This window comes from Streptomyces sp. NPDC004031 (genome assembly GCF_053604375.1).
On sequence record NZ_JBSGHL010000035.1, the window covers coordinates 1 to 57015 of the forward strand.

50 protein-coding genes and 1 riboswitch (1 of these 51 only partly in view) are annotated in these 57015 nt (G+C 73.8%); of the genes, 23 read left to right on the forward strand and 27 right to left on the reverse strand.

Annotated features, from left to right (window positions below; all coding sequences use genetic code 11):
• Positions 1 to 167 precede the first annotated feature (167 nt).
• The 10 genes from murG to mraZ all read right to left on the reverse strand — a co-directional run bounded on the left by murG (position 168) and on the right by mraZ (position 12558).
• Complete coding sequence (gene murG, locus ACWERV_RS22145; protein ID WP_398191257.1) at positions 168 to 1262, reverse strand: undecaprenyldiphospho-muramoylpentapeptide beta-N-acetylglucosaminyltransferase; 1095 nt, start codon at positions 1260 to 1262, stop codon at positions 168 to 170.
• A 6-nt stretch (positions 1263 to 1268) separates the two neighbouring features.
• Entirely contained in the window at positions 1269 to 2591 is a 1323-nt protein-coding gene (gene ftsW / locus ACWERV_RS22150; RefSeq protein ID WP_452935586.1) for a putative lipid II flippase FtsW, read from the reverse strand.
• A gap of 55 nt (positions 2592 to 2646) precedes the next feature.
• The gene (gene murD / locus ACWERV_RS22155; protein WP_452935589.1) at positions 2647 to 4092 is read right to left on the reverse strand and encodes a UDP-N-acetylmuramoyl-L-alanine--D-glutamate ligase; all 1446 of its coding nucleotides are present in this window, start codon (positions 4090 to 4092) and stop codon (positions 2647 to 2649) included.
• Positions 4089 to 5153, reverse strand: coding sequence for a phospho-N-acetylmuramoyl-pentapeptide-transferase (mraY, locus tag ACWERV_RS22160; protein WP_452935592.1), 1065 nt, complete (start codon positions 5151 to 5153; stop codon positions 4089 to 4091). Before mraY ends, murD begins: the two co-directional genes overlap by 4 nt.
• Positions 5150 to 6592 (reverse strand): UDP-N-acetylmuramoyl-tripeptide--D-alanyl-D-alanine ligase, encoded by a 1443-nt coding sequence (locus ACWERV_RS22165; RefSeq protein ID WP_452935594.1) that lies wholly within the window; start codon positions 6590 to 6592, stop codon positions 5150 to 5152. The genes mraY and ACWERV_RS22165 overlap by 4 nt, the downstream gene beginning before the upstream one ends.
• The gene (locus ACWERV_RS22170; RefSeq protein ID WP_452935597.1) at positions 6589 to 8265 is read right to left on the reverse strand and encodes a UDP-N-acetylmuramoyl-L-alanyl-D-glutamate--2,6-diaminopimelate ligase; all 1677 of its coding nucleotides are present in this window, start codon (positions 8263 to 8265) and stop codon (positions 6589 to 6591) included. Before ACWERV_RS22170 ends, ACWERV_RS22165 begins: the two co-directional genes overlap by 4 nt.
• 2 nt (positions 8266 to 8267) lie before the next feature.
• Positions 8268 to 10277, reverse strand: a complete 2010-nt coding sequence (locus ACWERV_RS22175; protein ID WP_452935600.1) for a peptidoglycan D,D-transpeptidase FtsI family protein — start codon at positions 10275 to 10277, stop codon at positions 8268 to 8270.
• Between the two features lie 142 nt (positions 10278 to 10419).
• Positions 10420 to 10905: a hypothetical protein gene (locus ACWERV_RS22180; RefSeq protein WP_452935602.1), complete on the reverse strand. Its 486-nt coding sequence runs from the start codon at positions 10903 to 10905 to the stop codon at positions 10420 to 10422.
• Positions 10902 to 11894: a 16S rRNA (cytosine(1402)-N(4))-methyltransferase RsmH gene (rsmH, locus tag ACWERV_RS22185; RefSeq protein ID WP_398191233.1), complete on the reverse strand. Its 993-nt coding sequence runs from the start codon at positions 11892 to 11894 to the stop codon at positions 10902 to 10904. Before rsmH ends, ACWERV_RS22180 begins: the two co-directional genes overlap by 4 nt.
• Positions 11895 to 12108: 214 nt before the next feature.
• A complete protein-coding gene (mraZ, locus tag ACWERV_RS22190; protein WP_452935605.1) occupies positions 12109 to 12558 on the reverse strand; it encodes a division/cell wall cluster transcriptional repressor MraZ in 450 nt (149 codons plus the stop codon).
• A 321-nt stretch (positions 12559 to 12879) separates the two neighbouring features.
• Between mraZ and ACWERV_RS22195 the strand changes: the two genes are divergently transcribed.
• From ACWERV_RS22195 to ACWERV_RS22210, 4 genes are all read left to right on the forward strand, one after another.
• Positions 12880 to 13443 carry a beta-class carbonic anhydrase gene (locus tag ACWERV_RS22195; RefSeq protein WP_398191230.1) on the forward strand — a complete coding sequence of 188 codons (564 nt, stop codon included), beginning with the start codon at positions 12880 to 12882 and terminating at the stop codon, positions 13441 to 13443.
• 152 nt (positions 13444 to 13595) lie between these two features.
• Complete coding sequence (locus ACWERV_RS22200) at positions 13596 to 14603, forward strand: AAA family ATPase (RefSeq protein WP_398191227.1); 1008 nt, start codon at positions 13596 to 13598, stop codon at positions 14601 to 14603.
• A complete protein-coding gene (locus ACWERV_RS22205; RefSeq protein WP_398191224.1) occupies positions 14603 to 16012 on the forward strand; it encodes a DUF58 domain-containing protein in 1410 nt (469 codons plus the stop codon). The genes ACWERV_RS22200 and ACWERV_RS22205 overlap by 1 nt, the downstream gene beginning before the upstream one ends.
• Positions 16009 to 18429 carry a transglutaminase TgpA family protein gene (locus ACWERV_RS22210; protein WP_452935608.1) on the forward strand — a complete coding sequence of 807 codons (2421 nt, stop codon included), beginning with the start codon at positions 16009 to 16011 and terminating at the stop codon, positions 18427 to 18429. Before ACWERV_RS22205 ends, ACWERV_RS22210 begins: the two co-directional genes overlap by 4 nt.
• Positions 18430 to 18815: 386 nt before the next feature.
• Here the strand turns inward: ACWERV_RS22210 and ACWERV_RS22215 are convergent, their stop codons facing one another.
• The 3 genes from ACWERV_RS22215 to ACWERV_RS22225 form a co-directional block, all read right to left on the reverse strand.
• A complete protein-coding gene (locus ACWERV_RS22215; RefSeq protein WP_452935611.1) occupies positions 18816 to 19235 on the reverse strand; it encodes a DUF3040 domain-containing protein in 420 nt (139 codons plus the stop codon).
• Between the two features lie 245 nt (positions 19236 to 19480).
• The gene (locus tag ACWERV_RS22220) at positions 19481 to 20251 is read right to left on the reverse strand and encodes a methyltransferase (protein ID WP_398191216.1); all 771 of its coding nucleotides are present in this window, start codon (positions 20249 to 20251) and stop codon (positions 19481 to 19483) included.
• Positions 20252 to 20372: 121 nt separating this feature from the next.
• A complete protein-coding gene (locus tag ACWERV_RS22225) occupies positions 20373 to 20855 on the reverse strand; it encodes an SAV_6107 family HEPN domain-containing protein (protein ID WP_452935613.1) in 483 nt (160 codons plus the stop codon).
• Positions 20856 to 21021: 166 nt separating this feature from the next.
• On the opposite strand from ACWERV_RS22225, the gene ACWERV_RS22230 reads away from it, so the two are divergent.
• From ACWERV_RS22230 to ACWERV_RS22245, 4 genes are all read left to right on the forward strand, one after another.
• On the forward strand, positions 21022 to 21648 hold the full coding sequence (locus ACWERV_RS22230) for a TetR/AcrR family transcriptional regulator (RefSeq protein ID WP_398191210.1): 627 nt from the start codon (positions 21022 to 21024) through the stop codon (positions 21646 to 21648).
• Positions 21649 to 22005: 357 nt separating this feature from the next.
• The gene (locus ACWERV_RS22235; protein WP_452935616.1) at positions 22006 to 22611 is read left to right on the forward strand and encodes a DUF4126 domain-containing protein; all 606 of its coding nucleotides are present in this window, start codon (positions 22006 to 22008) and stop codon (positions 22609 to 22611) included.
• 28 nt (positions 22612 to 22639) lie between these two features.
• Positions 22640 to 24163, forward strand: a complete 1524-nt coding sequence (locus ACWERV_RS22240) for a phytoene desaturase family protein (RefSeq protein WP_452935619.1) — start codon at positions 22640 to 22642, stop codon at positions 24161 to 24163.
• Between the two features lie 204 nt (positions 24164 to 24367).
• Positions 24368 to 26674, forward strand: coding sequence for a terpene synthase family protein (locus tag ACWERV_RS22245; protein ID WP_452935622.1), 2307 nt, complete (start codon positions 24368 to 24370; stop codon positions 26672 to 26674).
• Between the two features lie 21 nt (positions 26675 to 26695).
• Here ACWERV_RS22245 and ACWERV_RS22250 read toward each other — a convergent pair whose 3' ends face one another.
• The 5 genes from ACWERV_RS22250 to ACWERV_RS22270 all read right to left on the reverse strand — a co-directional run bounded on the left by ACWERV_RS22250 (position 26696) and on the right by ACWERV_RS22270 (position 31129).
• Entirely contained in the window at positions 26696 to 27688 is a 993-nt protein-coding gene (locus ACWERV_RS22250; RefSeq protein WP_452935626.1) for a hypothetical protein, read from the reverse strand.
• 39 nt (positions 27689 to 27727) lie between these two features.
• Complete coding sequence (gene metF, locus ACWERV_RS22255; protein ID WP_398191195.1) at positions 27728 to 28645, reverse strand: methylenetetrahydrofolate reductase [NAD(P)H]; 918 nt, start codon at positions 28643 to 28645, stop codon at positions 27728 to 27730.
• Positions 28646 to 28779: 134 nt separating this feature from the next.
• Entirely contained in the window at positions 28780 to 29439 is a 660-nt protein-coding gene (gene thiE, locus ACWERV_RS22260; RefSeq protein WP_452935629.1) for a thiamine phosphate synthase, read from the reverse strand.
• A 46-nt stretch (positions 29440 to 29485) separates the two neighbouring features.
• Positions 29486 to 29860, reverse strand: a complete 375-nt coding sequence (locus ACWERV_RS22265) for an Rv2175c family DNA-binding protein (protein WP_452935631.1) — start codon at positions 29858 to 29860, stop codon at positions 29486 to 29488.
• A 66-nt stretch (positions 29861 to 29926) separates the two neighbouring features.
• On the reverse strand, positions 29927 to 31129 hold the full coding sequence (locus tag ACWERV_RS22270) for an NAD(P)/FAD-dependent oxidoreductase (RefSeq protein WP_452935634.1): 1203 nt from the start codon (positions 31127 to 31129) through the stop codon (positions 29927 to 29929).
• A 481-nt stretch (positions 31130 to 31610) separates the two neighbouring features.
• Positions 31611 to 31722: riboswitch (TPP riboswitch) on the forward strand.
• Here ACWERV_RS22270 and thiO point away from each other — a divergent pair.
• The 4 genes from thiO (at position 31718) to pknB (ending at position 36087) form a co-directional block, all read left to right on the forward strand.
• The gene (thiO, locus tag ACWERV_RS22275; RefSeq protein WP_452935637.1) at positions 31718 to 32914 is read left to right on the forward strand and encodes a glycine oxidase ThiO; all 1197 of its coding nucleotides are present in this window, start codon (positions 31718 to 31720) and stop codon (positions 32912 to 32914) included. (Overlaps the previous riboswitch by 5 nt.)
• Positions 32911 to 33144: a sulfur carrier protein ThiS gene (gene thiS, locus ACWERV_RS22280; protein ID WP_452935640.1), complete on the forward strand. Its 234-nt coding sequence runs from the start codon at positions 32911 to 32913 to the stop codon at positions 33142 to 33144. Before thiO ends, thiS begins: the two co-directional genes overlap by 4 nt.
• 3 nt (positions 33145 to 33147) lie before the next feature.
• On the forward strand, positions 33148 to 33963 hold the full coding sequence (locus ACWERV_RS22285; RefSeq protein ID WP_452935642.1) for a thiazole synthase: 816 nt from the start codon (positions 33148 to 33150) through the stop codon (positions 33961 to 33963).
• A gap of 114 nt (positions 33964 to 34077) precedes the next feature.
• Complete coding sequence (pknB, locus tag ACWERV_RS22290; RefSeq protein ID WP_452935644.1) at positions 34078 to 36087, forward strand: Stk1 family PASTA domain-containing Ser/Thr kinase; 2010 nt, start codon at positions 34078 to 34080, stop codon at positions 36085 to 36087.
• A 7-nt stretch (positions 36088 to 36094) separates the two neighbouring features.
• On the opposite strand, the gene ACWERV_RS22295 is transcribed toward pknB, so the two are convergent.
• On the reverse strand, positions 36095 to 36709 hold the full coding sequence (locus ACWERV_RS22295) for a sulfite oxidase-like oxidoreductase (protein WP_398191175.1): 615 nt from the start codon (positions 36707 to 36709) through the stop codon (positions 36095 to 36097).
• Between the two features lie 167 nt (positions 36710 to 36876).
• Here ACWERV_RS22295 and bfr point away from each other — a divergent pair, with 167 nt between their 5' ends.
• Complete coding sequence (gene bfr, locus ACWERV_RS22300; RefSeq protein ID WP_452935647.1) at positions 36877 to 37356, forward strand: bacterioferritin; 480 nt, start codon at positions 36877 to 36879, stop codon at positions 37354 to 37356.
• On the opposite strand, the gene ACWERV_RS22305 is transcribed toward bfr, so the two are convergent.
• Positions 37337 to 37636: a (2Fe-2S)-binding protein gene (locus tag ACWERV_RS22305; RefSeq protein ID WP_452935727.1), complete on the reverse strand. Its 300-nt coding sequence runs from the start codon at positions 37634 to 37636 to the stop codon at positions 37337 to 37339. The genes bfr and ACWERV_RS22305 overlap by 20 nt on opposite strands.
• A 139-nt stretch (positions 37637 to 37775) precedes the next feature.
• On the reverse strand, positions 37776 to 39125 hold the full coding sequence (locus ACWERV_RS22310; protein ID WP_452935650.1) for a class II 3-deoxy-7-phosphoheptulonate synthase: 1350 nt from the start codon (positions 39123 to 39125) through the stop codon (positions 37776 to 37778).
• A 194-nt stretch (positions 39126 to 39319) separates the two neighbouring features.
• Between ACWERV_RS22310 and ACWERV_RS22315 the strand changes: the two genes are divergently transcribed.
• Positions 39320 to 42004: an N-acetylmuramoyl-L-alanine amidase gene (locus ACWERV_RS22315; protein WP_452935653.1), complete on the forward strand. Its 2685-nt coding sequence runs from the start codon at positions 39320 to 39322 to the stop codon at positions 42002 to 42004.
• A 212-nt stretch (positions 42005 to 42216) separates the two neighbouring features.
• Entirely contained in the window at positions 42217 to 44148 is a 1932-nt protein-coding gene (locus tag ACWERV_RS22320; protein ID WP_452935656.1) for an anthranilate synthase family protein, read from the forward strand.
• Positions 44149 to 44160: 12 nt separating this feature from the next.
• Here the strand turns inward: ACWERV_RS22320 and ACWERV_RS22325 are convergent, their stop codons facing one another.
• The 5 genes from ACWERV_RS22325 to ACWERV_RS22345 form a co-directional block, all read right to left on the reverse strand.
• Positions 44161 to 44802, reverse strand: a complete 642-nt coding sequence (locus tag ACWERV_RS22325) for a uridine kinase family protein (protein ID WP_452935658.1) — start codon at positions 44800 to 44802, stop codon at positions 44161 to 44163.
• Between the two features lie 95 nt (positions 44803 to 44897).
• Positions 44898 to 45926 carry a 6-phosphofructokinase gene (locus ACWERV_RS22330; protein WP_452935661.1) on the reverse strand — a complete coding sequence of 343 codons (1029 nt, stop codon included), beginning with the start codon at positions 45924 to 45926 and terminating at the stop codon, positions 44898 to 44900.
• A gap of 93 nt (positions 45927 to 46019) precedes the next feature.
• Entirely contained in the window at positions 46020 to 46712 is a 693-nt protein-coding gene (locus tag ACWERV_RS22335) for a response regulator (RefSeq protein ID WP_452935664.1), read from the reverse strand.
• Complete coding sequence (gene macS, locus ACWERV_RS22340) at positions 46709 to 47884, reverse strand: MacS family sensor histidine kinase (RefSeq protein ID WP_452935667.1); 1176 nt, start codon at positions 47882 to 47884, stop codon at positions 46709 to 46711. The genes ACWERV_RS22335 and macS overlap by 4 nt, the downstream gene beginning before the upstream one ends.
• A 63-nt stretch (positions 47885 to 47947) precedes the next feature.
• Complete coding sequence (locus ACWERV_RS22345; protein WP_452935669.1) at positions 47948 to 48667, reverse strand: lysophospholipid acyltransferase family protein; 720 nt, start codon at positions 48665 to 48667, stop codon at positions 47948 to 47950.
• 200 nt (positions 48668 to 48867) lie between these two features.
• Between ACWERV_RS22345 and ACWERV_RS22350 the strand changes: the two genes are divergently transcribed.
• Entirely contained in the window at positions 48868 to 49668 is an 801-nt protein-coding gene (locus ACWERV_RS22350) for an alpha/beta hydrolase (RefSeq protein ID WP_398191149.1), read from the forward strand.
• Positions 49661 to 50233, forward strand: coding sequence for a hypothetical protein (locus ACWERV_RS22355; RefSeq protein WP_452935672.1), 573 nt, complete (start codon positions 49661 to 49663; stop codon positions 50231 to 50233). Before ACWERV_RS22350 ends, ACWERV_RS22355 begins: the two co-directional genes overlap by 8 nt.
• 12 nt (positions 50234 to 50245) lie before the next feature.
• Here the strand turns inward: ACWERV_RS22355 and ACWERV_RS22360 are convergent, their stop codons facing one another.
• A complete protein-coding gene (locus tag ACWERV_RS22360; RefSeq protein WP_452935675.1) occupies positions 50246 to 52042 on the reverse strand; it encodes an AMP-dependent synthetase/ligase in 1797 nt (598 codons plus the stop codon).
• Between the two features lie 233 nt (positions 52043 to 52275).
• On the opposite strand from ACWERV_RS22360, the gene ACWERV_RS22365 reads away from it, so the two are divergent.
• From ACWERV_RS22365 to ACWERV_RS22390, 6 genes are all read left to right on the forward strand, one after another.
• On the forward strand, positions 52276 to 53037 hold the full coding sequence (locus ACWERV_RS22365) for a metallophosphoesterase family protein (RefSeq protein ID WP_398191140.1): 762 nt from the start codon (positions 52276 to 52278) through the stop codon (positions 53035 to 53037).
• A gap of 100 nt (positions 53038 to 53137) precedes the next feature.
• Entirely contained in the window at positions 53138 to 53635 is a 498-nt protein-coding gene (locus ACWERV_RS22370; RefSeq protein WP_452935677.1) for an SRPBCC family protein, read from the forward strand.
• Positions 53635 to 54846 (forward strand): ArsA-related P-loop ATPase, encoded by a 1212-nt coding sequence (locus ACWERV_RS22375; RefSeq protein ID WP_452935680.1) that lies wholly within the window; start codon positions 53635 to 53637, stop codon positions 54844 to 54846. The genes ACWERV_RS22370 and ACWERV_RS22375 overlap by 1 nt, the downstream gene beginning before the upstream one ends.
• Before the next feature lie 115 nt (positions 54847 to 54961).
• The gene (locus ACWERV_RS22380) at positions 54962 to 55360 is read left to right on the forward strand and encodes a DUF5304 family protein (protein ID WP_398191131.1); all 399 of its coding nucleotides are present in this window, start codon (positions 54962 to 54964) and stop codon (positions 55358 to 55360) included.
• A 54-nt stretch (positions 55361 to 55414) separates the two neighbouring features.
• Entirely contained in the window at positions 55415 to 56356 is a 942-nt protein-coding gene (locus ACWERV_RS22385) for an ROK family glucokinase (RefSeq protein ID WP_452935682.1), read from the forward strand.
• Between the two features lie 20 nt (positions 56357 to 56376).
• Positions 56377 to 57015: the 5' portion of an endonuclease/exonuclease/phosphatase family protein gene (locus ACWERV_RS22390; protein ID WP_398191127.1), read on the forward strand. 108 nt of this gene lie beyond the right edge of the window; 639 of the gene's 747 nt are visible here — the first part of the coding sequence; it begins with the start codon at positions 56377 to 56379; its stop codon lies beyond the right edge, outside the window.

Below are 57015 nucleotides of genomic sequence, written 5' to 3' on the forward strand. Positions count from 1 at the left end.
AAGGCGACGTTCGGGTCGTCGGTGATGTCGATGCCGCGCAGCAGCGGGAAGGCCGCGTCGTCCAGCTCCATGGCCGTGCCCTCGGCGGCCTTGAGGCTCCGGTCCCGGCGCCGGGTCCTGTCACGCCTGCCATGTCCGACTCCCCGCTGATCGACTCCCGCCGGGCTCTATCGTGCCCGGCGGGCGCCCACCGCCTCGTACACCATGCCGACGAGCAGGTCGTCGGCGTCCCTGCGGCCGAACTCGGCGGCGGCGCGGGACATGTCGTAGAGCCGGTGCGGGTCGGTGAGGACGGGCAGGACGTTGCCGAGCACCCAGTCCGGCGTCAGCTCGGCGTCGTCGACCAGCAGGCCGCCGCCCGCCTTGACCACGGGCTGGGCGTTGAGCCGCTGCTCGCCGTTGCCGATCGGCAGCGGCACGTACGCGGCGGGCAGCCCGACCGCGGACAGTTCGGCGACGGTCATGGCCCCGGCCCGGCACAGCATCATGTCGGCGGCGGCGTACGCGAGATCCATCCGGTCGACGTACGGGACGGGGCGGTACGGCGGCATGCCGGGCATATTGTCGGCCTTGGGCAGCTCGTTCTTGGGGCCGACCGCGTGCAGGATCTGCACGCCGGACTGCTGGAGCCGCGGGGCGACGGTGGCGGCCACCTCGTTGAGCCGGCGGGCGCCCTGCGAACCGCCGGAGACGAGCAGCGTCGGCAGGTTCTGGTCCAGGCCGAAGGCGTGCCGGGCCTCGGGGCGGGCCGCGGCGCGGTCCAGGGTGGCGATGGAGCGGCGCAGCGGGATGCCGATGTAACGGGAGTCGCGCAGCTTGCTGTCGGGGGTGGAGACGGCGACCGCGTGGGCGTAGCGGGAGCCGATCTTGTTGGCCAGGCCCGGACGGGCGTTGGCCTCGTGCACCACGATCGGCACGCCGAGCCGCTTGGCGGCGAGATAGCCGGGCAGGGCGACGTAGCCGCCGAAGCCCACGACGCAGTCGGCCTTGGTGCGCTCCAGGATCTGCTCGGCGGCCTTGATGGTGCCGCGCAGCCGGCCGGGCACGGTGATGAGTTCGGGGGTGGGCCGGCGCGGCAGCGGGACGGCCGGGATGAGCGCGAGTTCGTAGCCGCGTTCGGGCACCAGCCTGGTCTCCAGACCCCGCTCGGTGCCGAGGGCGGTGATGCCCACTGTCGGGTCCTGCCTCCGCAGGGCATCGGCGAGCGCGAGCGCAGGCTCGATGTGGCCGGCGGTCCCCCCGCCGGCGAGTACGACGTGCACCGAAATTCACCGCTCTCCGGACGGCCGTCGGGTGACGTACCGTCGCATCGTCCGTGTCATTGCCCGGCTCGGGAATTTACGCCCGCTCCGCCCCCGCACGGCCAGTGCCGCTCGCGCCGCCGGCTCGCTCCTGGCGAAGGAGATCAGCAGCCCGATCGCGAACATCGTCGGCAGGAGGGCCGAACCCCCGTAGGAGAACAGCGGGAGCGGGACTCCGGCGATCGGCAGCAGGCCGAGCACCGCACCGATGTTGATCACGGCCTGCACCGTGATCCAGGTGGTCACGCCACCCGCTGCGAACCTGACGAAGGGGTCCTCCGTACGACCGGCCACGCGGATACCCGCGTAGCCTAGTGCCGCGAAGAGGGCGAGTACCGACAGCGTCCCCGCCAGACCCAGTTCCTCCCCCGTCACGGCGAAGATGAAGTCGGTGTGCGGCTCGGGCAGTTCGCCCCATTTCTCCACGCTCGCCCCGAGTCCCGAACCGAACCAGCCGCCCGAGGCGAGGGCGTAGATGCCGTGCACCGCCTGCCAGCAGCCGTTGTCGGGGTCGGAGGCGGCGATGCAGTGCAGCCGGTCCATCCGGTTGGAGCTGGTGACGATCGCCAGGAACGCGAGCACGCCCGCGCCGCCGAGCACCCCGGCGAACAGCCGGGTGGGCGCGCCCGCCAGCCACAGCATGCCGAAGAGGATCGCGGTGAGGATCATCGTGGTGCCCATGTCGCCGCCGAGCATGATGAGTCCGAGCAGCAGCACGGTGACCGGCACGAGCGGCACCAGCAGATGCTTCCACTGCACCAGCAGGCCCTTGTCGCCCTTGCGGGCCAGCAGGTCGGCGCCCCACAGCACCAGCGCGAGCTTGCCGAACTCGCTGGGCTGGATCTGGAAGGGGCCGCCGATGGAGATCCAGTTGGTGTTGCCGTTGACGGTCTGTCCGATGCCCGGCACCTGCACCAGGCACATCAGGAACACCGAGCCCAGCAGTATCGGGTAGGCCAGCGCGCGGTGCAGCCGCACCGGCATCCGCGCGGCCGCGTAGAGCAGCACCGAGCCGATCGCGACGGCCAGCAGCTGCTTGCGGAAGTAGAAGGTGGACGGCAGCCCGTAGCGCAGCGCCTGGATCATCGACGCCGAATAGACCATCACCAGGCCCAGCACCGTGATCAGCAGGCTGCCGCCGAGGATCACGTAATAGGCCGTCAGCGGCCGGTCCCAGGCCGCGCGCAGCCGGCCGGGCAGCCGGGCCGCTGCACGCAGCGCGCTGGGTGCCTGGGGCCGGCCGCCGGGGCGGCGGGCGGCGCCGCGGGGCGTCGAGCCGTGTGCCGTCATGCGTCCCCTCCGTCGGTGCGGTGCGCCGCGGCCCGCTGCTGCCGGGCCGCGGCGGCTAGTGCGCCGCGGTGTCCGGCGAGGCGGCGCGGACCGCGTCGGCGAACATGTCGCCGCGCTCGTTGTAGTTGCTGAACATGTCCATCGACGCGCACGCGGGCGCCAGCAGGACGGTGTCACCCGGTACGGCCAGCCGCCGCGCCTCGGCAACGGCCGCGGACATCGCCCCAGTGTCGGTCCGTTCCAGGTCCACCACCGGCACCTGCGGGGCGTGTCGCGCCAGGGCTTCGCGGATCAGCGCGCGGTCGGCGCCCATCAGCACCGCGGCGCGCAGCCGCGGCGCGGCGGCCCGCACCAGCTCGTCGAACTCCGCGCCCTTGGCGAGCCCGCCGGCGATCCACACCACGTGGTCGTACGCGGTCAGCGAGGCCTGGGCGGCGTGCGTGTTGGTCGCCTTGGAGTCGTCGACCCAGGTCACCCCGTCCTGCACCGCGACCTCGGCGATGCGGTGGGCGTCCGGCCGGAAGGCCCGCAGGCCGTCGCGGACGGCGCCGGGCGGCACCCCGTAGGCGCGGGCGAGCGCCGCGGCGGCCAGCGCGTTGGCGACGTTGTGCGGGGCGGACGGCTGGACGTCGGCGACCTCGGCGAGCTCCTGGGCCTTGGTGCGGCGGTCGGGCACGAACGCCCGGTCGACCAGCAGGCCCTCGACGACGCCCAGTTCCGACATGCGGGGGGCGCCCAGGGTGAAGCCGATCGCCCGGCAGCCCTCCTCGACGTCCGCCTCCTCCACCAGCTTCTCGGTGGCCGGGTCGGCGGCGTTGTAGACGCACGCGACCTGGTTGCCGTGGAAGATCCGGCCCTTGTCGGCCGCGTAGTCCTCCATCGAGCCGTGCCAGTCCAGGTGGTCGGGCGCCAGGTTGAGCACGGCCGCGCTGTGCGGCCGGATGCCGGGCGCCCAGTGCAGCTGGTAGCTGGACAGCTCGACGGCGAGGACGTCGTAGGGCTCGTCGCCGAGCACCGCGTCCAGCAGCGAGACGCCGATGTTGCCGACCGCCGCGGTGCGCAGGCCCGCCGCGGTGAGGATCGCGGCGAGCATGCGGGTGGTGGTGGTCTTGCCGTTGGTGCCGGTGACCGCGAGCCAGGGCGCGGCGTCCTCGCCGCGCAGCCGCCAGGCCAGCTCGACGTCGCCGATGACCTCGACGCCCGCGGCCGCGGCGGCCGTGAACAGCGGGCTGGACGGCTTCCAGCCGGGCGCGGTCACGACCAGCTCGGTGCCCTCCGGCAGGGTGTCCCCGTCGCCGAGGCGTACGGCGATGCCCAGCGCCTCCAGTTCGGCGGCCTCGGCCTGCTGCCGCTCCCCCGCGGTGCCGTTGACGACCGTGACGTGCGCGCCGAAGGAGTGCAGCGCCTTGGCCGCGGGCACCCCGGACACCCCGAGGCCGGCGACGGTGACCCGTACGCCCGCGAAGGCGGCGCCCGGGTGCGCGGGGGCAGCGGCGGTCATGAGGCGGCCACCCAGGCGGCGTAGAAGATGCCGAGGCCGACGGCCATGCACATGCCCTGGACGATCCAGAAGCGGACCACGACCAGGACCTCGCTCCAGCCCTTGAGCTCGAAGTGGTGCTGGAGCGGTGCCATGCGGAAGACGCGTTTGCCGGTCAGCCGGAAGGAGCCGACCTGGATGACCACCGACATGGTGATGAGCACGAACAGGCCGCCGAGGACGGCGAGCAGCAGCTCGGTGCGCGAGCAGATCGCCAGGCCCGCGAGCGCGCCGCCGAGCGCGAGGGAGCCGGTGTCGCCCATGAAGATCTTGGCCGGGGAGGTGTTCCACCACAGGAAGCCGAAGCACGCGCCCATCAAGGCGGCGGCCACCACCGCGAGGTCGAGCGGGTCGCGCACCTCGTAGCAGGCGCCGTTGGCGCTCACCTGGGCGCCGCACCACTGGCCGTACTGCCACACGCCGATGACGGTGTAGGCGGCGAAGGCCATCGTCGAGGCGCCGGTGGCCAGGCCGTCGAGGCCGTCGGTGAGGTTCACGCCGTTGGACATGGCCAGGATCATGAACAGCGCCCAGACCACGAAGATGACCGGGCCGATCGACCAGCCGAAGTCCGTGGTGAAGGACAGCTTGGTGGAGGCCGGGGTCTGGTTGCGGGAGTCCGCGAAGTTCAGCGAGAGCACCGCGAAGGCGACGCCGACGATGAGCTGGCCGGCCATCTTCGCCTTGGCGCGCAGGCCCAGGCTGCGCTGCTTGACGATCTTGATGTAGTCGTCGAGGAAGCCGACGACGCCGAGCCCGGTGGTCAGGAAGAGCACCAGCACACCGGACATGCTCGGCTTGTCGCCGGTGATGAGCTTGGTCGCGGCGTACGCGATGAGCGTGGCCAGGATGAAGGCGATACCGCCCATGGTGGGCGTGCCGCGCTTGCTGTGGTGCGCCTGCGGGCCGTCGTCGCGGATCATCTGGCCGTAGCCCTTGCGAGCGAGCAGCCGGATCAGCAGCGGGGTGCCGATCAGGGACAGGAAGAGGCCCAGCACCCCGGAGACGAGGATCTGCTTCATCGCGCGGCACCCTCGCCGGCTGCCGCTCCGCCCGGGACGTCCTCGGTCAGCGCCAGGGCGACGGCCTCCAGGCCGACCGACCTGGATGCCTTCACCAGCACGACGTCACCCGGCCGCAGCTCTGCGCGCAACAGGTCGATCGCCGCCTCTGCGTCGGACACGTGCACCGACTCCTCACCCCACGAACCCTCGTTATAGGCGCCCATCTGCAGCCACGCGGCTTCCTGACCGCCGACGCAGACGAGCTTGCTGACGTTGAGCCGGACGGCCAGCCGCCCCACCGCGTCGTGCTCGGCAAGCGCTTCTCCGCCCAGTTCGGCCATCTTTCCCAGCACCGCCCACGTCCGTCCCCCCCGGGCCTGCGCGGGCCTGCCCATCGCCGCGAGTGCGCGCAGGGCGGCCCGCATGGATTCGGGGTTCGCGTTGTAGGCGTCGTTGACGACCGTCACGCCGTCGGGGCGCTCGGTGACCTCCATCCGCCAGTGCGACAGTGACCCGGCTTCGGAGAGCGCGGTGGCGATCTCCCTTACGGGCATGCCGAGTTCACTGGCGACGGCGGCTGCGGCGAGCGCGTTCGACACGTGGTGCTCACCGTACAGGCGCAAGGTCACGTCGGCGCACCCGGTGGGGGCATGCAGTGTGAACACCGGCTGCCCGCGGTCGTTGAGGTGCACGTCGGAGGCCCTGACGTCGGCGTGCTCGCTCTCCCCGAAGAGCACGATCCGCGCCTTGGTCCGGTCGGCCATGGCCCGCACCAGAGGGTCGTCGGCGTTGAGGACGGCGACGCCTCCGGCGTGCTCGTCCGGCAGCGCCTCGACCATTTCGCCCTTGGCCTGGGCGATCTGCTCCTTTCCGCCGAACTCGCCGATGTGGGCGCTGCCGACGTTCAGCACGAGCCCGATCCGCGGCGGCGTCAGGCCGGTCAGGTAGGCGATGTGGCCGATGCCGCGGGCGCCCATCTCCAGCACCAGGTGCCGGGTGCTCTCGTCGGCTCTGAGGGCCGTCAGCGGCAGCCCGATCTCGTTGTTGAGCGACCCGGGGGTCCACACGGTCGGGCCGAGCCGTTGCAGGACCTGTGCGAGCAGGTCCTTGGTGCTGGTCTTGCCCGCGGAGCCGGTGAGCGCCACGACGGTGGCGCCCAGCCGTTCGATGACGTGCCGGGCCAGCGCGCCGAGCGCGGCCTGCACGTCGTCGACGACGATCGCGGGCACCCCCGGCGGGCGGGCCGCGAGCACCGCGACCGCGCCGGCGGCGACCGCGCCGGGCGCGAAGTCGTGGCCGTCGGCACGCTCGCCGGCGAAGGCCACGAACAGCGCCCCGGGCACCACCTCGCGGGAGTCGTGGACGACCGGCCCGGTCACCATGACCGCCTCGTCCGGTATGTCGTGCGTGGTCCCGCCGACGGCGCGTGCGACCTCGGCGAGGGAAAGGGGGATCACGATGCCTTCCGGTCCTTCTCGATCGCGGCGCGCAGCACCTCTCGGTCGTCGAACGGTCGCACCACGCCGGCGATGTCCTGGCCCTGCTCATGGCCCTTGCCGGCGACCAGCACGACGTCGCCCGGCTCGGCGCGGGCGACGGCGGCGGCCACCGCGGCGGCCCGGTCGGGCTCCACCAGGACGTGGCCGCGCTGCTCGGCGGGCACCTGCGCGGCCCCGGCGAGCATCGCGGTGAGGATCGCCAGCGGGTCCTCCGAACGCGGGTTGTCCGACGTCAGGACGGCGGTGTCGGCGAGCCGGGCCAGCGCGGCGCCCATCGGGGCGCGCTTGGTGGCGTCGCGGTCGCCGCCGCAGCCCAGGACGGCGTGGATACGGCCGCCGGTGGTGGTGCGCAGCGCGCGCAGCACGGACTCGACGGCGTCGGTCTTGTGCGCGTAGTCCACGACCGCCAGGTACGGCTGCCCGGCGTCCACCCGCTCCAGCCGGCCCGGCACCCCGGGCACCGCCGCGACGCCCTCGGCGGCGGTGTGCGGGTCCAGGCCCGCCGCGGCCAGCGCGGTGATCGCGGCCAGCGTGTTGGCGACGTTGAACGGGCCGGGCAGCGGGGAGGTCGCGGCGAAGCGCTCGCCCTTGGGCCCGACGACGGTGAAGCTGCTCGTCATCGGCCCGGCCTCGACGTCCTCGGCGCGCCAGTCGGCGTCCAGGCTGCCCTGCGCCGAGAACGTCACGAGCGGCACCCCGGCCTCGGCGACCAGCCGGCGGCCGTACTCGTCGTCCAGGTTGACCACCCCGAGCCGGCTGCGGCGCGGGGTGAACAGCTGCGCCTTGGCCTGGAAGTAGTCCTCCATGCCGGAGTGGAACTCCATGTGCTCCGGGCTGAGGTTGGTGAAGACGGCGACGTCGAAGAGCGCGCCGTCCACCCGGCCGAGCACCAGGGCGTGGCTGGAGACCTCCATGACGACCGAGGCGACCCCGCGCTCGCGCATCACCGCGAACAGCGCCTGGAGGTCGGTGGCCTCCGGGGTGGTGCGCTCGCTCTTGATGCGCTCGTCGCAGATCCGGGTCTCGACGGTGCCGATCAGTCCCGTCCCGCCGTGCGTCGCGGCCCGCAGGCCGCCCTCGACGAGGTAGGAGGTCGTGGTCTTGCCGGAGGTGCCGGTGACGCCGATGCGCAGCAGCGCCTCGCCGGGCTCGCCGTAGACGGCCGCGGCCAGCTCGCCCATCACCGCCCGGGGGTCGCCGACGGCCAGCACGGGCAGCGACGTGGCGGCGGCGCGCTCGACGCCCGCCGGGTCGGTCAGGACGGCCACGGCGCCGGCCGCCGCCGCCTGGGCGGCGAAGTCCGCGCCGTGGAAGCGGGCGCCGGGCAGCGCCGCGTACACGTCGCCGGGGCGGACCGCGCGCGAGTCGTGGGTGATCCCGGTGACCGCGGTGTCACCGCCGGGATCCGGCACTCCGAGCCGCCGGGCCAGGTCGGTCAGCGGGGTCGGGCGGATGCGCGACGGGCGCGGCGCGCCCGGCGGGGTGAGGGTGGTGGCTTGATCAGGGTTGGGCACGGCGGTGAGGTTACCGGCCCGGCCGGGCTGCGGGCCAAAACGGGCCGGGCGCGGCAGCCGCGGGTCGCGCGCGCCGCGCGGGGCGGCGCCGGGGTGGCCGTGGTCGGTGCCCGCCATGCTCACCGTCCCTTCGGGCCGGACGGCGACACCACGGGGGCGGCCGTCTCCGCCGGGTCGAAGTCGAGCGGGAGCTTGGGCGCGGGGGCGCCGGAGGGCGGCACCCGAAGGGTCTTGAGGGAGAACTCCATCACCTGCTTGAAGACCGGGCCGCAGATCGAGCCGCCGAAATAGCTGCCCTTGGTCGGGTTCTGGATGACGCAGGAGATCGTGACGCGCGGGTTGTCGGCCGGTGCGAAGCCCATGAAGGACGCGGTGTAGCCGTGGTACCTGCCGGTTTTCGGGTCCACCCGGTTGGCCGTACCCGTCTTGCCCGCCACCCGGTAGCCGTCGATCTTGGCCTTGGTGCCGGTGCCCTCCTCGCTGCCGACCACCGACTCCAGCATCTGCGAGAGCGTCGTCGCGGTCTTCGTGCTGACCACCCGGGTCTTCTCCGGCGCCGGGGACGGGACGAAGCGCCCGTCGGGGCCGGTGATGCCGCGGATGAGGCTGGGCTGGACGCGTACCCCGCCGTTGGCGATGGTCGCGTACACGGAGGTGGCCTGGAGGGCGTTGAGCGACAGGCCCTGGCCGAAGGGGATCGTGTACTGCTGCGAGGCGTTCCAGTCCTTGGGCTTGGCCAGGATGCCGGGGGTCTCGCCGGGGAAGCCGATGCCGCTGGGGTCGCCGATGCCGAACTTCTTCAGGTACGAGTAGAGCACCTGGTTGGCCTGCGCCTGGGTCTTGCCGAGCTGCCCGGTGGCCTCGATGGTGCCGATGTTGCTGGACTTGGCGAGCACGCCGTTGAGCGTCAGGTACCAGGTGCCGTGGTCGACGTCGTCGTGGAAGACCCGGTCGGCGCGCGGCAGCGTGCCGGGCACCACGACCCGGGTCTCGGGGGTGGCGGTGCCGGTGTCGATGATCGCCGCCATCGACATGAGCTTGCTGACGCTGCCCGGCTCGTACGCGTCCTGCATCGCGGCGTTGCCGAGCGCCTCGGGGTCGGCGTGCGTGAGGTCGCCCGGGTCGAAGCCGGGGGCGTCGGCCATCGCCAGCACCTCGCCGGTCCTGTTGTCCATGACGATGACGTAGCCGCGGTCCGCGTGCGACGCCGCGACCTGGGCGCTGATCGCGCTCTGGGCGGCCCACTGGATGTCCCGGTCGAGGGTCAGCCGGACGTTCGAGCCGGGCACCGCGGGCTGCTGCTGGACGCCCGCGGTCGGCACCTGGCGGCCGTTGGACTGGGCGTAGCGGATCTTGCCGTTCCGGCCCGCGAGCTGCTTGTCCAGCATCGACTCCAGGCCGCCGCCGCCCTTGCCCTGGCTGTTGACGAAGCCCAGCACGCCCGCGGCGAGGTCGCCGCCGGGATAGACGCGCTTGGTGTGCGGCTCGCTGAACACGCCCGCGAGCACGTTCGCGCCCGGCTGCTTCAGCGACTGCGCGGCCAGCGACTTCTTCAGGTCGGAGATCTGGCTCCACACCTGCGGCGTCTGCTGCCGCGCCAGCAGCTGGTAGCGGGAGTTCGGCGTCGACAGCTCGCGGGCGAGCGTGGTCGCGTCCACCCCGACGATCGGTGCGAGCAGCTCGGCCGCGCGGGTCGGGGCGTCCTTGGACTTCGCCTGCTCGGGCGTGAAGAGATAGGGGTCGGCGGTGATGTCGTAGGCGTCCACGGTCGCCGCGAGGGCGACGCCGTCCCGGTCGGTGATCGTGCCGCGGTCCGCCGTCACGTCGTGCGTGACCCAGCGGTTGACCGCGGCCTTCGCGGCGTACGCCGACGCGTCCAGGGCCTGCACCTGGAGGAGCCGCACGACGAAGATGCCCATCACGAGGGTGAGGGCGACCCCGACGAGCCGCAGCCGCGGCCGCGGCCGCCCCAGCCGCACGACCCCCGCGGGGCGGGTGCGCCGGGGGCCGGGGAGACCTTCCCGCCGCCTGGGCGGCTGCGGTTGCGCCTGCCCCTGCCGCTGCCTCGCCGGCGGGCGCGGTCCCGGGCGCGGGGGGCGCCCCTGCCCTTGCCCTGCGGGCCTGCTCATCGGACACCTCCGTGCCCCTGGGGGTACCTCCCAGGCGAAGCGCTGGGGGAGAACTGCGCGACCGGCCACGACGGCGGGAAGGCCGCGTCCGCCTCCGCGAGAGGCACCCCGGAGCGCAGAGGGGCGCGGTTGACCGGCATGCTCACCTCGTCGGGGTCGGGGTCGGGTTCGTGGTCGCCGGGCTCGGCGGCGCGCTGGACGGCGTACCCGGCGACGGTGTGGTGGTCGGGCTCGCCGGTGAGGCGCTGGGCTTCGGGGACGGAGGGGGCGGCGGGGCCGTCGCCCGCTCGGGGGTGCCGAGGACGGAGCCGTCGGGTCCGAGGAACGCCGGGTTGCCGCCCGGCACCATGCCGAGCCCCCGCGCCCGGTGCTCCAGGGAGCCGGGCGCCCCGTACTGGTCGACCTCCTGCTGGAGCTGCTGCTGCTCGTCCGTGTATCCCGTCGTCTCCTTCTCAAGCTTGTTGAGCTGGAAGGAGTCGCGGTTGACGGCGGCGTTCAGCAGCAGCAGCGCGATGAGGCCTCCGCCGAGCAGGGTCACGACGAGGATGACGAACGGGGTGCGCGCCGCGGTTGCGGTGCGGCCGCCGCCGGGCCTGCGGGCGGGGCGGGCAGCGCGGGCGGGGCTCATGACAGCTCCTCCCCGATGTGCTCCTCGCGGATCCGCTCGGCGGCGCGCAGCCGGGCGGGCGCGGCGCGGCGGTTCTCGGCGATCTCGTCCTCGGAGGGCAGTTCCGCGCCGCGGGTGAGGAGTTTCAGCCGTGGCTGGTACTGCTCGGGCACGATCGGCAGTCCCGGCGGGGCGGTGGTGCTCGCACCGGCCGCGAAGACCTGCTTGACGAGCCGGTCCTCCAGCGACTGGTAGGAGAGCACCGCGATCCGGCCGCCGACGGCGAGCGCGCCGACCGCGGCCGGCACCGCGCGTTCCAGGACCGACAGCTCGCCGTTGACCTCGATGCGCAGCGCCTGGAAGGTGCGCTTGGCGGGGTTGCCGCCGGTGCGCTTGGCGGCCTGCGGCAGCGCGTTCCTGATGAGCTCGACGAGCCGGGCGCTGGTGGTGAAGGGCTCGCGTTCGCGTTCCCGTACGACCGCGTCGACGATCTTGCGGGCGAACTTCTCCTCGCCGTAGGAGCGCAGGATGCGGACGAGTTCGCCGGGCGGGTAGGTGTTGAGGACCTCGGCGGCGCTGATCCCGGTGGTCTGGTCCATCCGCATGTCCAGCGGGGCGTCCTGCGCGTAGGCGAAGCCGCGGTCGGCCTCGTCGAGCTGCATGGAGGACACCCCGAGGTCGAACAGCACGCCCTGGACGCGCGCCACGTTCAGCGAGGAGAGGACGTCGGGGAGTTCGTCGTAGACGGCGTGCACGAGGGTGGCGCGGTCGCCGAAGGGTTCCAGGCGGCGGGCGGAGAGCTTGAGCGCCTCGGGGTCGCGGTCGAGGGCGACGAGCCGGGCGGAGGGGAAGGTGCCGAGCAGTGCCTCGCTGTGCCCGCCGAGCCCGAGGGTGGCGTCGACGACCACCGCGCCGGGTTCGGCGAGGGCCGGCGCGAGCAGGTCGAGGCAACGCCGCAGCATCACCGGGACGTGCCGCGGCTCGGTCGGCTGCGGGGGGGTGTCGCTCATGGAGGGGCCGGCCCTTCTCGGACGGTGCTGGCGCGCGGCCCGCCCTGGCGGCGGCGGCCGGCGGTCGGACGTAGAACCTGGTCCCCGCCCGCTCGGCAGAAACGTTCCCCTGGCACCGGGGAAGTGGTGCCAGCGAAACCGTGGAGCGGGAGGAGGCCGAGCCGTACGTCCGCGCGGGTGGTTCGCGGCGGGTGCGCGGAGGGCTGGGCCGCGCTCACAGTAATCCGGGCGGAACCTCCTGTGACAGAGCCGAAAAGGTGTCTTCCTGCGCCGCCAGGTACTCCGCCCACGCGGTGGCGGACCAGATCTCCACCCGGCTGTTGGCGCCGATGACCGCGCAGTCGCGCTCCAGCCCCGCGTACTCGCGCAGCGGCTGCGGCACGGTCACCCGGCCCTGCCGGTCGGGGACCTCGTCGTGCGCGCCGGCGAACAGCAGCCGCTGGTAGTCGCGCGCGGTCTTGGACGTCAGGGCCGTCAGCGGCGCGGCGGCGAGCTGCGCGGTGGCGGCGCGGAAGCCCTCCAGGGGCCAAACGCACAGGCAGCGCTCCTGCCCGCGGGTGATGACGAGGCCGTCGGCGAGGGGTTCGCGGAAGCGGGCGGGCAGCACCAGGCGGTGCTTGTCGTCCAGCCGTGGGGTGTACGTCCCGAGGAACATCGGGACCATCGCACCTCCCGCAGACGCCGCCGTGCGGCCGTGCGTCCCGCGCTTCCGATGTCCGCGGCGGCCGCCGGCCCCGTACCGGCCGCCTCGGCGTCCGACGACGTCCGGGGCAGCCCTCCAAGCACCACTTCGCTCCACTTTACTCCACCATGCCCCACGGTCAACGGTGGCCGGGCGCGGGCGCGTCACCCTGTCGAGCGATCCCCGCACGCACCGCACAACCCGTGTGGGTTACGTCACACACCGCTGGAATGGCTGCATATTCGGCTGATTCGTACGAACCCAGGAGGGGTGCGGACGGGGTCCGGGCCTTACCGTCGAGGCATGTCGATATCTCCTGGATCTTCCGGACCCTCCGCATCCCACGGCCCGGCCGCCGGCTCGGCCTCCGCCACCGCCTCGGTCACCGACCGGCTCGTCCAGGCCAACACGGATTACGCCGCCGCCTTCACCGACCCCGGCATGGACGCCCGCCCGGTGCTCCAGGTGGCTGTGGTGGCGTGCATGGACGCCCGTCTCGACCTGCACAAGGCGCTCGGTCTCGCACTGGGCGACTGTCACACCATCCGCAACGCCGGGGGCGTCGTCACCGACGACACCATCCGCTCGCTGGCCATCAGCCAGCGCGCCCTCGGCACCCGCTCCGTGGTGCTGATCCACCACACCGGCTGCGGCATGGAGACCATCACCGAGGACTTCCGCACCGAACTGGAGGCCGAGGTCGGCCAGCGTCCGACCTGGTCGGTGGAGGCGTTCACCGACGCCGACCAGGACGTGCGGCAGTCGATGGCGCGGGTGCGGACCTCACCGTTCCTGCCGCACACCGACGACGTGCGGGGCTTCGTCTTCGACGTGCACACGGGCCGGCTGCGGGAAATCACGAATTAATAACGGCAGGCGAGTGACGAGGGCTGCCGCGTAAGGGAAGAATGCAACAGTGCGGTTCCGTCCCGCCGTTCGGACGGCGGGGCGGCGCGCACGATGGGGAGGGCCGGTCCAGGGATGACCGTGTCCCGCGGAACATGGCCTAGGAGCACCGGGTGACCACCTTTGACGCACGCGCAAGCCTCAGCGACCTGAGCACGACGGCCGACCGGGTACGCCGCAGCGTGGAGCACGTGATCGAGGGCAAGCCGGAGGTCGTGAGGATCGCGCTGACCGTCCTGCTCGCCGAGGGGCATCTGCTCATCGAGGACGTGCCGGGTGTCGGCAAGACCATGCTGTCCAAGGCCCTGGCCCGCTCCATCGACTGCTCGGTGCGGCGCATCCAGTTCACCCCGGACCTGCTGCCGTCCGACATCACCGGCGTGAGCGTCTTCGACCAGCAGCAGCGCGACTTCGAGTTCAAGCCCGGCGCGATCTTCGCCCAGATCGTGGTCGGCGACGAGATCAACCGCGCCTCGCCCAAGACCCAGTCCGCGCTGCTGGAGTCGATGGAGGAGGGCCAGGTCACCGTCGACGGCACCTCCTACGAACTGCCCAGCCCCTTCATGGTCATCGCCACCCAGAACCCGGTGGAGATGGAGGGCACCTACCCGCTCCCCGAGGCGCAGCGCGACCGCTTCATGGCCCGAGTCTCGGTCGGCTACCCCAGCCCCGAGGCCGAGCTGAAGATGCTGGACGTGCACGGCGGTGTCTCGCCGCTCGACGACCTCCAGCCGGTCGCGCACGCGCACGAGATCGTCAAGCTCGTCGAGGCCGTCCGCCAGGTGCACGTCGCCGACCCGGTGCGCCGCTACGCGGTGGCGCTCGTCGGCGCCACCCGCGAGCACCCGGACCTGCGGCTCGGCGCCTCACCGCGCGCCACGCTGCACCTCGTCCGCGCGGCGCGGGCCTCCGCGGCCCTGGACGGGCGGGAGTTCGTGCTGCCCGACGACGTGCAGGCGCTGGCCGCGCCGGTGCTCGCGCACCGGCTGCTGCCGACCGCGCAGGCGCAGCTGAACCGGCGCACCCCCGAACAGGTCGTCGCCGAGATCCTGCAGCGCGTCCCGGTGCCCGACCCGTCGGCGGGCCGCCGTCCCGGCATGCCGGGTGCCCGGGGGCTGTGATGGCCTCCCAGGTCCCCGCGGCGCCGCCCGCGCCACCGGCCCAGCCGCCGCGCACCGGCGGCTTCCGCACCGCGCTCGGCGGGCTCACCACCCGCGGCCGCTCCTTCGTGGCCGCGGGTGTCGCCGCCGCGATATGCGCCTACGTGCTCGGCCAGCCCGACCTGCTGCGGGTCGGGCTGCTGCTCGCGGTGCTGCCGCTGGTGTGCGTCGCGGTGCTCTACCGCACCCGCTACCGGGTGGCCGGCAGCCGCCGGCTGTCGCCGTCCCGGGTGCCCGCGATGTCCGAGGCGCGGGTGCACCTGCGCGTCGACAACGTCTCCCGCGTCCCCACCGGGCTGCTGATGCTCCAGGACCGGGTGCCGTACGTCCTGGGCCCGCGCCCGCGCTTCGTCCTGGACCGGGTCGAGCCCGGCGGGCACCGCGAGGTGTCCTACCGGGTGCGCTCCGACCTGCGCGGCCGCTACCCGCTGGGCCCGCTCCAGCTGCGGCTGAGCGACCCGTTCGGGATGTGCGAGCTGACCCGCTCCTTCAGCGCGTACGACACCCTCACCGTGGTGCCCAAGGTCGAGCCGCTGCCGCCGGTCCGGCTCACCGGCCAGGCCAACGGCTACGGCGAGAGCCGCACCCGGGCGCTGGCCTTCGCCGGTGAGGACGACGTCATCCCGCGCGGCTACCGGCACGGCGACGACCTGCGCCGGGTGCACTGGCGCTCCACCGCCCGCTACGGCGAGCTGATGGTGCGCCGCGAGGAGCAGCCGCACCGGGCCCGCTGCACCGTGCTGCTCGACACCCGCGAGTGGGCCTACTTCGGTTCCGGCCCCGACTCGGCCTTCGAGTGGGCGGTGTCGGCCGCCGCGTCGGTGTCCACCCACATGCTGGAGCGCGGCTACGCGGTCCGGCTGCTCACCGACACCGGCACCAGCGTCCCCGGCCCCGAGGGCACCGGCGGCTTCGCGGGCGACTCCTCGGACATGGCGGGCGTCCTGCTGGACACCCTCGCGGTGGTCGGCCACTCCGACGGCCGGACGCTGTCGGCCGCCTACGAGGCGCTGCGCACGGCGAGCGAGGGCCTCATCGTGGCCCTGCTGGGCGACATGGACGAGGAGCACGCGACGAGCGTGGCCCGGCTGCGGCAGCGCGCCGGCGGCGCGGTCGCCTTCGTCCTGGACAGCGACGACTGGGTGGCCACCGACGCCACCGGCCGGATGGTTGCGGTGACCGACGCCACCGCTGTGCCGCAGGCCCCGGAGGGGACGCGGGCCGCGGTGCGGCTGCTGCGCGAGGCGGGCTGGACGGTCGTGGAGGTCAGGGCGGGCGACTCGCTGCCGGAGCTGTGGCAGCAGGCGGACCGCTACCGGTCGGGGGAGAACGCCCCCGGGCCGCAGCACGAGGCGGGGGCGACACGATGAGCGGACGCGCACGGCTGACGATCTTCGCCGCGCTGGCGTCACTGATGGCGGCGTCGGCGCTGCTGCCGCTGGCCAGCCCGCGCGGCTGGTTCGTGAAGGCCGCCTTCTGCGTCGCCTTCCAGGCCGCGGTCGGCGCCGGGGCCCGCCGGATCCCGCTGGCCAGACCGCTGACGGTACTGGCGCAGGCGGTGGTGTCGCTGATCGTGCTGACGGTCATGTTCACCCCGCACCAGGCGCTCGGCGGCGTCCTGCCCGGACCGCAGGCCTTCCAGCAGTTCGGCCAGCTGGTGCAGGACGGCATGACCGACGTCACCAACTTCGCGATCCCCGCGCCCGTCACCCCCGGTATCAAGTTCCTGCTGGTTGGCGGCGTGCTGGTGATCGCGCTCGCGGTCGACGCCATCGCGGTCACGTACAACAGCGCGGCCCCGGCCGGGCTGCCGCTGCTGGCCCTCTACGCGGTCGCCGCGGGTCTGGAGGACGGCAGCAGCCAGTGGGTGTACTTCCTGGTCGCCTCCATGGGCTACCTGCTCCTGCTCCTCGCCGAGGGCCGCGACCGGCTCTCCCGCTGGGGCCGGGTCTTCGGCGGCGCACCGCGGCCGGGCTCCTGGTCCGGACCGGCGGGCACGGCGGGCGGCGGCGCGCCGCTCGCCCCGGTGCGCACCGGGCGACGGATCGGCGTGATGGCACTGGGCATCGCGCTGGTGCTCCCGGCGGCCCTGCCCTCGCTGGGCAGCGGTGTGCTGGACGGCACCGGCGGAGGCGGTGGCGGCGACGGGCTCGGCACGGGCAACGGCACCTCCACCTCGGTGCGGCCCGAGGTCGCGCTCCAGGACTACCTCAACCAGCCCGACAACCGCGAGGTGATGACCTACCGCACCAACTCCGGCGACGCCCAGGGCATGTACCTGCGGATCGTCGCCCTCGACCGCTTCGACGGCACGAGCTGGTCGGCGTCCAAGGACGAGAAGCTCGAGATCCCCGACCCGCTGCCCGCCCCGCAGGGCCTCGCCTCCGACGTCCCCTCCACCACCGTCGACACCACGGTGACGGTGGACCAGAACTACGCGCAGGGCTGGCTGCCCATGCCCTACCCGGCCACCCGGGTACAGGCCGAGGGCAACTGGCGGTACGAACCCGAGGGCCGGATGGTCATCGGCGAGGACCGGCAGACCACCGCGGGCATCCGCTACCAGGTCTCCAGCCTCCAGGTGGACCCCACCGCCGCGCAGCTGGAGGCCGCGCCCCCGGCCACCGGGGACATCGCCGACCACTACGAGCAGGTGCCCGGCTCGCTGCCGAAGATCGTCGCGCAGACCGCCGAGCAGGTCACGCGGGGCGCGACCGACGACTACCAGCGGGCGCTGGACCTCCAGGAGTACTTCACCTCCGGGCAGTTCGTCTACGACACCCAGGCGAAGTCCGGCACCGGCGTCGACGCCATCGCGCGCTTCCTCCAGACCAAGAAGGGCTTCTGCATCCACTTCGCCTTCACCATGGCGGCGATGGCCCGCACCCTGCACATCCCGGCGCGCGTCGCCGTCGGCTTCACCCCCGGCTCGATGACCGCCAACGGCTCCATGTCGGTCGGCATCAAGGACGCCCACGCCTGGCCCGAGCTGTACTTCGAGGGCATCGGCTGGACCCGCTTCGAGCCCACCCCCTACCGCGGCACCGTGCCCGACTACACGCTGCCGACCAGCCCCAGCAACGGCGGCGAGACCGCCGACCCCGGGCAGCACGGCCAGGGCAACACCGCTCAGCCGCAGCCGACCGCCTCCACCGAGTGCGCCGACCACACCGGCTCCGGCGCGAGCTGCGCCCCCGCGGCCGCCGCCGGCAGCGGCGGCTCGGGCGGCAGCTCCGACGCCTTCCGCTACGCCGGGCTCGCCCTGCTCGTCCTGCTGCTGCTCGCCGTGCCGACGCTGCCGATGCTGTGGCGCGGCCGGCTGCGCGCCCGGCGCCTCGGCGGCGGCCGCGAGACCCGGGAGGAGTACGGCGGGCCCGTCCTCGCCGCCTGGCACGAGGTGCTCGACACCGGGTGGGACTACGGCATCGCGCCGGACGAGTCCGAGACACCCCGCCGGGCGATGGCCCGGCTCGTCACCGAGGGCGGACTGAGCGGCTCCGCTGCGGAGGGCGCGACCCGGCTGGCCACCGCGGTGGAGCGGACCCTGTACGCGCCGCAGGCGCCGCCCGCCGCCGGGCTCGCCGCGGACGTCCACGCGGTACGGGCCGGGCTGCACGCGGCGGCCGGGCGGGGCGGGCGCTTCCGGGCGCGCTTCCTGCCGCGCTCCTTCGCACGCGTCCTGTGGCGAGCCTCCGCGCACAGCGCGGCCCTCTCCGCCCGCGTCTCCGCGACGGCCGACCGTCTGACGGCCCCCATCCGCCGCCGCTTGCCCCGCGGGGCGGGCTGAGGTTCCGCGCTGCGGCGCGGGGCGAGGTTTCGCGCTGCCGTGCCGGGTACGCCAGGGGCGCGGGGCGAGCGTCTCGCGTTGCCGCGCCGGGCGAGCGTTTTTAGGGGCGCGTGGGGGCACCTCCCAGGCGGAGCCTGGGGGAGAACTGCGCGCTCAGCCCCCACCGGGGCGCGGGTCGTCACCGACCCAAAGGGTCTCTTCGGTCCGATCCGGACCACCGGCCGGTGGGGGCGGGCCGCGCAGTTCCCCGCGCCCCTTCAGGGCGCCCTGCGGCGCAACCGCACCCCCGAAAACGCTCGCCCGGCGGCGCCGGGAGCGGCCCCACTCAGCGAAAAGCCCCGCCGGGGATTGCGGGCCCGGCGGGGCGGAAGTCAGATCGCGGGGGGCTAGCGCTGGCCGCCCTGCTGTTCGTCGCGGCGGCGCTGCCACCGCTCCTCGATGCGGTCCATGACCGTACCGCGACGCGGCTCGCGCCGCCCGAGGCGGCCTCGGCGGCCGCCGGGGCCGAGCGGCGGCGGGGGCTGGTCCAGTGGCCTGGCCGCCTTGCGCCAGCCGGTCACCGCGAGCACCGCGAAGACCAGCATCACGACGAAGCCGGCCACACCGAGCACGGTCTGCTTGGCGATCATGCCGCCCATGAGAAGCGCGACGCCGACCAGGAAGCCCGCGACCGACAGGTACACGCGGCGCCGGGTGAAGGTGCGCAGCCCGGTACCTTCGAGCGCCGACGCGAACTTCGGATCTTCGGCGTACAGCGCTCGCTCCATCTGCTCGAGCATGCGCTGCTCGTGCTCCGAGAGCGGCACGGAGACCTCCTCTTCGACGGCCGCGGAAGCGACCGGTCCGACCCTTTCAGGATAGGCAGGGAATCGCGCCCGTGACACCCGCCCCTGTGCGCCAATCCGACGGGTCCTTCATTCCCCGTCCGCTGCCGCGTCATGCCAGCATACGGTGAGGAAACGCGCCATGGGCGGGGCTGTGACCGACTCCCGGTGTGCCGTCCCGCACCCGGTGGCGGGCCGGGCCCCTTGGGGGCGCCGGGCGGGGACCGTCAGGCGCGCTCGGCGAGGACGTGCAGCTGGGTCGCGACGGCGTGGAAGCCGGGGTCCTCGGCCGCGGCGAGCTCCAGCCGCAGCAGCGCCTCGACGGCGCCCGGCTCGGTGTCGACGAGCACGCCGGGGACGAGGTCGGCGAAGATCCGCACTCCGTGCACGGAGGCGGTGCGCAGCCCGGCGTCGGTGACCAGCCGGGCCAGCTCCTGGGCGGTGAAGCGGCGGGGCAGGGAGTCGCCGTCGCCCCAGCGGCCGTCCGGGTCGCCGAGGGCGTGCTGGGCCTCGGCGAAGTGCCCGGCGAGCGCGCGCGCCAGGACGGCCCCGCCGCGGCCGGCGGCGAGCAGGCTGAGCGCGCCGCCGGGGCGCACCGCGGCGGCGACGTGGCGGACGCCCTCGGCCGGGTCGTCGACGTATTCGAGCACTCCGTGGCACAGGACCATGTCGTAGCCGTCGGGGGTGACGACGTCGGGCAGGCCCTGGGCGTCGCCCTGGACGCCGCTGACCCGGTCGGTGACGCCCGCTTCCGCGGCGCGCCGCTCCAGCGCGAACAGCGCGTCGGGGCTCGGGTCGACGACGGTGACCCGGTGGCCGAGGCGGGCCACCGGCACCGCGAAGTTGCCCGTGCCGCCGCCGGTGTCCAGGACGTCCAGGACGGGGCTGTCCGCGGCCTTGGCGCGCCGGTCGAGCGCCTCGCGCAGCACCTCCCAGACCACGGCGGTGCGCAGGGCGGCTCGGGGGCGCATCGGGTCCACCCCTGCTTGACGGGACATGGCGGACGGCTCCTTGCGGCGCGGGCGACGGTGGCGTTGGCGGCCCAGGCGACGTTGGCGATCTAGGCCTGCGCCCCCCACTGTAGGCCCTGCCCGCCGCCTGTCGCGGGCCGCGCGCTGGTCACTCCGCCATGGGCGGCGCCGGTGATCCGACGGGCGGGGCGGAGCCGTCCAGCGCGGGGCGCAGCAGCAGCATGCGCTCCACCAGGCGCAGGAACATCGTCACGGCACGGACCAGGTCGTCGGCCTCGCGCGGTCCGGCCGCGGTGGCTATGCCGGCCTCGGCGCGGGCCCTGCGGTCGGCGCCGGCGGCGAAGAGGGCGCTCCACTCGGACAGCTCGGGGGCGATCTCCGGGAGCACCTCCCACACGCTGCGGATCCGGCGGCGGCGGCGCGGGCTGTCCTCGGGGCGGCCGCGGGCGGCGAGCACCGCGGCGGCGGTGCGCAGGGCGGCGAGGTGGGCGGTGGCGTACCGCTCGTGGGGGGCGTCGAGCCCGGCGGCCTCGGTGAGGCCGAGGTGGGCCTGGGTGAGGAGGTCGAGTGCTGCGGGTGATGCGGTGGCGCGACGCAGCACAGGGTGGACGTCGCTGACCGGAAGTGCCATGGCGAGCCTCACTTTCTCCGTACGTGTGTCCGTACGCCCCATAGTGGGGCCCACCACTGACAATGCGTGTTGACCTGCGGATATCGCCGCCCGCGGGCCGATTTTTAGGGGTGTTTCCGGCAAGATCGCCCCACGCCGCCCCCACCGCTGAGGGCAGAATCGGGCCATGACCACCGCACGACGCCAGGCCACCCGCCGCAAGCTCTACGCGGCGGCCGTCACGCTCATCGCCGAGCAGGGCTTCTCCGCCACGACGGTCGACGAGATCGCCGAGCGCGCGGGAGTGGCGAAGGGCACCGTCTACTACAACTTCGCGAGCAAGAACGACCTGTTCGAAGAGCTGCTGCGGGACGGCGTGGAGCGGCTGCGGGACGCGCTGCGGCAGGCGGCGTCGGCGGCGCGGGCACACGGCGGCAGCGGGGTGGACGCGCTGGACGCGATGATCCTCGCCGGGCTGACCTTCATCGTCCGCCACCCGTCCTTCACGCAGCTGTACGTGGCCGAGCTGTGGCGCACCAACAGGGCCTGGCAGGACACGCTGACGCTGGTGCGCACCGAGGCGGTGTCGGTCGTCGAGGAGGTGCTGGCCGCGGCGGTCGCGGACGGCGAGCTGAGCGACGAGATCGACGTGCCGCTCACGGCGTCCGCGCTGTTCGGCATGGTGCTGGTGGCGGCGCTGGACTGGCAGGCCTTCCAGCCCGAGCGCAGCGTCGAGGACGTGCACGCGGCGCTGTCGCGGCTGTTGCAGGGCCGGGTCGGCGGCGTGCTGGGCGGGCCGTCCCGCCGTTCGTGACGTCCGCCGGGCCCGCGGACGCGGGGCCCGCGTCCGCGCGGTGCACTGTCCCGGCCCGGTCCGGTCCCCCCGGTGCGGACCGGGCCGGGGCAGCGCCCCCCATGACAACCCCCGTTGCCGGCGGGCTCCCGTTCCTACCGCCGCCCCGTGTCGGCGGTGTGTCCGGGGTGCCTGCCCGCGCACCACTCTTCCGGTTCGCGCGGTCCGCGCCATCCGTACGGATACTCATACGCGCGCCTAGGTAGCCGTACTCAGATCCGCCGCAGGCGCGCCGCGGACCGGGACTTTTCCGTCGTCGCGGGCCGGTTCCGGCCAACTCCGGGCGGGCGGCCGGCCGGTCTGGCTACAGTCCCGGTCATGTCCGCACTTCCGCTGATCTTCACCAGCGGCTGGGCGAGCGGGATCAACGCCTATGCCGTGGTCCTGCTGCTCGGCCTGATGGGTGCCACCGGGGCCACCGACGAGGTGCCGCTGTCGCTGCAGCGCACCGATGTGCTGGTGGTCGCCGCCCTGCTGTTCCTGTGCGAGGCGGTGGCGGACAAGATTCCGTACCTGGACACGGTGTGGGACGTGGTGCACACCGTGATCCGGCCGGTCGCGGGCGCGGTGGTGGCCGCGCTCCTGGCGGGGCACGACGGTTCGCTGCCGCAGCTGGCGGCGGCCGCGGTGGGCGGGTCGACGGCGCTGCTGACGCATCTGGTCAAGACCGGCACCCGGATGGCGATCAACACCTCGCCGGAGCCGGTGAGCAACATCGTGCTGAGCCTGACCGAGGACCTGGGCGTCGCGGCCCTGGTGGTCTTCGCCCTCTTCCACCCGGTGGCGGCGGCGCTCCTGGCGGCCGTCCTGCTGGCCGCGGGCGTCGCCACGGTGATCTTCCTCTTCTCCCGCATCCGGCGCTACTGGCGGCGCCGCAAGGAGCTGCGGGCGGCCCGCCGCAACGGGACCCCGGCTCCGGCCTGAGCGCACACCCGCCGCTACAGTCCACGGCATGGCACGGATTGCGGTGATCGGCGCGGGTATGGCGTCACTGGCGGCGGCGGCACGGCTGGCGGTCGGCGGCCACCGGGTGGTGGTGCTGGAGCGCACCGGCGGCTACGGCGGCGCGGTGGGGCGGCTGGCGCGCGAGGGTTTCGCCTTCGACACCGGGCCCGGCCTGCTGACGCTGCCCGCGGTCTACCGCGACCTGTTCGTCAAGACCGGCAAGGCCGCGCTGGAGGACGTCGTGGGCCTGGCCGAGGTGGATCCGGCGGCCCGTCATGTCTTCGCCGACGGCACGGAGGTGACGCTGCCGAACGCCTCGCGGTCGGGCACCGTCGCGGCGCTGGACGCCGTCTGCGGGCCGGGCAGCGGCGAACGCTGGGCCGACCTGCTGGTCCGGGGGCGCGAGACGTGGGAGGTGATGCGGCGGCCGATGCTGGAGGAGGCGCTGCCGGCCGACCCGCAGGTCTTCGCGCGCGACCCGTATCCGGTGCTCAGGCGCGGTTTCGGGCCGGGCCGGGGCAAGCCGTCGCTGGCCCGGGTCGCCGCCGCCGAGCTGCGCGACCCGCGGCTGGTGGCGCTGCTGGAGAGCCATCTGCTGGCGCAGGGTGTCGATCCGCGCGAGGGCCCGGCCTCCGCGGCGGTGCTGCCCTACCTGGAGGCGACCTTCGGCGTCTGGTACGTCCGCGGGGGGCTGCGGGCGCTGGCCGACGCGGTGTACGAGCGCTGCCGCGAGCGGCGGGTGGAATTCCGCTTCGACGCGTCCGTGGCCGGGCTGCTCGTCGCGGACGGGCGCGCGGCCGGGGTGCGGCTGGCCGACGGGAGCGAGGTGCCGGCCGACATCGTGGTGGCCGGGGCGCCGCTGCCCGCACTGGCAGCCGCGGGCGGTGCGGCGGGCACACCGTGGCCCTTCACCGGGCCGCGCGGCGAGTCCGGGCGTTTCTCCGTCCACCTGGCGCTGCGCGGCTCGCGCCCGCAAGGGTGCGCGCACCGCACAGTGGTGCACGCGGCGGACCGCAAGGGCGCGCTGGACTGGCTCTTCGCCCGCCGCCCCGCGCCGCTGCCGGCTCCCGGCGCCCTGACCGTGACCGTGCTGCGGCCCGACGACCCGGCGACCCGGCCGGACGGCGGGCACGAGGCGGTGACGCTGACCGCGCCGGTGCCCGTGCACGGTGCGCCGGGCGCGCCGCGGGCGATGGACTGGAACGCGCCGGGGGCCGCGGACGGCTTCGCGGAGCTGCTGGTGGGCGCCGCCGAGGCCGCCGTGCCGGGGCTGCGCGCGCGCGAGCTGTGGCGGGAGGTGCGCACCCCGGCGGACGTCGAGCGGGAGACCGGCGCCGCGGGCGGGGCGGTGCCGGGGCCGTCGCTGGCCGGGGCGGGCGGGATGCTGCTGCGGGCGGCGAACCGGGCTCCGCTGCCGGGTTTGTACGCGGTCGGCGGCTGGGCGCATCCGGGCGGCGGGCTGCCGCACGCGGGCATGTCGGCGGCGATCACCGCGGATCTGGTGGCGGGCGGGCCGGGCGGCAGCCGCTGACCGGCGGGGCCGCGGGTGCCGCGGACGCGTCGCGGCGCGGGCTGCCGACGGCGTGGCATCTGACCGCTCCGCAAGATCGTTAATCGGGTGGTCGCCCGAATTCAACTGATCGAGGGGTTGTGGCCGTAGGCCTCCCGGCGCGACGGGCTGATCACTTAGCGTGATCACAGGCTCTGTGATCGCCGAGCGGGAGGCCCTTCCGACATGTCCCAGCCCTTCGAACTCCCGGATTTCTACGTCCCGTATCCGGCCCGCCTCAACCCCCACCTGGAGCGGGCCCGCGCGCACACCAAGGAGTGGGCGCGCGGCATGGGCATGCTCGAAGGATCCGGCATCTGGGAGGAGTCGGATCTCGACGCGCACGACTACGCGCTCCTGTGCGCGTACACCCACCCGGACGCCTCAGGACCGGAACTGGACCTGGTGACCGACTGGTACGTGTGGGTGTTCTTCTTCGACGACCACTTCCTGGACGTCTTCAAGCGCACGCGCGACATGACGGGCGCGAAGGCCTACCTGGACCGGCTGCCGGACTTCATGCCGCTCGACCCCGGCGAGGCGGTCCCCGAGCCCGCCAACCAGGTGGAGGCGGGGCTCGCGGACCTGTGGGCGCGCACCGTCCCGGCGATGTCGGACGACTGGCGGCGGCGCTTCCGGCAGAGCACGCAGTTCCTGCTGGAGGAGTCGCTGTGGGAGCTGGACAACATCAGCGCGGGCCGGGTCTCCAACCCCATCGAGTACATCGAGATGCGCCGCAAGGTGGGCGGCGCGCCCTGGTCGGCGAATCTCGTGGAGCACGCGGCCGCCGCCGAGGTGCCCGCGGTGATCGCCGCGAGCCGCCCGCTGCGGGTGCTGCGCGACACCTTCGCCGACGGCGTCCACCTGCGCAACGACCTGTTCTCCTACCAGCGCGAGACCGAGCAGGAAGGCGAGCTGGCCAACGCGGTGCTGGTGCTGGAGCGCTTCCTCGGCATCGCCCCGCAGGAGGCCGCCGAGCTGGTCAACGAGCTGCTGACGTCCCGCCTCCAGCAGTTCGAGCACACCGCCCTCACCGAGGTCGGCCCGCTCGCCGACCAGTACGGTCTGGGCCCGGCCGAGCGGCGCGACGTGCTCGCGTACGTCAAGGGCCTCCAGGACTGGCAGTCCGGCGGCCACGAGTGGCACATGCGCTCCAGCCGCTACATGAACGGCGCCGGGGAGGGCGCCGCGGGCGCGGTCGACGGCCCGGCGGCGTCCGGGGGCCTCGGCGGACTCGGCGGACCGACAGGACTGGGCACGACGGGGCTGGGCACGACGGCGGCGGGGGTGCTCGGCTCGCTCGCGGCGACGATGCCGCAGCGCCTGCGTTCCTTCGGGCACGTCCCCTTCCAGCGGGTGGCCCCCGTGCCGCCGCCGGACATCCCGATGCCCTTCGCGCTGCGGCTGAGCCCGCATCTGGACGCCGCCCGCGAGCACTGCGCCACCTGGTGCGAGCGGATGGGGCTGCTCGGCCCGGAGCCCGGCGTCCCGGTGCCGGGCGGGGTGTGGGACGCGGACAAGCTCGCCGACTTCGACCTGGCCCTGTGCGCCGCCGGGATCCACCCGGAGGCGACGGAGGAGGCGCTGGATCTGGCGACCCAGTGGCTGGCGTGGGGCACCTACGCCGACGACTACTACGCCCGCGTCTTCGGCCGCACCGGCGACCTGCTCGCCGCCCGGCTCACCACCGACCGGATGCGGCTGTTCATGCCGCTGGACGCCGGGCTGGTCCCGCCGCCGCTCACCGCGCTGGAACGCGGCCTCGCCGACCTGTGGCGCCGTACGGCGGCCCCGATGGACCGCGCGGCCCGCTGTGAATTCCGCACCGCGGTCGAGGACATGACGGCGAGCTGGCTGTGGGAGCTGGGCAATCTGCGGCAGAACCGGATCCCCGACCCGGTCGACTACATCGAGATGCGCCGCGCGAGCTTCGGCTCCGGCCTGACGACGGCCCTGACCCGGATCGGCCACGGCGCCGGGCTCTCCCCCGAGATCCGGCGCTCGCGGCCCGTGCAGGCGGCGGAATCGGCGGCGGCGGACTTCGGGTGCCTGGTCAACGACGTGTTCTCGTACCGCAAGGAGATCCAGTTCGAGGGAGACATCCACAACGCGGTGCTGGTCGTGGAGAAGTTCCTGGACTGCGGGCCCGCGGAGGCCGTGCGGGTGGTGGGCGCCCTGCTGGCGGCCCGGCTGGCGGAGTTCCAGCACGTCACCGAGACCCAGCTGCCCGCCCTCTACGAGGAGTTCGCGCTCGGCCCGGAGGCGCGGGAGGCGCTCGACGGCCATGTGCGGCAGTTGCGGGACTGGATGGCCGGGGTGCTGCACTGGCACCGCGAGTGCCGCCGTTACGACGAGGAGTCGCTGCTGCGCCACTTCCCGGCGGCAGCCGCCGCGGCCGCCGCCCCTCCCCCGGCCCGGCCCTGGCGCGTCCCCGCCGGGATCGGCACCGCGGCGGCCCGTCTGCCCGCGCTGCTGGGCGGCGCGGAACGGTAGCGGACCGGCCCGGCAGCGGTGTCAGTAGCGGTAGGGGTCGTACGGGTCCGAGTGCTGCGGCTGGTGGGGCGGGGCCGCCTGCTGCTCGCCGTAGGGCTGCTGCTGGGGGATGTACGGCTGCTGCTCCGCCTGCGGGTACTGCTCCTGGTAGGGGTAGCCGTAGCCGTACGGGTCGGCGGGCGGCGGGGGCTGTGGTGTCCAGTCGCCGGTGGTGTGCGGGAAGTCCCCGTAACCGGCGGCGGGCTGCTGCGGGTAGCCCTGCCCGTAGTCGCCGTAGTCGTGGCCCTGCTGCTGCGCCGGGCCCTGGTCGTAGCCGTAGCCGCCGGGGCCGGGGGGCTGCTCGGGGTAGCCGTGCGCGGCGGCCGCGGCCTGGTCGCCGCCCCAGCCGTAGCCGTCCGGGGTCGCGCCCTGCCCGTCGCCGTAGCCGTACGAGGCCGCCGCCGGCTCGGGCTGCGGGGGCGGGGCCCAGCCGGCGCCCTGGCCGGTGTCGTCGCCGTAGCCGTAGCCGCGCGTCGCGTACGGGTCGGCGGTGTAGCCGGGCTGGTTGCCGTAGAGCGGGTATTCGCCGCTGTCCTCGTGCAGCGGCATCGGCTGGTAGACGTCCTCCCGCGCGCTGCCCGGGTCGGCGATCTGCTCGGGGCCGCCCTCGACGGGCACCTGGCCGGTGTCCCCGAAGCCGTCCTCCTCGACCGGGCCGACCTGGAGCGTGGGCCCGCCGCGCGGCGCGGGACGGACGCCGCGGAGCCGGGCGGCCAGCGGGCCGCCGCGCAGCGCCCAGCCCGCGGCGAAGCCCCGCTTGTGCGACAGGGTGACCTGCGCCTGCCCGATGCCGAACGCGATCGCGCCCGCCAGGATCAGCAGCGGCTGCCGCGCCGCGACCCCCACGACGACCCCGAGGAAGCCCACGAAGGCCAGCGCCCGCCAGCGCAGCCGCGCCTTGTACTGGAGCAGCACCTCGCCCAGCAGCCACAGCGCGACGATGCCGAACGCGATGTAGAGCACCGAGAAGCCCATGGGGCCCACTTCCTCACCTGGGAGCCGCCGCGGGCGTCGCTACGCCCGCTGGTGCAGTCCCAGATTCTCGTAGATCTCCAGCGATGCGGTGGAGTGGTTAAGAGTAATGAAGTGCAGCCCCGGGATGTCCTCGGCCATCAGCCGGCGGCACATCTCGGTGGCGAACTCGATGCCGATGGCCCGCACCGCCGCCGGATCGTCCCGCACGGCGAGGATGCGCTCGGCCAGGCCGGGAGGGAAGGGGGCGTTGCCGAGTTGCGCGAAACGCTCGATCTGCCGGACGTTCGTGACCGGCATGACCTCGGGGATGATCGGCGTGCTGCACCCCGCGGCGTCGACCCGGTCGCGCAGCCGCAGGTAGGCGTCGGCGTCGAAGAACATCTGGGTGATGGCGAAGTCCGCGCCCGCACGGCACTTGTCGAGGAAGTGCCGGGTGTCCGCGGCCTGGTCGGTCGAACGCGGGTGCATCTCGGTGAAGGCGGCGACGCCCACGCAGAAGTCGCCGGACTCCTTGATCAGCCGGACCAGCTCGGCCGCGTACGTCAGCCCCTGCGGGTGCGGGACCCACTCGCCCAACGGGTCGCCGGGCGGGTCGCCGCGCACGGCGAGGATGTTGCGGATCCCCGCGTCGGCGTACTGCCCGATGATGTTGCGCAGCTCGGCGACCGAGTGGTTCACCGCGGTCAGGTGGGCGCAGGGGGTGAGCGTGGTGTCGGAGACGATCCGGTCGGTGGCGCGGACGGTGCCTTCGCGCGAGGAGCCGCCGGCGCCGTAGGTGACCGACACGAAGGTCGGCTGCACCGCCTCGATGCGCCGGATCGCGTTCCACAGCGTCCGCTCGCCCTTCTCCGTCTTGGGCGCGGCGAACTCGAAGGAGTACGAACGGCTGCCGGACGCGAGCAGCTCACGGATGGTGATCGCTCGGTCCGTCCGCGTGGACGGGGTTCCCAGGGCCATGAGTGCAGGCTAACCGCGGTCGGCGACCGAGCGTCACCGGAACGGTGAATATGCCGGCATTCGTCCGTTTCCCGTCCACCCTGTGGACAGCCCGCACCGACCCGCCGTTGACCCGCGGTGACGCCGCACCGCGCTCAGGCGTCCGCCGTCGCGCGCACGGCCCCCGCGAGCGAGCGTGCCGCCTCGTACGGGTCGGCGGCCTCGGTGATCGCCCGGACCACCACGATCCGCCGCGCGCCCGCCGCCAGCACCTCGCCGACGTTGCGCGCGTCGATGCCGCCGATCGCGAACCACGGCCGCTCGGTGCCGAGCCGCGCGGCGTACCGCACCAGGTCCAGGCCGGGCGCCGGGCGGCCCGGCTTGGTGGGCGTCGGCCACACCGGGCCGGTGCAGAAGTAGTCCGCGCCCTCCTGCACGGCGGCCGCGGCCGCTTCCGCCTCGGCGTGGCAGGAGCGGCCGATCAGCACGTCCGGGCCGAGCAGGGCGCGCGCGGCGGGCACCGGCAGATCGCCCTGCCCCAGATGCAGGACGTCCGCGCCCGCCGCGTGCGCCACGTCGGCCCGGTCGTTGACGGCGAGCAGCCGCCCGTGCCGCCGGCAGGCGTCCGCGAGGACCGCGAGCGCCGCCAGCTCCTCGCGGGCCTCGATGCCCTTCTGCCGCAGCTGGATCACGTCCACCCCGCCCGCCAGGGCGGCGTCGGCGAACTCGGCGAGATCGCCGCGCCGCTGCCGGGCGTCGGTGCACAGGTACAGCCGGGCGTCCGCCAGCCGTTCGCGTGCCGTGCTGCTGGTCATACGGGCGGCTCCCCGGGGGGCGGGCGGCGGACGGGGCGCCGCAGGGCTACACGGCGAGCGCCTGGGCGCGGCGCTTCACCTCGGTCCCGCGATTCTCCCGCAGCGCCTGCGCGGGGGTGCCCGGCAGGGTCTCATCGGCGGTGAAGAGCCACTCCAGGGCCTCTTCGTCGGAGAAGCCGTCGTCCTTCAGGACGGTCAGCGTGCCGGACAGGCCCTTGATGATCTTGCCCTCGCCGATGAAGGCGGTGGGCACCATCAGCACCTTGTTCTCCCCACGGCGGACCGCGAGCAGCTGGCCCTCCTTGATGAGCGGGCGGATACGGGTGATGTCGAGCCCCAGCCGGTCGGCGACCTCGGGGAGGGTGAGCCACTCGGGGACGAGCGCGTCGATATGTGCGTCAACTGACGAGAAAACAGTCACGGGACAAGCCTGCCACCTGTCACCGACAAGCGCTGCGGGGCGGCGCCGCCGCATGGGCCGTTCCGCCTACCGCGCCGCCGCCGTCAGCGGGACCGCCGGGTCCGCCGCCAGCGCCGGATCCACCGACGCCGAGCGCGCGATCAGCTTGCGGGCCTGCGCCAGGTCGCGCGGCCGCGCCACCGCGAGCACCGCCGCGAGCCGCTCGCCGCGCAGCCAGCACACCGACCACGCCTCCGTCGCCGGGTCGCCGCGCATCAGCAGCGTGTCCGTCTCCGCGTGGTGCCCGGCGTACTGCACGAAGCGCCCGAACTGCTCCGACCAGAAGTACGGCACCGGGTCGTACACCTCGTCGCCGCCCAGCACGTTCGCCGCGGCCGTCCGCGGGCCCTGGAGCGCGTTGTCCCAGTGGTGGACCAGCAGCCGCTCGCCGAACCGCGCCGACGGGAAGGACGCGCAGTCGCCCACCGCGAAGACGCCGGGCGCCGTCGTCCGCAGCCGGTCGTCGGCCACGACCGCGCCGTCCGCGCCGAGTTCGACCCCCGCACCGGCCAGCCAGCCCGTCTCCGGGCGCGCCCCGATCCCCACGACCACGGCCTCCGCCGCAATCCGGCTGCCGTCCGCGAGCACCACCGCGCCGGGCTCCAGCTGCGCCACCGGGGTGCCCGTCCGCAGCTCCACACCCGCCTCCTCGTACCAGGCCCGCATGTGCGCGGTCACCACCGCGGGCAGCGCCCCCGCGAGCGGCCGGTCCGCCGCCTCCACCACCGTCACCGCGCAGCCCGCCTGCCGGGCCGCGGTCGCGAACTCCGCGCCGATCCAGCCGGCCCCCACGACCACCACGTCCTGCCCCGCGTCCAGCACGGGACGCAGCGCCGCCGCGTCGTCCAGCGTCCTGAGCAGATGCACACCGGGCAGGCCCGTCGTCCCCGGCAACGCCACCGGATACGCCCCCGTGGCGACCACCAGCCGGTCGTACGGGACCGCGCCCGCGTCCGTCACGACCTCGCGCTCCCCCGCGCGCAGCGCCTGCGCCCGCACGCCCAGCCGCAGGTCCACCTTCAGGGCGGCGAAATCCACGTCGAACCTGACGTCCTGCCCCTCCGGGGCCCCCAGCAGCACCGCCTTCGACAGCGGCGGCCTGTCGTACGGCGCGTGCGGCTCGTCCCCGATCAACGTGATCTCGTCCGCCGAGCCCATCTCCCTGAGGGCCACCGCGGTCTGCACGCCGGCCATGCCGGCCCCGACAATGACGAATCTCCCGCTGCTCATTTCCTCACGGTAGCGCTAGCCACGCTCCGGGGTGCCCGTTGCGGCGGGCGTCGCGATCTTCCCTGCGTGGGGGCTTGTCGCTCCGTTCTCCCCCAGGGCTTCGCCTGGGGGTACCCCCACGCGCCCCTGGGTGGTTGCCACGTGCGGTGGCAGTTCGCCTTTCCCCCGACGGGAGCTGAGCGCGCAGTTCCCCGCGCCCCTGAAAAACGAGAACCCTCACCCCCACCGGCAGGCAGCCGCTGAACCGGCCCGGAGGGGGACGGTGCGGGGTGCCCCCGCAGGAATGCGCTGTCGGTGGCTCACCGACCAGGTACGAGGGCGAAGGCGCATTCCGAGGAGGTGCCCCGTGGCGGCCCCCGCCCCACCCACCGGCGCGCCGCGCAAAGGGGCGCGAGGAACGGCGCGAGCAACCCCCGCCCACAGCAAGGTCGCGCGGGACACCGCAACAAGCACCCCCGGAGCGAGGGATAGGGTGAGAGCGAAGTGAACTCGCGGGAGCCCGGCGGACCGGGCTGAGAGGGCGGCTGGTCGCCGCCGACCGTAGGAACCTGATCCGGGTCATTCCGGCGAAGGGAGGAGCTGACGTCCATGCGGACGCCCCAACCGCACCCCGACGTACTGATCATCGGCGGCGGCATCATCGGCCTCGCCACGGCCTGGCGCGCGGCGCAGCACGGCTTGCGGACGGCCGTGGCCGACCCCGCACCCGGCGGCGGAGCCGCCCACGTCGCGGCGGGCATGCTCGCCGCCGTCACGGAGCTGCAGTACGGCGAGCAGGCCCTGCTCGACCTGAACCTCGCCTCCGCCGCCCGTTACGCGGACTTCACCGCGGAGTTGAGCGAGGCGACGGGCCTGGACACCGGCTACCGCCCGTGCGGCACCCTCGCGGTGGCGCTGGACGCCGACGACCGCGCGCAGTTGCGCGACCTGCACACGTTCCAGACGGAACTTGGCCTGGACTCGCGCTGGCTGACCGGCCGCGAGTGCCGCCGCCTGGAGCCGATGCTCGCCCCGTGCGTGCGCGGCGGGCTGCGGGTGGACGGCGACCACCAGGTCGACCCGCGGCGGCTGGCCGCGGCGCTGCTGCGGGCGGCGGAGCTGGCGGGCGTGGAGTTCCTGCGGACGCGCGCCGTCCGGGTGGTGTCGGCGGCGGGCCGGGTGACCGGCGCGTCGCTCGCGGACGGCACGACGGTGTGCGCCGCCCAGACCGTGCTGGCCGCGGGCAGCGAGAGCGGCCGGATCGACGGGATACCGCCCGAGCTGCTGCCGCCGGTGCGTCCGGTGAAGGGCCAGATCCTGCGGCTGCGGATCCCGGCCTCGCACGCGCCGTTCCTGTCGCGTACGGTCCGCGCGGTGGTCCGCGGCAGCCATGTGTACCTGGTGCCGCGCGACAACGGCGAGCTGGTGCTGGGGGCGACGAGCGAGGAGTTCGGCTGGGACACCACGGTGACGGCCGGCGGGGTCTACGAGCTCCTGCGGGACGCGCACGAGCTGGTGCCGGGCATCACCGAACTGCCGCTCACCGAGACGCTCGCGGGCCTGCGCCCCGGTTCGCCGGACAACGCCCCGCTGCTGGGCCGTACCGCCCTGGACGGGCTGCTGTTCGCGACCGGCCACCACCGCAACGGTGTGCTGCTCACCCCGGTCACGGGCGACGCCATGGCCGCGGTGCTGACCTCGGCGGACGGCGAACTCCCGGCGTACGCGGCGGCGTTCGGGGCGCAGCGGTTCGCCGCCCGGGAGCCGCGGACGCACCGCCGGACGTATCAGGAGCTGACCGTATGAACGCCACGCGTACGCCGGGCGGCGCGCGGATCACCGTGCACGTCAACGGCCGGGCCCGCGAGCTGGCCGCGCCCGTCGCTCTCGACGCGCTGGTCGCGGAGCTGACGTCCGCGCCCTCGGGGGTGGCCGCCGCGCTCAACGAGACGGTCGTCCCGCGGACCCGCTGGTCCGCGACGCCGCTGTCGGACGGCGACCGCGTCGAGGTGCTGACCGCGGTCCAGGGAGGCTGACCCATGACGACGACGGCATCCACGACGGCGGCCGACCCCCTGATCGTCGGCGGGGTCGCGTTCGGCTCCCGGCTGATCATGGGTACGGGCGGCGCGCCCAGCCTGGAGGTGCTGGAGCACGCGCTCGTCGCGTCCGGCACCGAGCTGACCACGGTGGCGATGCGCCGCCTGGACCCCACGACGCAGGGCTCCGTGCTGTCGGTGCTCTCCCGGCTCGGCATCCGCGTGCTGCCCAACACCGCGGGCTGCTTCACGGCGGGCGAGGCGGTGCTGACCGCGCGGCTGGCGCGGGAGGCGCTGGGCACGGACTGGATCAAGCTCGAAGTCATCGCGGACGAGCGCACGTTGCTGCCCGACCCGGTGGAACTGCTGGACGCCGCGGAGGTACTGGTCGACGACGGCTTCACGGTGCTGCCGTACACCAACGACGACCCGGTGCTGGCGCGGAAGCTGGAGGACGTCGGCTGCGCGGCGGTCATGCCGCTGGGCTCCCCCATCGGTTCGGGCCTGGGCATCCGCAACCCGCACAACTTCCGGCTGATCACCGAGCGCGCGGGCGTCCCCGTCATCCTGGACGCGGGCGCGGGCACCGCCTCCGACGTCGCCCTCGCGATGGAACTCGGCTGCGCCGCCGTGATGCTGGCCTCCGCCGTGACCCGGGCCCAGCACCCCGCGGTGATGGCCGAGGCGATGCGCCACGCGGTGACCGCCGGCCGTCTCGCCCACCGCGCCGGCCGCATCCCCCGCCGCCACCACGCCCTCGCCTCCTCGCCGACGGAGGGCATCCCCGACCTCGACCCGGAAAGGCCCGCGTTCTGAGCGCGCGCCCGCCCCGTTCCGATGGTTACGGTTTGGCCGCGTTCGCCACGGCATCGCCACAGTGACGCGGCGAACGGGGACCGGCGTCGTACCCGGCTCGTAGAATCGGGCGTCGTGGACACCACCGTGCAGGATCCGCTGGTCGGGCAGACGCTGGACGGGCGTTACCGGGTCGAGGCCCGGATCGCCGTCGGCGGGATGGCCACGGTCTACCGCGCCCTGGACACCCGGCTCGACCGGGTGCTCGCGCTCAAGGTCATGCACCCGGGGCTGGCCGCGGACGGCGGCTTCGTGGAGCGGTTCATCCGCGAGGCGAAGGCCGTGGCGCGGCTGTCGCACCCGAATGTCGTGGGGGTCTTCGACCAGGGCACGGACGGCACGTACGTGTATCTGGCGATGGAGTACGTCGCGGGCTGCACGCTGCGGGACGTGCTGCGCGAGCGCGGCGCGCTCACCCCGCGGGCGGCGCTGGACGTGCTGGAGCCGGTGCTCGCGGCGCTGGGGGCGGCGCACCGCGCCGGGCTCGTGCACCGTGACGCCAAGCCGGAGAATGTGCTGATCGGCGACGCGGGGCGGGTCAAGGTCGCCGATTTTGGACTGGTCAGGGGGGTGGACACGCAGACGAGCAGTTCGGGCGCGCTGCTCGGCACGGTGTCGTACCTGGCGCCCGAGCAGATCGGCCACGGCCAGGTGGACGAGCGGACGGACGTGTACGCGTGCGGCGTGATGCTGTACGAGATGCTGACCGGCGCGAAGCCGTACGAGGGCGAGTCGGCGATGGAGGTCATCGTCCAGCGGCTGAACGAGGACGTGCCGCCGCCCTCCGTCGCCGTGCCCGGTCTCGCGCCGCGGCTGGACGCGCTGGTGGCGAGGGCCACGAGCCGTGACCCGGAGGGGCGCCCGGCGGACGCCGTCGCGCTGCTCGCGGAGGTGCGGGCGGTGCGCGCGGAGCTGACGGGCGAGGAGCTGGACTTCCGCGTGGCGCGCGTGGAGACCGCCGCGGGGCCCGCGGTGGCGGGTTCGGAGGATCCGACGAGCGTCGTGCATCCGCTGGCCGCCCTCGCGATGCCCGCCCCGCCCGCGGCGTCCGGCCGGGAGGACGACGAGCTGCACCGGACGACCCGGCTGCTGCCGCGGCGCCCCGCGGACGGGGAGTCGTACAGCATCGACGACACGCCCACGGCCCCGCCGCCGATTCCCGGCGGACCCGGCGGGCGCGGGCGGGCGGTGCGCGGCCCGGCGTGGCACGGCCGGCGCGGGCTGCTGACGGTCCTGGCGGCGCTGCTGGTGGTGCTGGGGGTCGCGGGCGGGGTCTGGTACATCAACGACGGGCAGTTCACGCACGTCCCCGGCGTGCTGGCACTGCCGCAGGCCGAGGCGCAGCACAAGCTCAGCTCCGCGGGCCTGGACACCCAGGTGCGCAAGGACTATTCGCTCACGGTGCCGCGCGGCAGCGTGATCTCCACCGATCCGGAGCCCGGCAAGCGCATCCGCAGCAACGGCACGGTGACGCTGACCGTCTCGGAGGGCCCGCGCCAGGTGAAGGTGCCGGACGTGTCCGGGCGGACACTCGCCGACGCGCAGCGGCAGCTCAAGGACGCGGGGCTGGTGCCGGGCACGGTGGCGAAGTCGTTCAACGACTCGGTGCCGCAGGGCTCGGTCATCGTGACCGACCCGCCCGCGGGCCGGGAGATGGCGCCGGGCACCCCGGTGGCCTTCACGATCTCCCGCGGCTCCCCCGTGGAGGTGCCGGACGTGATCGGGAAGTCGGTCACCGAGGCGCAGCAGACGCTGCAGGACGCGGGCTTCCAGGTGGTGCTGGCTCCGGACAAGGCCTTCTCGGACGAGGCGGACAAGGACACCGTCGCCCTGGAGACCCCGGACCGCGGCACGCAGGCGGGCAAGGGGGACACGGTGACGATCACGGTGTCCAAGGGCCAGCAGCTCTTCCCGGTGCCGGACGTCAAGGGCCAGAGCCAGGGCGACGCGGAGAAGACCCTCAAGGCGGCGGGCTTCGAGGTCCGGGTGATCAACCTGTTCTTCGGCGACACCGTCTTCAGCGAGTCGCCGGACGGCGGCAGCCAGGCCCCCAAGGGCGCCACCGTGACCCTCTGGGTGCGGTGAGAGAGGGCTAGAGCTCGGGCCCGTCGCCCGGTTCCTCCTGGTAGGAGTAGCGCTGCTCCTGCCAGGGGTCGCCGAGGTTGTGGTAGCCGCGTTCTTCCCAGAAGCCGCGGCGGTCGGCCGTCATGTACTCGATGCCGCGGACCCATTTGGGGCCCTTCCAGGCGTAGAGCCGGGGGACGACGAGCCGGACGGGGAATCCGTGTTCCGCAGTGAGGGGTTCGCCGCCCTTGTGGGTGGCGAATATCGACTGGTCGTCGAGGAAGTCCTCGATGCGCAGGTTGGAGCTGAATCCGTATTCGGCCCACACCATCACGTGCGTGACGTCGTCGGCGGGCGGGGCGAGCTTCACGACGGTGGAGGTCGCCACGCCGCCCCATTCGATACCGAGCATCGAGAATTTCGTGACGCAGTGGAAGTCGGCGACGACGGTGTCATAGGGAAGCGCGGAGAACTCCGGGTGTTTCCAGGAGGTCGTGCCGCCGTCCGCGGTGGCGCCGAAGACCCGGAACTCCCAGCGGTCGGGTTTGAAGCGCGGAACGGGTCCGTAGTGGGTGACCGGCCAGCCCCGCTGGTTGCGCTGGCCGGGCGGCAGCTCCCCCGCGTGACGCTCGTACCGACCCATGTCTCCATGGTGACAGACCCGGCCCGGTGCTCGTGACCAGGCACCGGACGCCGTATCGCGGGAACAAAACGGCCACAGTGCGTAAGTGTGCACTTACTGGATCAGATGACCACGCAATGCAAAGATGCGCGCAACCCATCTGCCCGAACGGGAAGGACGGCGCTGCCATGCAGGGCGACCCCGAGGTCATCGAGTTCCTCAATGAACAGCTGACCGCCGAGCTGACCGCGATCAACCAGTACTTCCTGCACGCGAAGATGCAGGAGAACTTCGGCTGGCTGAAGCTCGCGGAGCACACCAGGGCGGAGTCCTTCGACGAGATGCGGCACGCGGAGATCCTCACCGACCGGATCATTTTCCTGGAGGGCCTGCCGAACTACCAGCGGCTCTTCCACGTCCGGGTCGGGCAGACGGTCACCGAGATGTTCGAGGCCGACAAGCAGGTGGAGGTCGAGGCCATCGACCGGCTGCGGCGCGGTGTCGACGTGATGCACGCGAAGGGCGATTTCACGTCCAAGAACATCTTCGAGTCGATCCTCTCGGACGAGGAGGACCACATCGACTACCTGGACACCCAGCTGGAGCTGATCGAGAAGCTGGGCGAGCCGCTCTACCTCGCGCAGGTGATCAAGCAGCCAGACGCCTGAGCGGGGCCGGTGCCGCCGGGACCGGCGGGGCGGCGGGCAGCGCCGCCGGAAGAACCTCGGGCACGTCCGCGACCGCCGGGGCGGCCTTCTGCGGCTCCAGTCGGCCGCGGGTCACGCAGCCGTCGCCGCGGCCCAGCAGGGCCTGGATGCGCTTGACGCAGGACCCGCAGTCGGTGCCGGCCTTGCACGCGGAGGCTATCTGCCGCGGGGTGCAGCGGCCGTCGGCGGCGTGCTGCTTGACCTGGCTCTCGGTGATGCCGAAGCAGGAGCAGACGTACACGCGGTTCACCGCCGATCAGGGCCTTGAGGAGCTGAGGTAACCCTTACCTTACCTGGCGCCTCCGGGGCGGAAAAGCGACAAGGGACGCGGATCGCTGTGATCCGCGTCCCTCGCCGCTCGCCGTCCTACGGCCCGGGGGTCACTGCCCGCGGTACATCTCGGCCACGAGGAACGCCAGGTCGAGCGACTGGCTGCGGTTGAGCCGCGGGTCGCACGCCGTCTCGTAGCGCTGGTGCAGGTCGTCGACGAAGATCTCGTCGCCGCCGCCGACGCACTCGGTCACGTCGTCGCCGGTCAGCTCGACGTGGATGCCGCCGGGGTGGGTGCCGAGGCCGTGGTGGACCTCGAAGAAGCCCTTGACCTCGTCGAGCACGTCGTCGAAGCGCCGCGTCTTGTGGCCGGAGGCGGCCTCGAAGGTGTTGCCGTGCATCGGGTCGCAGATCCAGGCGACCTGCGCGCCGGTCGCGGAGACCTTCTCCACCAGCTCGGGCAGCTTGTCGCGCACCTTGTCCGCGCCCATCCGCACGATGAAGGTCAGCCGGCCCGGCTCGCGCTCGGGGTCGAGCCGCTCGATGTACGTGAGCGCCTCGGCCGGGGTGGTGCCGGGGCCGAGCTTGACGCCGAGCGGGTTGCTGATCCTCGACGCGAACTCGATGTGCGCGCCGTCCAGCTGCCGGGTGCGCTCGCCGATCCAGACCATGTGGCCGGAGACGTCGTAGAGCTTGCCGGTGCGCGAGTCGGTGCGGGTCAGCGCCGTCTCGTAGTCCAGCAGCAGCGCCTCGTGCGAGGAGAAGAACTCGACGGTGCGGAATTCGGCCGGGTCGATGCCGCAGGCGGCCATGAAGCTGAGCGCGTTGTCGATCTCGCGGGCGAGCGCCTCGTAGCGCTGGCCGGACGGCGAGGACTTCACGAAGTCCTGGTTCCAGGCGTGCACCTGGCGCAGGTCGGCGTAGCCGCCGGTGGTGAAGGCGCGCACCAGGTTCAGCGTGGACGCCGAGGCGTGGTACATCCGCTTGAGCCGCTCCGGGTCCGGGGTGCGGGACTCGGGGGTGAACTCGAAGCCGTTGACGGAGTCGCCGCGGTAGACGGGCAGCGTCACGCCGTCGCGGGTCTCGGTCGGCTTGGAGCGCGGCTTGCTGTACTGCCCGGCGATCCGGCCGACCTTGACGACCGGCACCGACGCGGCGTACGTGAGCACGGCCCCCATCTGGAGCAGCGTCTTGAGCTTGTTGCGGATCTGGTCGGCGCCGACCCCGTCGAACGCCTCGGCGCAGTCGCCGCCCTGGAGGAGGAACGCCTCGCCCCGGGCGACAGCGCCGAGCCGGGAGCGCAGCTGGTCGCACTCCCCGGCGAAGACGAGCGGCGGATACGAGGCGAGCTCGGCGATCACATCGCGCAGAGCCTCGGGGTCGGGCCACTCGGGCTGCTGCGCCGCGGGAAGATCATGCCAGGTGTTGGCCCCGGCGTGGATGTCTGCGTTCACGGTCACGGGGACCACAGTACGGGGTCGGGTCCGCTGGTTTTCCGCCCGCTCAGTGGGTGAGACATGCCGTCCCGCGAGCACCGCGGAAACCGCGCGGGGGGCTGATACCGTCGTCGCGTTTCAGACCCGCCGCCGCCCCGGCGCGGGCTCCTCGGAAGGGCGCGCCTCATCGCACGCGGGAAAACCGAGAGGGCAGCAGGTTGACCACCAGACACCGCACAGGCACCACGTGGAGAGGTTACGGGGCGGGCGCGGTCGCGCTCGCCACTGCCGCGGCGAGCGCGCTGGCAGCCGGCACGATCGCGCTCGCACCCCCGTCGTCCGCCGCCCCGGCGGACGGTACGGCGGGGCGGGCGGGCGTGCTGCAGGCGGACTTCGCCGCCGCCGCGGACGAGTTCCATGTACCGCAGAGCGTCCTGATGGCCGTCTCCTACCGCATGACGCTGTGGGAGTCGCACCAGGGCCGGCCGAGCACCACCGGCAACTACAACGTGATGGGCCTCACCCAGGTCACGGCCTCCGACGTGGAGCAGCCGTCGGACGCCGACCGGCTCGCGCACCTGGACCGGAGCGGGGACCCGGCGGTCTCCAAGCACTTCAGCGCCTCCCGGGCGCTGCGCGGGGACCGGGCCGCGGTCGACACCTCGGCCGCGACGCTGCACACCCTGGACACCGCCGCGCGGCTCATCGGCGTCCCGGCCGCCGAGGTGCGCTCCGACCCGCGGCAGAGCATCCGGGCCGGCGCCGCGCTGCTGGCGCGGTACGAGAAGGCCGCCACCGGCTCGCTGCCGGCCGACCCGGGCCGCTGGTGGGCGGGGGTCGCGCGCTACAGCCAGTCGCCGGACAAGGACGGCGCCACGCAGTTCGTGCGGCGCGTCTTCGACACGGTCCGCTCCGGCGCCGGCCGGGTCACCGCGGACGGCCAGACGGTGACGCTGGCCGCCGCCCCGGGCGTGCAGCCGGTGGAGCCCGCGGTGGTGCCGCTGGCCCCGGCCCCGCCGGACACCACGCCCGCGGACACCACCCCGGCGGCGACCCCCGCCCCGGAGTGCCCGTCCGGGCTGGCCTGCAACTTCGTCCCCGCCGCCTACGCCAAGGCGGGCACGGCGGCGGACGACTTCGGCAACTACAACGTGTCCAGCCGCCCGTCCAACGGCGAGGACATCCGCTATGTCGTGATCCACGACATGGAGGGCACCTTCCAGGGCAGCATCGACGAGTTCAAGAACCCCTCCGCCTACGCCAGCGCCCACTACCTCGTCGCGGACGACGGCCGGGTCACGCAGATGGTGCAGCTCAAGGACGAGGCGTGGCACGCGGCGAACAAGACCGTGAACATGCACTCGGTCGCCGTGGAGCACGAGGGCTACGCGATCAAGAACGGTGACTGGTACACCGAGCAGGAGTACGACTCCTCGGCCACCCTGGTGAAATACGTGGCCCAGAAATACGGCATCCCGCTGGACCGCGAGCACATCATCGGCCACGACGAAGTGCCCGGCGTGCTCGACGCGAACGTCAAGACCCAGCACTGGGACCCGGGCCCGTTCTGGGACTGGAACCACTACATGACGCTGCTGGGCGCCCCGGACGGGGCGGGCGGCGCCGGCGGCCTGCTGCAGGTGGGCCAGCTGGTCCGCGTGGTCCCGCCGTACACGACCGACAACCAGCCGGAGCTCACCAACGGCGGCGCCGCGGTGCCCGCGCACCCGGCGAACTTCGTCTACCTCTACAAGACGCCCAGCACGAGCGGGGCGCTGCCCGCCGACCCGTACCTGGGCAGCGTGACGTGGAGCGAGGGCTCGAACTGGGCGGACAAGGTCCCGGCGGGCGGCGCGTACGTCGTCGCGGCCGTGCAGAGCGACTGGACGGCGATCTGGTACCAGAACCAGAAGCTGTGGTTCCACAACCCCGGCGGGCAGTACACCGCCGTGCTGCCGCCGACGCCGGTCGTCACGCCGAAGTCCGGCACCGTCCCGGTCTACGGCCGGGCCTACCCGGAGGACGCCGCCTACTCGGGCACGGGCGTGCCGGTGCAGCCGAGCAACTCGGCCTCGCTGACGAAGTACACGATCGCCGCGGGCCAGGCGTACGCGCAGGCGGGCCCGGAGAAGGCGGGCGACTACTGGTACGCGGGGACGTACGCGGGCACCGCGACCGGTGACCGCACGCTGGTGACGGGGACGAACCTCTTCTACCCGATCCGCTACAACCACCGCATCGCGTGGGTGCGCGCCTCCGACGTCACCCTGACCACGAGCGTCGGCCCGGTGTCCACCGCCGGGCGGCACGACGTCGTGGCCCGCGACGCCGCCGGTCTGCTGTGGCAGTACCAGGGCAGCGGCAGCGCCGCGGCCCCGTTCCTGACGCGCTACCAGGTCGGCAGCGGCTGGGGCGCGTACGACACGCTCGCCGTCATGTCGGACCTGGGCGCGGACGGCACGGGCGACATGGTGGCCCGCGACACCGCCGGCACGCTCTGGTACTACGCGGGCACCGGCAGTCCGTCCGGCCGCTTCCTGGGCAGGGCGAAGGTCGGCACCGGGTGGGGCACCTACACCGCGCTGGTGGGCGCGGGCGACGCCACCGCCGACGGCACGGCGGACCTGGTCGCGCGCGACCCCGCCGGCACGCTGTGGCTCTACCGGGGCACCGGCAGCGCCTCGGCGCCCTTCGCGGCGAGGACGCCGATAGGGCCGGACTGGAACATCTACGACAGCCTGGCCGCCGCAGGTGACCTGACCGGCGACGGCGTCGCCGACCTCGTGGCGCGCGACACCTCCGGCACCCTGTGGCTCTACCGGGGCACCGGCGACGCCGCCGCCCCCTACGCCACCCGCACCGAGGTCGGACCCGGCTGGCAGACCTACGAGACGCTCGCCTGACGGAAGGGGCCCCGGTGCGCTAGGGTCTGGGCCCATGAACGCGTTTCAGACGGCTCCCACGTCCCGCCAGTCCTGGTGGTGGACCGCTTCCCGGCGGCCCAGCTGAACCACGCGTAGGCAAGCACTTCGCGAAGGCCGCCCCAAGGGGCGGCCTTCGGCGTTCTCCCGGCCGGTCGCCGCCCCTCCTCCCCGTCAAGGAAGGACCACCGACCGTGCCGCACACCCCTGAGAGCTCTGCCGCCGCCGCGCTCGTCGCGCGCCTGCTCACGCCCGGCCACCCGCCGTTCGCCCTGCTGCACCGCCGGGCGCCGGGGCGGCCCGAGGACGTCGTCGAGGTGCTGACCGGGCCCGTCACCACCGTCGCCGCGCTCGCCGACATCCCGCTGCCGGACGGCGGCCCCGAGGACGGCCCGCGGACCGACGCGCTCGCGCTCGTGCCCTTCCGGCAGATCCGCGAGCGCGGCTTCGACGTCCGCGACGACGGCACCCCGCTGGCCGTGCTGCTCCCCGACACCACCTGCGAACTGCCGCTCGCCGAGCTGCTGGCGGCGCTGCCCGACACCCCCGTCGAGGTGGCCGACGGCGCCTTCGACACCTCCGACGAGGACTACGCGGCCATCGTGCGGCGGGTCATCGAGGACGAGATCGGCCGCGGCGAGGGCGCCAACTTCGTCATCCGCCGCACCTTCCGCGGCCGCGTCCCCGGCTACGGCCCGGCCGCCGCGCTGGCCCTCTTCGCCCGGCTGCTGCGCGGCGAGCGCGGCGCCTACTGGACGTACGTCGTGCACACCCCCGAGCGCACCCTCGTCGGCGCGAGCCCCGAGGTGCACGTGCGGATGTCCGGGCACACCGTCGTGATGAACCCGATCAGCGGCACCTACCGCTACCCCGCGCAGGGCCCCAGCTCGCAGGGGCTGCTGGACTTCCTCGCCGACCCCAAGGAGGCCGAGGAGCTGACGATGGTGGTGGACGAGGAACTCAAGATGATGTGCACCGTCTGCGACCTGGGCGGGGTCGTGGTGGGCCCGCGGCTGAAGGAGATGGCGCACCTCGCGCACACCGAGTACGAGCTGCGCGGGCGCTCCACCCTGGACGTCCGCGAGGTGCTGCGCGAGACGATGTTCGCCGCGACCGTGACCGGCTCGCCGGTGCAGAACGCCTGCCGGGTCATCGAACGGCACGAGGAGGGCGGCCGCGGCTACTACGCCGGGGCGCTCGCCCTCATCGGCCGGGACGCGGGCGGCGCGCAGACCCTGGACTCCCCCATCCTCATCCGCACCGCCGACATCTCCCCCGCGGGCGAGCTGCGGGTGCCGGTCGGGGCGACGCTGGTACGGCACTCCCGGCCGGAGTCGGAGGTTGCCGAGACGCATGCCAAGGCGGCGGGCGTGCTCACCGCGCTGGGCGTGCGCCCGGCCCCCGCCCGCACACCGGGTACGCCCCGGCCGCGGCTCGCCGACGACATCCGGGTACGGGCCGCGCTGGACGCCCGCCGGGCGCACCTGGCGCCGTTCTGGCTGAAGATGCAGGAGCGGCACCCCGAGGCCGCCGCGCACGCGCTGGTCGTCGACGCCGAGGACACCTTCACCTCGATGCTGGCCCACCTGCTGCGCTCCACCGGCCACGCGGTGACCGTGCGCCGCTACGACGAGCCGGGCCTGCGCGAGGCGGCCCTCGCGCACCCGGGCCCGGTCGTGCTCGGCCCCGGCCCCGGTGACCCGGCCGACACCGCCGACGCCAAGATGCGCTTCCTGCGCGCCCTGACCGCCGAGCTGGTGCGCGACCACCCGCACGGGCTGCTCGGGGTGTGCCTGGGCCATGAGCTGCTCGCCGCCGAACTGGGCCTGGACCTGGTGCGCAAGGACGAGCCCTTCCAGGGCGCGCAGCTCACCGTGGACCTCTTCGGGCGGCGCGAGACGGTCGGCTTCTACAACTCCTTCACCGCACGCTGCGACGACACCGCGGCGGAGGAGCTGGCGATGCACCGCGTGGAGCTGAGCCGCGACCCGGCGACGGGCGACGTCCACGCGATGCGCGGGCCGGGCTTCGCCGGGGTGCAGTTCCACCCGGAGTCGGTGCTGACGCTGAACGGCGTGGAGATCGCCGCCGGACTGCTCGCGGGGGTGCTGGCGCCGGCGCGGTGAGCGGGGCCGCCGTCAGGCCGTCTCCCCGTAGCAGCTGGCGTCCACGGCCGAGTCGGCGAGCACCGGCTCGGCCAGCACCGGGCCGATGAGGGTCAGCACCTCGGCGATCATCGCGTACTCGTCGCCGGTGCCGTCCACCACCAGGTCGGCGAGCATGCGGGACGGCGCCACGTGCGCGTGGTGCCGCTCCCGGCCGGTGGTCAGGTAGTTGAGCAGCGACACCCGGGGGTCCTGCCGCTGGACCTCGATCTTGCGCAGGATCTTCCGGGCCAGCCGGATGTCGTCGGGCGTGTCCACGTAGACGCGCCAGGCGGCACGGGCGGCCACCGCGGGCAGGGTGAGCGCGAACAGGCCTTCGACCACGAGCAGGCGGTACCGCCCGGACCCCGTGGCGGTGTCGAGGGCGGCCGCGGCCGCGGCCTCGTCGATGGACCCCGGATGGTTCCAGTCCAGCGTCTCGGCGCCGGTGGCGCTGAGCGTCCGGACCCCGCGCCGGGGATCGTGCGCGGGAACGTAGAAGTCGTCGAGATGGATCAGGCCGACGCTGTCGGGGTGGTGCCGCGCCAACGCCTCGGCAAGGGTGGACTTGCCGGATGCGGTGCCGCCTGCGACCGCCAGTACGGGCGTCAAGAGCCCGCTCGCCACACCCGTCATACCGGGCGCTCCTCATGTGCTCAAAGGGGGGAACGAAGCGGCCGGAACTAGCCGGGTGCAGGGAAGATAAATCAGAGGTGTCGTCCGCGGCAAGGTCAGCCGAAGAACACGCCCGCCTCGGCGTAGAGGGCGGGTTCGACGGTCTTGATCCGGGCGGTCGCGTCGCCGATCGGGACCCGCACGATGTCGGTGGCGCGCAGCGCGACCATCGTCCCGAAGTCGCCGTCCCGGACGGCGTCCACGGCGTGCAGCCCGAAGCGGGTGGCGAGCCAGCGGTCGAAGGCGCTGGGGGTGCCGCCGCGCTGGACGTGGCCGAGAACCGTCGTCCTGGCCTCCTTCCCGGTGCGCTTCTCGATCTGGGCGGCGAGCCACTCGCCGATGCCGGAGAGCCGTACGTGCCCGAAGGAGTCGAGGGTGCCGTCCTTGAGGACCATGTCGCCGTCGCGCGGCATGGCACCCTCGGCGACGACCACGATGGGCGCGTAGCGGATCTTGAAGCGGCTCTCGACCCAGCCGCACACCTGGTCGAGGTCGAAGCGGTGCTCGGGGATGAGGATCGCGTTGGCGCCCCCGGCCAGGCCGGAGTGCAGCGCGATCCAGCCCGCGTGCCGTCCCATGACCTCGACCACCAGGACCCGCATGTGCGACTCCGCGGTGGTGTGCAGCCGGTCGATGGCCTCGGTGGCGATGTTGACGGCGGTGTCGAAGCCGAAGGTGTAGTCGGTGGCCGACAGGTCGTTGTCGATGGTCTTGGGCACGCCGACGACCTTCAGCCCGGTGTCGGCGTGCAGTCGGGCGGCGACCCCGAGGGTGTCCTCGCCGCCGATGACGATGAGCGCGTCCACGCCCTCCGCCGCCAGTGTCTCCAGGACCCGGCGCTCCCCACCCTCGACCTTGAGCGGGTTGGTGCGCGAGGAGCCGAGTATGGTGCCGCCGCGCGGGAGTATGCCGCGGACGGCCGGGATGTCGAGCTGTACGGTGTCCCCCTCCAGGGGGCCGCGCCAGCCGTCCCGGAAGCCGGTGAACTCGTAACCGTATTCCTGGACGCCTTTGCGTACGATGCCGCGGATGACCGCATTGAGGCCGGGGCAGTCTCCGCCGCCGGTCAGGACTCCGACTCGCATGGACTTTTCCCTTCGTCGCAGGCCAGCTGTGCCGGAAGTGCAACTCCCGCCAAGCTAGCGTGACTTGGGTCACATGTCGCCGTCCGTGCAAGTCTACCGATCGTCGTCGAGCCCGGCTTCGATCGCATATCGGACAAGCTCCACACGGTTGTGCAACTGGAGCTTTCCGAGGGTGTTCTGGACATGGTTCTGCACCGTTCGGTGCGAAATGACCAGGCGGGCGGCGATCTGCTTGTAGCTCAGCCCCTTCGCGACCAGCCGCAGCACCTCCGTCTCGCGCTCGGTCAGCCGTGGCGCCGCGGGGCCGTCCGCCGCGGCCGGCGGCGGATCGGTGGCCAGCCGCCGGTACTCGCCCAGCACCAGCCCGGCCAGGCCGGGAGTGAAGACCGGGTCGCCCACCGCCGTCCTGCGCACGGCGTCCACCAGCTCCTCCCGCCCGGCCGATTTGAGCAGATAGCCGGTCGCCCCGGATTTGACCGCTTCCAGTACGTCCGTGTGCTCGCCGCTCGCCGACAGCACCAGCACCCGCACCGCCGGATCGACCGCGAGGACCTCCTTGCAGACCCGCACGCCGGAAGCGCCCGGCAGGTTGAGGTCCAGCACCAGCACCTGCGGGCGGGCGGCCCGCGCCCGGCGGATCGCCTCGGGCCCGTCGCCCGCGGTCGCCACCACCCGGAAACCCGCCTCGCCCAGGTCGCGGGCCACCGCGTCCCGCCACATCGGGTGGTCGTCCACCACCATCACCGTGACCTGCGGCGGCCGCGCCGCCCCGTCCTCGGCCGTCATCCCGTTCCCCCTCCGCTCGTACCGGCCTTCTGCCGCGCCTTCGGCAGCCGCAGCTCCACCTCGGTGCCCTCGCCGGGCAGCGACAGCCACTGCGCGCTGCCGCCCAGATCCCGCAGCCGGCCGCGGATCGACTGGGCCGCCCCGAGCCGCCCCTCCGCCGCGGCCGCGTCGAGCCGCCCCTCGGGGATGCCGGGCCCGTCGTCCCGCACGGTCACCAGCAGCGCGTCCGGCTCGTCCTCCACCAGGATCCAGGCTCGCGCCCCGTCCCCGGCGTGCACCGCCACGTTGTCCAGCGCCGCCCCCACCGCCGCCGCCAGCTCCGCGCCCGCCGCCGGCTCCACCGTGACGGGGGTGCCCGGCGCCGACAGCGTCACCCGGGCCGACGCGTACGGCGCGAGCAGCGCCCGCAGGTCCGCGGGGCCCGGGGGTCCCGCGGGCTCCTCCCCGGTGCGCGGCGCGGGCACCGGCGCGCCGCTGATCAGACCGCGCAGCGCCACCTCCTGCTCGCCCGCCATCCGGCCCAGCTCCGCGGCCTCTCCTCCGGCCTGGTCACCGCGCCGCTGCACCATCGCCAGCACCTGGAGCACGCCGTCGTGGATGTCCCGCGCGAGCCGTTCCCGCTCCCGGGTGGCCGCCTCGATCTGCAGCGCCCGCGCGAGCGTGCGCTCACTGATCCGGGCCACCTCGACGACGTAGCCGATGCCGATGCTCGCGACCCACACCAGCAGGACGTTGCGCAGCGTGTCCCGCCCGGCGCCGCTGCCGCGCTCCACCAGATCCGCGACCGCCACCAGCGAGGACGCCACCGCCGCCCACCGCCACCCGCCCTTGACCGCGAAGGCCAGCACCGAGCCGGCCGTCCAGATCGACGGCAGCGTGAACGCGCCCTCCTCGATACGGGCGTGGGTGTCCACGACCATCGTGAGGAGTATCCCCAGCAGCGCGAGTGTGAGGTCGATCGCGAGGAAGCCGCGCGTGCAGCGCTCGGCCGAGCGCACCCGGCCGAGCGTGGACAGGGTCCACACCCCCAGGACGCCCAGGTAGATCCCGCCGATGAGCGGGTGCTTCAGGTCGTCGTAGGCGTAGACGAAGACGGCGATCGCGTACGCGCAGGTCAGTACCCGGTACGCCACCAGGGCCCGCCACAGCGGGCCCTCCACCGACATGCGCATGTCTCCCCCCTCGGGGGGCGAGCCTAGCCCGTGCCGGGCGCGCGTTTTCCGGGGGCGCGGACCCTACGCGGTGGGCGGAGCGGCGGAGGACTTCGCGGACTCGGCGAGGAGTCGTTTGGCCGCCGTCGCGTAGATGTCGACGTACTCCTGGCCGGACAGCTTCATGATCTCGTACATGACCTCGTCCGTGATGGAGCGCAGGATGAAGCGGTCGGCCTCCATCCCCGCGTAGCGGGAGAAGTCCAGCGGCTTGCCGATCCGGATCCCGGGCCGGACCGAGAGTTTCGGGACGACCTTCCCGACCGGCTGCACCTTCTCCGTGTCGATCATCGCCACCGGGATGACCGGCGCCCCGCTGGCCAGCGCGACGCGGGCGAGGCCGCCGGGCTTGCCCCGGTACAGGCGGCCGTCCGGGGAGCGCGTGCCCTCGGGGTAGATGCCGAACAGCTCACCGCGGGCCAGGACGGCGACGCCGCTCTTGACGGCGGCCTCACCCGCGCCGCGGGCGCCGGAGCGGTCGACGGGGAGCTGGCCGACGCCCTTGAAGAAGGCGGCGGTCAGCTTGCCCTTGACGCCCGGTGAGTTGAAGTACTCCTCCTTCGCGATGAAGGTGACCTTGCGGTCGAGCACCGCGGGCAGGAAGAAGGAGTCCGAGAAGGACAGGTGGTTGCTCGCGAGGATCGCGGGACCCTCGGCGGGGATGTGCTCCAGGCCCTCGACCCAGGGCCGGAAGGCCGCCTTGAGCGGCGAACCGATGGCGATCTTCATCGCGCCGTAGAACAACCCGGACCTCCTGTAGCCGTCGCACCGACCTTAGCGCCACGGGGCGGGTACGGCTGGCCCTGACGGGGCTTACCGCCAGGTATCGCAGCCGCGTACGCTGAACATCCGACCTCCGTGTACCTCGTGTACCCGGGTTCGCGGTTTCACGCCCGCGGAGCCCCCGGAAACACCCTCGGACCCTTCAGAACAGGAGCCCAGCGGTGCCGCTGCTGCCAGGAGCCGAACCGTACCGCCATGACGGCGGAGGGACCGGCGTGCTGCTCTGTCACGGTTTCACCGGCACGCCGCAGTCGCTGCGCCCGTGGGCCGGGTATCTGGCCGACCGCGGCCTGACGGTGTCGGTGCCGCTGCTGCCGGGGCACGGCACCCGGTGGCAGGACATGGCGATGACCGGCTGGCAGGACTGGTACGCCGAGGTGGAGCGCGAGCTGCTCGCGCTGGGCGACCGCTGCTCGCGGGTCTTCGTCGGCGGGCTGTCGATGGGCGGCACGCTCGCGCTGCGGCTCGCGGCCAAGCACGGGACGGCGATCAGCGGTCTGGTGCTGGTCAACCCGTCGGTGAAGGCGGACAGCCCGAAGCTGCGGGCGGCGGCGGTGCTGCGGCACGTCGTGCCGTCGGTCAAGGGCATCGCGAGCGACATCGCGCGCGAGGGCGTCACCGAGACGGGCTACGGGCGCGCCCCGCTGAACGGGGTGCACGCCATGAACCAGCTGTGGCCGGTGGCGCGGGCCGGGCTGCCGCAGGTGACGCAGCCGCTGCTGCTCCTGCACAGCCGGGTGGACCATGTGGTGGATCCGTCGAACTCGGCGGTCGTGCTGCATTCGGTGTCGTCCACGGACGTGACGGAGATCGTCCTGGAGAACAGCTTCCACGTCGCCACCCTGGACAACGACGCCGAGCGGATCTTCGCGGAGTCGTACGCCTTCGTCGAGCGCCTCACCGCGCCGCGGGCCGCGGACGGGGCGGGCGACACGCTGAAGGAGGGCACCGCCGGTGGCTGACCGCGAGGACGAGGGCACCGCTCCGCACGAGGAGGAGCCGCCGCGCCCGGACACCCCGCTGGACGAGGAGGCGGTCTGGGCCGCGCTCGTCGCGGGCTACGACGAGGAGCCGGAGCCCGGCACCGTGGTCTGGCCGGAGGCGGAGAACGTGTCCCCGGCGAAGGCGGCCGCCGCCGCGGACGCCGAGCCCGAGCCGGGTCCCGACCCGGCCGACCCGGCGGCGGTGAGCACCGTGCCGCCGCCGTCCGACCGGACGATCGTGATCCACCCGGTGATCCGCGGGCCGCGCGACTACGAGCTGGCCGACGACGAGGAGGACGCGCACTACGTGCCGCCCGAGCCGCCGCCGCTGCCGGAGGCGGACGTCACGACCAAGTTCGCCTGGATCGCGGTGCTGGGCGGGCCGCTGCTGCTGCTCGCCTTCGTGCTCTTCCAGATCGAGATGACCTGGTGGGCGGCGACGGTGGGCGTCGGCGGCTTCCTCGGCGGCTTCGCGACGCTGGTGGCGCGGATGCGCACCGGTGAGGACGAGGACGACGACCCGGGGCGCGGCGCGGTCGTCTGAGCCCCGCGGGGCTCAGCGGGTGTACAGCGCCTCGACCTCGGCCGCGTAGTCGGCGAGCACCACCGAGCGCTTGAGCTTCAGCGACGGCGTGAGGTGCCCGGACTCCTCGGTGAACTGCCCCGGCAGGATGCGGAACTTGCGCACCGACTCGGCGCGCGAGACCGCCGCGTTGCCCTCGTCTACGGCCTGCTGCACGGCGGCCAGCAGATCCGGGTCGTCGGCGAGTTCGGCGACCGTGCGGCCCGCCTTGCCGTGCTGCTCGGCCCAGCGCGGCAGGAACTCCTCGTCGAGCGTGACGAGCGCGCCGACGAAGGGGCGGCCGTCGCCGACGACCATGCACTCGGCGACGAGCGCGTGCGCCCGGATCCGGTCCTCGATCACCGCGGGGGCGACGTTCTTGCCGCCCGCGGTGACGATGATCTCCTTCTTGCGGCCGGTGATCGTGAGGTAGCCGTCCTCGTCGAGAGTGCCGATGTCGCCGGTGTGGAACCAGCCGTCGCCGATCGCCTCGACGGTGGCCGGCTCGTTGTTCCAGTACCCGGTGAAGAGGTGCTCGCCGTACAGCAGCACCTCGCCGTCGTCGGAGATGCGGATGGTCGAGCCGGGCAGCGGCTGGCCGACGGTGCCCATCTTGGGGCGGTCCCACGGGTTGAAGGCGGTGGCCGCGCAGGACTCGGTCAGACCGTAGCCCTCCAGCACGGTGAAGCCGATGCCGCGGTAGAAGTGGCCGAGCCGCTCGCCGAGCGGGGCGCCGCCGGAGATGGCGTGGGTGGCCCGGCCGCCGAGCACCGCGCGCAGCTTGGCGTAGACGAGCCGGTCGAAGAGCCTGTGCGTCATCCGCAGCTTCAGCGACGGACCGGCCGGGGTGTCCAGGGCGCGGCTGTAGGCGACGGCGGTGGCGGCGGCCCGGTCGAAGATCTTCCCCTTGCCGCCGGCCTGCGCGGTGGCGCGGGCGGTGTTGTAGACCTTCTCGAAGACCCGCGGCACCCCGAGGATCAGGGTGGGCCGGAAGCCCTGGAGGTCCTCGGTGAGGTTCTTGACGTCGGGGACGTGGCCGAGCCGGATCGGCGCCATGACACTGGCGACCTCGGCGAGCCGCCCCAGCACGTGCGCGAGCGGCAGGAAGAGCAGGATCGAGGACTCGCCGGTGCGGAAGAGCGGGGCGAGGCGCTCCAGGACGTTGCCGCACTCGGCGAAGAAGCTGCGGTGGCTGAGCACGCAGCCCTTGGGGCGGCCGGTGGTGCCGGAGGTGTAGACGATGGTCGCGGGCGAGTCGGCGTTGGCGGCGGCGCCGCGCTCGTCCAGGACGGCGTCGGAGACCCCGGTGCCCGCGGCCGCGAGCGCCTCCACCGCGCCGGTGTCGATCCGCCACACGTGCTTGAGCAGCGGCAGCCGCTCCCGTACGGACTCCACGGCCCGCTCGTGCGCGTCCGACTCGACGACGACGGCGACCGCCCCGGAGTCGGCGAGGATCCACTCGATCTGCTCGGGCGAGGACGTCTCGTAGACGGGCACGGTGACCGCGCCCGCGCTCCACACCGCGAAGTCCAGCAGCGTCCACTCGTAGCGGGTGCGGGACATCAGGGCGACCCGGTCGCCGGGCTGCACGCCCTCGGCGACCAGGCCGCGGGCGGCGGACCGCACCTCGGCGAGGAAGGTTCTCGCGGTGACGTCCTGCCAGTGGCCGGCCGGATCCTTGCGGCCGAGGACGGGTGTGTCCGGGTGCTGGGCGGCGTTGCGGCGGATCAGATCCGTCAGGTTGCCGTCGGCGGGGACCTCGTACAGGGCCGGAAGGCTGAACTCACGCAAGGCGGCTGCTCCTCATCGGTGCCACGGCGCACCCGGAGGGAAGGCGGGGGGACCTACTGGACGTTACCCATCGGTAAAGCTCCGGCGGTAGGGGGCGCACGGGAGATGTTCCCAGCGTCACACGCGCCGGCCGGCGCGGGTGGGCCGACGCCGGAAGAGTAGTCCAGCCGCTTGCGGATCCGCAGGTGGACGGTGGTCTGGGGGCGCGCGGCGCGGCGCTATAAGGTGAGGTCATGCGGGTGCATGTGGTGAGCGACGTCCATGGCGCGACGCAGGCGCTGGCCCAGGCAGGACAGGGCGCGGACGCGCTGGTGTGCCTCGGCGACCTGATCCTCTTCCTCGACTACGCCGACCACGCGCGGGGCATCTTCCCCGACCTGTTCGGCGTCGAGAACGCCGACCGCATGGTGGAGCTGCGCACCGCCCGCCGCTTCGACGAGGCACGGCTGCTGGACGCGCAGCTGTGGGCGGGCATCGACCGCCGGGCCGCGATCGAGAGCGCGGTGCGCAAGCAGTACGCCGAGCTCTTCGCCGCCTTCCCCACCCCGACCTACGCCACGTACGGCAACGTCGACATCCCCGGCCTGTGGCCGGAGTACGCCGGTCCCGGCACGACGGTGCTGGACGGCGCGACGGTGGAGCTGGGCGGCCTGGTCTTCGGCTTCGTCGGCGGCGGCCTGCGCACCTCGATGCGCACCCCGTACGAGATCGGCGAGGAGGAGTACGCCGCCAAGGTCGCCGCGCTCGGCACGGTGGACGTGCTGTGCTCGCACATCCCGCCCGCGCTGCCCGAGCTGTGCTACGACACGGTGGCGCGCCGCTTCGAGCGCGGCAGCGAGGCGCTGCTGGACGCGGTGCGCAGCGTGCAGCCGAAGTACGCGCTCTTCGGCCACGTCCACCAGCCGCTGCTGGCCCGCACCCGGATCGGCCGTACCGAATGCATCAACGTCGGCCACTTCAACCACACCCGTAAGCCGTGGGTCCTGGAATGGTGAGGCGGCCCCCGCGGCCGGGGCGGCGCACGCGGCCCGCTCCCACCTGGGCGCGGTAGCCTTCGGGGGCATCCTGCACCAGTAGTCCTGGAGGGCCACGGCGATGGCGGAACACACACGGTCGAGCATCACGATCGAGGCGGCCCCGGCCGCTGTCATGGGCGTCATCGCCGACTTCGACCGCTACCCGGAGTGGACGGGCGAGGTCAAGGAGGCCCAGGTCCTCGCGCGGGACGCGGAAGGGCGCGCCGAGCAGGTGCGGCTGCTGCTCGACGCGGGCGCCATCAAGGACGACCACACCCTCGCCTACACCTGGGTGAGCGCCGACGAGGTGCACTGGTCGCTGGTCAAGTCGCAGATGCTGCGCACCCTCGACGGCTCCTACGCGCTCGTGCCGCTCGACGGGGGCCGCCGCACCGAGGTCACCTACCAGCTCACCGTGGACGTCAAGATCCCCATGCTGGGCATGATCAAGCGCAAGGCCGAGAAGGTCATCATCGACCGGGCGCTGGCCGGGCTGAAGAAGCGCGTCGAGTCGGGCGGGCCCGAGGACTCCGCGGCCGGTGCCGCCGGTGCCGCCGGCGCCGAGACCACGGGCTGATGCCCGCGGACACCGTACGCACCCTGCTGGTCACCGGCGGCGGAGGAGCGGGCCGCACCACGGTCGCCGCCGCCACCGCCGCCGCGGCCGCCCGCGGCGGGACCCGCACGCTGCTGCTGACCGGCGACCGCACCGCGGCCGCGGCCCTCGACGACGCGGTGCCCGGCCTGACGGTACGCCGCACCGACCCCGGCGGCGCCTTCCAGGACGCGCTGCTCGACCTCCAGTCCCGCGGCGGCACCCTGCTCGCGCTGCTCGGCGCCGCGCCGCTGGACCCGGAGGAGCTGACGCCGCTGCCCGGCGCGGAGGCGCTCGCGCTGCTGCGGGCCGTACGGGCGGCGCAGGACGCGGGGTGGGGGCTCGTCGTCGTCGACCTGCCGCCGGTACGGGAAGCCGTGACACTGCTCGCGCTGCCCGGCCAGCTGCGCCGCTACCTCGCCCGGCTGCTGCCCGCCGACCGGCAGGCCGCCCGCGCCCTGCGCCCGGTGCTGGCCCAGCTCGCGGGGGTGCCCATGCCCGCGGAGTGGGCGTACGACGCCGCGGCCCGCGCGGACCGCGAACTCTCCGCCGTCCAGGCCGTCATCGACGCGCCGGGCACGTCCGTCACGGTGGTCGTCGAGCCCTCCGGCCACGGCGCCGAAGCGCTGCGCACGGCCCGCACCGGCCTGGCCCTGCACGGCCTCGGCCTCGCGACGGTGGCCGTCAACCGGCTGCTGCCCGCGGCCGCCGCCGACCCGTTCACGGCCGCCCTCGCGGCAGCCCAGCACGACCGCGTCAAGGCCTTCGCGCAGGCCTGCGAGGCCGACGGCACGCCGCTGCACGAACTGCCGCACCTGGGCCGGGAGGCGGAGCTGCCGGAGGAGGCGCTGGCGGTGCCGTTCCCGGCGGAGGCCGGGGGGATGGAGCACGGCTCTCCTAAAGCCGGTGTCGCAGGTTCGGGTACGGCCGGCCCCGGACGCGACCCCTGGACCGTCGTCGACCGGCTCGCCGAGGACGGCTACCTGGAGTGGTCGCTGCCGCTGCCGGGTGCGGGCAAGGACGGGCTGGACCTCGTCCGGCGCGGGGACGAACTCGTCGTCGACGCCGAGGGCTTCCGCCGCATCCTGCCGCTGCCGTCCGCGCTGCGGCGCTGCACCGTACAGGGCGCGGCGCTGCGGGACGGTGTGCTGCGGGTGCGTTTCACGCCCGACCCGGGACTCTGGCCGCGCTGACCGCGGATCGCGCCGCCGTCCGGAGGGCCGTGCCGACACCGGCCGTCCGGGCGGGCGTTCGGGTACCGTCGAGAAGGGAGGCGGCCCGAGCGCGGCGCCCCGTTGGGAGACCGTCATGAGCGAAGCCACCGACCGGCCGGACCCCGACGCGTGGGCGAAGGCCAGCGCCGAGGACATCGCAGCCGAGCACGCCCGGCGCCGCACGGAGGCGGGCCAGGGCAGCGCGGCGGAGGAACTGCGGCGTCTCGCCGAGGCGGTCGGCGACGCGGTGGGTGAGCGGCTGGCCGCGCTGCGCAACCCCGCGGTGCAGGTCGCGGCGCAGGGGATGCTCTCCCAAGTGCGTTCTGTTGTCGAACCCATCAAGGAGCGGAATCCCGACGTCTTCGACCACCTCGCGGCCGCGGGGGCCGAATTGCTGGCGGCATACCGGTCCGCGGTGGCCGGAGCGGAATCCCGCTGGACGTCCGGCGAGGGGTCCGCGCGTTCAACCGCTGAACACATCGACCTCGACTGACCCCCTCTCCGGTACGGTTCTCTTAGCGGGGAACGACCGAAAACTGAGGGACACATGGGACTCACCATCGGCGTCGACATCGGCGGCACCAAGATCGCGGCCGGCGTGGTCGACGAGGAAGGCTCGATCCTTGAGACCGTGAAGGTGCCGACGCCGCCGACTCCCGAAGGCGTCGTCGACGCGATCGTCGAGGCGGTACGCCAGGTCAGCACCGGTCACACGATCGAGGCCGTCGGCATCGGTGCCGCCGGTTACGTCGACGACAAGCGCGCCACCGTGCTCTTCGCGCCCAACATCAACTGGCGGCACGAAGCACTCAAGGACAAGGTCGAGCAGCGCGTCGGGCTCCCCGTCGTCGTGGAGAACGACGCGAACGCGGCCGCGTGGGGCGAGTACCGCTTCGGCGCGGGGCAGGGCCACTCCGACGTGATCTGCATCACGCTCGGTACGGGCCTGGGCGGCGGCATCATCATCGGCAACAAGCTGCGCCGCGGCCGGTTCGGCGTCGCCGCCGAGTTCGGCCACATCCGCGTGGTGCCGGACGGGCTGCTGTGCGGCTGCGGCAGCCAGGGCTGCTGGGAGCAGTACGCGTCGGGCCGCGCGCTCGTCCGCTACGCCAAGCAGCGCGCCAACGCCACCCCGGAGAACGCCGCGGCCCTGCTCGCGCTGGGCGACGGCACCGTGGACGGCATCGAGGGCCGGCACATCAGCGCCGCCGCCCGGCAGGGCGACCCGGTCGCCGTCGACTCCTTCCGGGAGCTGGCCCGCTGGGCGGGCGCGGGCCTGGCCGACCTGGCCTCGCTCTTCGACCCGTCGGCGTTCATCGTCGGCGGCGGAGTGTCGGACGAGGGCGAACTCGTCCTCGACCCGATCCGCAAGTCCTTCCGGCGCTGGCTCATCGGCGGCGAATGGCGTCCGCACGCCCAGGTGCTCGCCGCGCAACTCGGCGGCAAGGCCGGGCTGGTCGGCGCCGCCGACCTCGCACGGCAGGGCTGAGACTGGGCTAGGTTGATCACATGACCGTGGAAGATCTGCCGAGTTCCGCCACCGAGCACGACTCGGCGATCGTCCGCGTGCTCAGCTACAACGTCCGTTCGATGCGGGACGACACGGCGGCGCTGGCCCGGGTGATCCGTGCCTGCGCCCCCGACCTCGTCCTCGTCCAGGAGGCCCCGCGGTTCTTCCGGTGGCGCAAGGCCGCGGCCCGCCTGGCCCGTACGACCGGTCTGGTGCACGTGACCGGGGGCGCGACAGCCGCGGGGCCGATGATCCTGTCGTCCCTGCGCGCGCACGTCGAGCACACCGAGGACGTGCTGCTGCCGCACAACCCGCCGCTGCACCAGCGCGGTTTCGCCACCGCGGTGCTGCGGATCGGCGGCGCGCGGATCGCCGCCGTCAGCACGCACCTGAGCCTCGACCCCGTCGAACGGCACGAGCAGGCGGGCCTGCTGCTGGAGCGTGTCGCCGCGACGGGCGAGCCGAACGTCGTCGTCGGCGGCGACTTCAACGAGCCGCCCGAGCGGGCGGGCTTCGCCCGGATCGCGGCGGAGCTCCAGGACGCCTTCGCCGTCGCCCCCTGGGGCGGCGAGGTCACCAACGTCCGGCCGCCCTACCAGCGGATCGACGCGATCTTCACGACCAAGCCGGTGCAGGTG

Coding starts and splice junctions, on each gene's coding strand:
- ftsW (WP_452935586.1), bottom strand. CDS start 2,591: ATGACGGCACACGGCTCGACGCCCCGCGGCGCCGCCCGCCGCCCCGGC.
- murD (WP_452935589.1), bottom strand. CDS start 4,092: ATGACCGCCGCTGCCCCCGCGCACCCGGGCGCCGCCTTCGCGGGCGTA.
- mraY (WP_452935592.1), bottom strand. CDS start 5,153: ATGAAGCAGATCCTCGTCTCCGGGGTGCTGGGCCTCTTCCTGTCCCTG.
- ACWERV_RS22170 (WP_452935597.1), bottom strand. CDS start 8,265: ATGGCGGGCACCGACCACGGCCACCCCGGCGCCGCCCCGCGCGGCGCG.
- ACWERV_RS22175 (WP_452935600.1), bottom strand. CDS start 10,277: ATGAGCAGGCCCGCAGGGCAAGGGCAGGGGCGCCCCCCGCGCCCGGGA.
- ACWERV_RS22180 (WP_452935602.1), bottom strand. CDS start 10,905: ATGAGCCCCGCCCGCGCTGCCCGCCCCGCCCGCAGGCCCGGCGGCGGC.
- rsmH (WP_398191233.1), bottom strand. CDS start 11,894: ATGAGCGACACCCCCCCGCAGCCGACCGAGCCGCGGCACGTCCCGGTG.
- mraZ (WP_452935605.1), bottom strand. CDS start 12,558: ATGGTCCCGATGTTCCTCGGGACGTACACCCCACGGCTGGACGACAAG.
- ACWERV_RS22195 (WP_398191230.1), top strand. CDS start 12,880: ATGTCGATATCTCCTGGATCTTCCGGACCCTCCGCATCCCACGGCCCG.
- ACWERV_RS22205 (WP_398191224.1), top strand. CDS start 14,603: ATGGCCTCCCAGGTCCCCGCGGCGCCGCCCGCGCCACCGGCCCAGCCG.
- ACWERV_RS22210 (WP_452935608.1), top strand. CDS start 16,009: ATGAGCGGACGCGCACGGCTGACGATCTTCGCCGCGCTGGCGTCACTG.
- ACWERV_RS22220 (WP_398191216.1), bottom strand. CDS start 20,251: ATGTCCCGTCAAGCAGGGGTGGACCCGATGCGCCCCCGAGCCGCCCTG.
- ACWERV_RS22225 (WP_452935613.1), bottom strand. CDS start 20,855: ATGGCACTTCCGGTCAGCGACGTCCACCCTGTGCTGCGTCGCGCCACC.
- ACWERV_RS22230 (WP_398191210.1), top strand. CDS start 21,022: ATGACCACCGCACGACGCCAGGCCACCCGCCGCAAGCTCTACGCGGCG.
- ACWERV_RS22235 (WP_452935616.1), top strand. CDS start 22,006: ATGTCCGCACTTCCGCTGATCTTCACCAGCGGCTGGGCGAGCGGGATC.
- ACWERV_RS22240 (WP_452935619.1), top strand. CDS start 22,640: ATGGCACGGATTGCGGTGATCGGCGCGGGTATGGCGTCACTGGCGGCG.
- ACWERV_RS22245 (WP_452935622.1), top strand. CDS start 24,368: ATGTCCCAGCCCTTCGAACTCCCGGATTTCTACGTCCCGTATCCGGCC.
- ACWERV_RS22250 (WP_452935626.1), bottom strand. CDS start 27,688: ATGGGCTTCTCGGTGCTCTACATCGCGTTCGGCATCGTCGCGCTGTGG.
- metF (WP_398191195.1), bottom strand. CDS start 28,645: ATGGCCCTGGGAACCCCGTCCACGCGGACGGACCGAGCGATCACCATC.
- thiE (WP_452935629.1), bottom strand. CDS start 29,439: ATGACCAGCAGCACGGCACGCGAACGGCTGGCGGACGCCCGGCTGTAC.
- ACWERV_RS22270 (WP_452935634.1), bottom strand. CDS start 31,129: ATGAGCAGCGGGAGATTCGTCATTGTCGGGGCCGGCATGGCCGGCGTG.
- thiO (WP_452935637.1), top strand. CDS start 31,718: ATGCGGACGCCCCAACCGCACCCCGACGTACTGATCATCGGCGGCGGC.
- thiS (WP_452935640.1), top strand. CDS start 32,911: ATGAACGCCACGCGTACGCCGGGCGGCGCGCGGATCACCGTGCACGTC.
- ACWERV_RS22285 (WP_452935642.1), top strand. CDS start 33,148: ATGACGACGACGGCATCCACGACGGCGGCCGACCCCCTGATCGTCGGC.
- ACWERV_RS22295 (WP_398191175.1), bottom strand. CDS start 36,709: ATGGGTCGGTACGAGCGTCACGCGGGGGAGCTGCCGCCCGGCCAGCGC.
- bfr (WP_452935647.1), top strand. CDS start 36,877: ATGCAGGGCGACCCCGAGGTCATCGAGTTCCTCAATGAACAGCTGACC.
- ACWERV_RS22325 (WP_452935658.1), bottom strand. CDS start 44,802: ATGACGGGTGTGGCGAGCGGGCTCTTGACGCCCGTACTGGCGGTCGCA.
- ACWERV_RS22330 (WP_452935661.1), bottom strand. CDS start 45,926: ATGCGAGTCGGAGTCCTGACCGGCGGCGGAGACTGCCCCGGCCTCAAT.
- ACWERV_RS22335 (WP_452935664.1), bottom strand. CDS start 46,712: ATGACGGCCGAGGACGGGGCGGCGCGGCCGCCGCAGGTCACGGTGATG.
- macS (WP_452935667.1), bottom strand. CDS start 47,884: ATGCGCATGTCGGTGGAGGGCCCGCTGTGGCGGGCCCTGGTGGCGTAC.
- ACWERV_RS22365 (WP_398191140.1), top strand. CDS start 52,276: ATGCGGGTGCATGTGGTGAGCGACGTCCATGGCGCGACGCAGGCGCTG.
- ACWERV_RS22370 (WP_452935677.1), top strand. CDS start 53,138: ATGGCGGAACACACACGGTCGAGCATCACGATCGAGGCGGCCCCGGCC.
- ACWERV_RS22375 (WP_452935680.1), top strand. CDS start 53,635: ATGCCCGCGGACACCGTACGCACCCTGCTGGTCACCGGCGGCGGAGGA.
- ACWERV_RS22380 (WP_398191131.1), top strand. CDS start 54,962: ATGAGCGAAGCCACCGACCGGCCGGACCCCGACGCGTGGGCGAAGGCC.
- ACWERV_RS22385 (WP_452935682.1), top strand. CDS start 55,415: ATGGGACTCACCATCGGCGTCGACATCGGCGGCACCAAGATCGCGGCC.